At 71.6% G+C, this 55,912-nt stretch carries 57 protein-coding genes (2 of these 57 cut by a window edge); 46 read left to right on the top strand and 11 right to left on the bottom strand.

Annotated features, from left to right (window positions below; all coding sequences use genetic code 11):
• Together ISG29_RS12095 and ISG29_RS12090 are read left to right on the top strand one after the other, a co-directional pair.
• Positions 1 to 179, top strand: the final stretch of a protein-coding gene (locus ISG29_RS12095) for a GNAT family N-acetyltransferase (RefSeq protein ID WP_194503687.1). The gene continues 349 nt to the left of window position 1, outside the view; 179 of the gene's 528 nt are visible here — the last part of the coding sequence; the start codon falls outside the window, past its left edge; its stop codon occupies positions 177 to 179.
• Positions 180 to 213: 34 nt separating this feature from the next.
• Complete coding sequence (locus tag ISG29_RS12090; protein WP_194503686.1) at positions 214 to 654, top strand: nuclear transport factor 2 family protein; 441 nt, start codon at positions 214 to 216, stop codon at positions 652 to 654.
• Here ISG29_RS12090 and ISG29_RS12085 read toward each other — a convergent pair.
• Positions 636 to 1,223, bottom strand: coding sequence for a class I SAM-dependent methyltransferase (locus ISG29_RS12085; RefSeq protein WP_207793058.1), 588 nt, complete (start codon positions 1,221 to 1,223; stop codon positions 636 to 638). The genes ISG29_RS12090 and ISG29_RS12085 overlap by 19 nt on opposite strands.
• Positions 1,224 to 1,280: 57 nt before the next feature.
• On the opposite strand from ISG29_RS12085, the gene ISG29_RS12080 reads away from it, so the two are divergent.
• Positions 1,281 to 1,865, top strand: coding sequence for a hypothetical protein (locus tag ISG29_RS12080; RefSeq protein ID WP_194503685.1), 585 nt, complete (start codon positions 1,281 to 1,283; stop codon positions 1,863 to 1,865).
• A 61-nt stretch (positions 1,866 to 1,926) separates the two neighbouring features.
• Positions 1,927 to 3,417, top strand: coding sequence for a DUF2252 family protein (locus tag ISG29_RS12075; protein ID WP_207793057.1), 1,491 nt, complete (start codon positions 1,927 to 1,929; stop codon positions 3,415 to 3,417).
• On the opposite strand, the gene ISG29_RS12070 is transcribed toward ISG29_RS12075, so the two are convergent.
• A complete protein-coding gene (locus tag ISG29_RS12070; RefSeq protein ID WP_328828930.1) occupies positions 3,389 to 3,967 on the bottom strand; it encodes a GNAT family N-acetyltransferase in 579 nt (192 codons plus the stop codon). The genes ISG29_RS12075 and ISG29_RS12070 overlap by 29 nt on opposite strands.
• Positions 3,964 to 5,067, bottom strand: coding sequence for a citrate synthase 2 (locus ISG29_RS12065; RefSeq protein WP_194503684.1), 1,104 nt, complete (start codon positions 5,065 to 5,067; stop codon positions 3,964 to 3,966). The genes ISG29_RS12070 and ISG29_RS12065 overlap by 4 nt, the downstream gene beginning before the upstream one ends.
• A gap of 98 nt (positions 5,068 to 5,165) precedes the next feature.
• On the opposite strand from ISG29_RS12065, the gene pdxH reads away from it, so the two are divergent.
• The 26 genes from pdxH (at position 5,166) to ISG29_RS11935 (ending at position 31,626) form a co-directional block, all read left to right on the top strand.
• Positions 5,166 to 5,810 carry a pyridoxamine 5'-phosphate oxidase gene (pdxH, locus tag ISG29_RS12060; protein WP_194503683.1) on the top strand — a complete coding sequence of 215 codons (645 nt, stop codon included), beginning with the start codon at positions 5,166 to 5,168 and terminating at the stop codon, positions 5,808 to 5,810.
• 312 nt (positions 5,811 to 6,122) lie between these two features.
• Complete coding sequence (locus ISG29_RS12055; RefSeq protein ID WP_194503682.1) at positions 6,123 to 6,743, top strand: TetR/AcrR family transcriptional regulator; 621 nt, start codon at positions 6,123 to 6,125, stop codon at positions 6,741 to 6,743.
• Entirely contained in the window at positions 6,734 to 8,473 is a 1,740-nt protein-coding gene (locus tag ISG29_RS12050; RefSeq protein WP_194503681.1) for an ABC transporter ATP-binding protein, read from the top strand. Before ISG29_RS12055 ends, ISG29_RS12050 begins: the two co-directional genes overlap by 10 nt.
• Positions 8,470 to 10,407, top strand: a complete 1,938-nt coding sequence (locus tag ISG29_RS12045; protein ID WP_328828926.1) for an ABC transporter ATP-binding protein — start codon at positions 8,470 to 8,472, stop codon at positions 10,405 to 10,407. Before ISG29_RS12050 ends, ISG29_RS12045 begins: the two co-directional genes overlap by 4 nt.
• 340 nt (positions 10,408 to 10,747) lie before the next feature.
• Positions 10,748 to 11,101, top strand: coding sequence for a hypothetical protein (locus tag ISG29_RS12040; protein WP_194503680.1), 354 nt, complete (start codon positions 10,748 to 10,750; stop codon positions 11,099 to 11,101).
• 7 nt (positions 11,102 to 11,108) lie between these two features.
• Positions 11,109 to 11,843 carry an ABC transporter ATP-binding protein gene (locus tag ISG29_RS12035; RefSeq protein ID WP_194503679.1) on the top strand — a complete coding sequence of 245 codons (735 nt, stop codon included), beginning with the start codon at positions 11,109 to 11,111 and terminating at the stop codon, positions 11,841 to 11,843.
• Complete coding sequence (locus ISG29_RS12030) at positions 11,836 to 14,124, top strand: FtsX-like permease family protein (RefSeq protein ID WP_194503678.1); 2,289 nt, start codon at positions 11,836 to 11,838, stop codon at positions 14,122 to 14,124. Before ISG29_RS12035 ends, ISG29_RS12030 begins: the two co-directional genes overlap by 8 nt.
• Before the next feature lie 335 nt (positions 14,125 to 14,459).
• Positions 14,460 to 14,852, top strand: coding sequence for a cupin domain-containing protein (locus tag ISG29_RS12025; RefSeq protein ID WP_194503677.1), 393 nt, complete (start codon positions 14,460 to 14,462; stop codon positions 14,850 to 14,852).
• A gap of 13 nt (positions 14,853 to 14,865) precedes the next feature.
• Entirely contained in the window at positions 14,866 to 15,387 is a 522-nt protein-coding gene (locus tag ISG29_RS21660; protein WP_194503676.1) for a dimethylamine monooxygenase subunit DmmA family protein, read from the top strand.
• Entirely contained in the window at positions 15,384 to 16,385 is a 1,002-nt protein-coding gene (locus ISG29_RS12015; protein ID WP_194503675.1) for a PDR/VanB family oxidoreductase, read from the top strand. The genes ISG29_RS21660 and ISG29_RS12015 overlap by 4 nt, the downstream gene beginning before the upstream one ends.
• Positions 16,382 to 17,395, top strand: coding sequence for a heme-dependent oxidative N-demethylase family protein (locus tag ISG29_RS12010; RefSeq protein ID WP_194503674.1), 1,014 nt, complete (start codon positions 16,382 to 16,384; stop codon positions 17,393 to 17,395). Before ISG29_RS12015 ends, ISG29_RS12010 begins: the two co-directional genes overlap by 4 nt.
• Positions 17,392 to 17,922 (top strand): dimethylamine monooxygenase subunit DmmA family protein, encoded by a 531-nt coding sequence (locus ISG29_RS12005; protein ID WP_194503673.1) that lies wholly within the window; start codon positions 17,392 to 17,394, stop codon positions 17,920 to 17,922. The genes ISG29_RS12010 and ISG29_RS12005 overlap by 4 nt, the downstream gene beginning before the upstream one ends.
• Positions 17,919 to 18,899 carry a PDR/VanB family oxidoreductase gene (locus tag ISG29_RS12000; RefSeq protein ID WP_194503672.1) on the top strand — a complete coding sequence of 327 codons (981 nt, stop codon included), beginning with the start codon at positions 17,919 to 17,921 and terminating at the stop codon, positions 18,897 to 18,899. The genes ISG29_RS12005 and ISG29_RS12000 overlap by 4 nt, the downstream gene beginning before the upstream one ends.
• On the top strand, positions 18,896 to 19,945 hold the full coding sequence (locus ISG29_RS11995; protein WP_328828919.1) for a heme-dependent oxidative N-demethylase family protein: 1,050 nt from the start codon (positions 18,896 to 18,898) through the stop codon (positions 19,943 to 19,945). Before ISG29_RS12000 ends, ISG29_RS11995 begins: the two co-directional genes overlap by 4 nt.
• Before the next feature lie 129 nt (positions 19,946 to 20,074).
• Positions 20,075 to 21,433 carry an ammonium transporter gene (locus tag ISG29_RS11990; protein WP_207793056.1) on the top strand — a complete coding sequence of 453 codons (1,359 nt, stop codon included), beginning with the start codon at positions 20,075 to 20,077 and terminating at the stop codon, positions 21,431 to 21,433.
• Positions 21,430 to 21,645, top strand: coding sequence for a hypothetical protein (locus tag ISG29_RS11985; RefSeq protein ID WP_194503670.1), 216 nt, complete (start codon positions 21,430 to 21,432; stop codon positions 21,643 to 21,645). Before ISG29_RS11990 ends, ISG29_RS11985 begins: the two co-directional genes overlap by 4 nt.
• Before the next feature lie 122 nt (positions 21,646 to 21,767).
• The gene (locus tag ISG29_RS11980; RefSeq protein WP_194503669.1) at positions 21,768 to 22,562 is read left to right on the top strand and encodes a formate/nitrite transporter family protein; all 795 of its coding nucleotides are present in this window, start codon (positions 21,768 to 21,770) and stop codon (positions 22,560 to 22,562) included.
• Positions 22,563 to 22,711: 149 nt separating this feature from the next.
• Positions 22,712 to 24,037: a type III glutamate--ammonia ligase gene (gene glnT, locus ISG29_RS11975; protein WP_194503668.1), complete on the top strand. Its 1,326-nt coding sequence runs from the start codon at positions 22,712 to 22,714 to the stop codon at positions 24,035 to 24,037.
• Positions 24,038 to 24,063: 26 nt separating this feature from the next.
• Positions 24,064 to 25,005 carry a class II glutamine amidotransferase domain-containing protein gene (locus ISG29_RS11970; RefSeq protein WP_194503667.1) on the top strand — a complete coding sequence of 314 codons (942 nt, stop codon included), beginning with the start codon at positions 24,064 to 24,066 and terminating at the stop codon, positions 25,003 to 25,005.
• Positions 24,993 to 25,709, top strand: a complete 717-nt coding sequence (locus ISG29_RS11965; RefSeq protein ID WP_194503666.1) for a protein glxC — start codon at positions 24,993 to 24,995, stop codon at positions 25,707 to 25,709. The genes ISG29_RS11970 and ISG29_RS11965 overlap by 13 nt, the downstream gene beginning before the upstream one ends.
• 45 nt (positions 25,710 to 25,754) lie before the next feature.
• The gene (locus ISG29_RS11960) at positions 25,755 to 27,110 is read left to right on the top strand and encodes an FMN-binding glutamate synthase family protein (RefSeq protein WP_194503665.1); all 1,356 of its coding nucleotides are present in this window, start codon (positions 25,755 to 25,757) and stop codon (positions 27,108 to 27,110) included.
• Positions 27,111 to 27,114: 4 nt separating this feature from the next.
• Positions 27,115 to 28,326, top strand: a complete 1,212-nt coding sequence (locus tag ISG29_RS11955) for an NAD(P)/FAD-dependent oxidoreductase (protein WP_235959509.1) — start codon at positions 27,115 to 27,117, stop codon at positions 28,324 to 28,326.
• 44 nt (positions 28,327 to 28,370) lie between these two features.
• Positions 28,371 to 29,051 carry a helix-turn-helix domain-containing protein gene (locus ISG29_RS11950; RefSeq protein ID WP_194503664.1) on the top strand — a complete coding sequence of 227 codons (681 nt, stop codon included), beginning with the start codon at positions 28,371 to 28,373 and terminating at the stop codon, positions 29,049 to 29,051.
• Between the two features lie 4 nt (positions 29,052 to 29,055).
• Positions 29,056 to 30,465 carry an ethanolamine ammonia-lyase subunit EutB gene (locus tag ISG29_RS11945; protein ID WP_194503663.1) on the top strand — a complete coding sequence of 470 codons (1,410 nt, stop codon included), beginning with the start codon at positions 29,056 to 29,058 and terminating at the stop codon, positions 30,463 to 30,465.
• The gene (gene eutC / locus ISG29_RS11940) at positions 30,462 to 31,238 is read left to right on the top strand and encodes an ethanolamine ammonia-lyase subunit EutC (RefSeq protein WP_235959507.1); all 777 of its coding nucleotides are present in this window, start codon (positions 30,462 to 30,464) and stop codon (positions 31,236 to 31,238) included. Before ISG29_RS11945 ends, eutC begins: the two co-directional genes overlap by 4 nt.
• Positions 31,239 to 31,365: 127 nt before the next feature.
• The gene (locus ISG29_RS11935) at positions 31,366 to 31,626 is read left to right on the top strand and encodes a metal-sensitive transcriptional regulator (RefSeq protein ID WP_194503662.1); all 261 of its coding nucleotides are present in this window, start codon (positions 31,366 to 31,368) and stop codon (positions 31,624 to 31,626) included.
• 86 nt (positions 31,627 to 31,712) lie between these two features.
• Here the strand turns inward: ISG29_RS11935 and ISG29_RS11930 are convergent, their stop codons facing one another.
• Positions 31,713 to 33,221, bottom strand: a complete 1,509-nt coding sequence (locus tag ISG29_RS11930; RefSeq protein WP_194503661.1) for an AtzH-like domain-containing protein — start codon at positions 33,219 to 33,221, stop codon at positions 31,713 to 31,715.
• Positions 33,222 to 33,293: 72 nt separating this feature from the next.
• Between ISG29_RS11930 and ISG29_RS11925 the strand changes: the two genes are divergently transcribed.
• Complete coding sequence (locus ISG29_RS11925) at positions 33,294 to 34,118, top strand: Fpg/Nei family DNA glycosylase (protein WP_194503660.1); 825 nt, start codon at positions 33,294 to 33,296, stop codon at positions 34,116 to 34,118.
• 30 nt (positions 34,119 to 34,148) lie between these two features.
• Here ISG29_RS11925 and ISG29_RS11920 read toward each other — a convergent pair whose 3' ends face one another.
• Together ISG29_RS11920 and ISG29_RS11915 are read right to left on the bottom strand one after the other, a co-directional pair.
• A complete protein-coding gene (locus ISG29_RS11920) occupies positions 34,149 to 35,018 on the bottom strand; it encodes a hypothetical protein (RefSeq protein WP_194503659.1) in 870 nt (289 codons plus the stop codon).
• Positions 35,015 to 35,935: a DMT family transporter gene (locus tag ISG29_RS11915; protein WP_194503658.1), complete on the bottom strand. Its 921-nt coding sequence runs from the start codon at positions 35,933 to 35,935 to the stop codon at positions 35,015 to 35,017. Before ISG29_RS11915 ends, ISG29_RS11920 begins: the two co-directional genes overlap by 4 nt.
• Before the next feature lie 52 nt (positions 35,936 to 35,987).
• Between ISG29_RS11915 and ISG29_RS11910 the strand changes: the two genes are divergently transcribed.
• From ISG29_RS11910 to ISG29_RS11890, 5 genes are read left to right on the top strand one after another with little or no spacing between them, the layout of a single operon-like run.
• The gene (locus ISG29_RS11910) at positions 35,988 to 36,713 is read left to right on the top strand and encodes a (deoxy)nucleoside triphosphate pyrophosphohydrolase (RefSeq protein ID WP_194503657.1); all 726 of its coding nucleotides are present in this window, start codon (positions 35,988 to 35,990) and stop codon (positions 36,711 to 36,713) included.
• Entirely contained in the window at positions 36,710 to 37,642 is a 933-nt protein-coding gene (gene mshB, locus ISG29_RS11905; protein WP_194503656.1) for an N-acetyl-1-D-myo-inositol-2-amino-2-deoxy-alpha-D-glucopyranoside deacetylase, read from the top strand. The genes ISG29_RS11910 and mshB overlap by 4 nt, the downstream gene beginning before the upstream one ends.
• Before the next feature lie 13 nt (positions 37,643 to 37,655).
• Positions 37,656 to 37,991 carry a hypothetical protein gene (locus ISG29_RS11900; RefSeq protein WP_194503655.1) on the top strand — a complete coding sequence of 112 codons (336 nt, stop codon included), beginning with the start codon at positions 37,656 to 37,658 and terminating at the stop codon, positions 37,989 to 37,991.
• Positions 37,988 to 39,727, top strand: a complete 1,740-nt coding sequence (locus ISG29_RS21655) for a VanW family protein (protein WP_194503654.1) — start codon at positions 37,988 to 37,990, stop codon at positions 39,725 to 39,727. The genes ISG29_RS11900 and ISG29_RS21655 overlap by 4 nt, the downstream gene beginning before the upstream one ends.
• Before the next feature lie 4 nt (positions 39,728 to 39,731).
• Positions 39,732 to 40,697 (top strand): DUF389 domain-containing protein, encoded by a 966-nt coding sequence (locus ISG29_RS11890; protein ID WP_328828908.1) that lies wholly within the window; start codon positions 39,732 to 39,734, stop codon positions 40,695 to 40,697.
• A gap of 106 nt (positions 40,698 to 40,803) precedes the next feature.
• On the opposite strand, the gene ISG29_RS21650 is transcribed toward ISG29_RS11890, so the two are convergent.
• Positions 40,804 to 41,784 (bottom strand): GNAT family N-acetyltransferase, encoded by a 981-nt coding sequence (locus ISG29_RS21650; RefSeq protein WP_194503653.1) that lies wholly within the window; start codon positions 41,782 to 41,784, stop codon positions 40,804 to 40,806.
• 94 nt (positions 41,785 to 41,878) lie between these two features.
• On the opposite strand from ISG29_RS21650, the gene fdxA reads away from it, so the two are divergent.
• The 5 genes from fdxA to ISG29_RS11860 are packed head-to-tail and all read left to right on the top strand — an operon-like array spanning position 41,879 to position 46,038.
• Positions 41,879 to 42,205, top strand: coding sequence for a ferredoxin (fdxA, locus tag ISG29_RS11880; protein ID WP_194503652.1), 327 nt, complete (start codon positions 41,879 to 41,881; stop codon positions 42,203 to 42,205).
• A gap of 22 nt (positions 42,206 to 42,227) precedes the next feature.
• The gene (gene dapC, locus ISG29_RS11875) at positions 42,228 to 43,325 is read left to right on the top strand and encodes a succinyldiaminopimelate transaminase (protein WP_194503651.1); all 1,098 of its coding nucleotides are present in this window, start codon (positions 42,228 to 42,230) and stop codon (positions 43,323 to 43,325) included.
• Positions 43,326 to 43,335: 10 nt separating this feature from the next.
• Positions 43,336 to 44,169: a hypothetical protein gene (locus ISG29_RS11870; protein ID WP_194503650.1), complete on the top strand. Its 834-nt coding sequence runs from the start codon at positions 43,336 to 43,338 to the stop codon at positions 44,167 to 44,169.
• 13 nt (positions 44,170 to 44,182) lie between these two features.
• Positions 44,183 to 45,037, top strand: coding sequence for a prephenate dehydratase (locus ISG29_RS11865; protein WP_194503649.1), 855 nt, complete (start codon positions 44,183 to 44,185; stop codon positions 45,035 to 45,037).
• Positions 45,034 to 46,038, top strand: coding sequence for a prephenate dehydrogenase (locus tag ISG29_RS11860; protein ID WP_194503648.1), 1,005 nt, complete (start codon positions 45,034 to 45,036; stop codon positions 46,036 to 46,038). The genes ISG29_RS11865 and ISG29_RS11860 overlap by 4 nt, the downstream gene beginning before the upstream one ends.
• A gap of 83 nt (positions 46,039 to 46,121) precedes the next feature.
• Here ISG29_RS11860 and ISG29_RS11855 read toward each other — a convergent pair whose 3' ends face one another.
• Both ISG29_RS11855 and dapD read right to left on the bottom strand, forming a co-directional pair.
• The gene (locus ISG29_RS11855) at positions 46,122 to 47,039 is read right to left on the bottom strand and encodes a hypothetical protein (protein ID WP_328828988.1); all 918 of its coding nucleotides are present in this window, start codon (positions 47,037 to 47,039) and stop codon (positions 46,122 to 46,124) included.
• A gap of 72 nt (positions 47,040 to 47,111) precedes the next feature.
• Positions 47,112 to 48,086 (bottom strand): 2,3,4,5-tetrahydropyridine-2,6-dicarboxylate N-succinyltransferase, encoded by a 975-nt coding sequence (dapD, locus tag ISG29_RS11850; protein WP_194503647.1) that lies wholly within the window; start codon positions 48,084 to 48,086, stop codon positions 47,112 to 47,114.
• A 171-nt stretch (positions 48,087 to 48,257) separates the two neighbouring features.
• Between dapD and ISG29_RS11845 the strand changes: the two genes are divergently transcribed.
• Positions 48,258 to 49,244: a hypothetical protein gene (locus tag ISG29_RS11845; protein WP_194503646.1), complete on the top strand. Its 987-nt coding sequence runs from the start codon at positions 48,258 to 48,260 to the stop codon at positions 49,242 to 49,244.
• Positions 49,245 to 49,271: 27 nt separating this feature from the next.
• Here the strand turns inward: ISG29_RS11845 and ISG29_RS11840 are convergent, their stop codons facing one another.
• On the bottom strand, positions 49,272 to 49,808 hold the full coding sequence (locus ISG29_RS11840) for a DinB family protein (protein WP_194503645.1): 537 nt from the start codon (positions 49,806 to 49,808) through the stop codon (positions 49,272 to 49,274).
• A 413-nt stretch (positions 49,809 to 50,221) separates the two neighbouring features.
• On the opposite strand from ISG29_RS11840, the gene ileS reads away from it, so the two are divergent.
• The 3 genes from ileS (at position 50,222) to ISG29_RS11825 (ending at position 54,673) form a co-directional block, all read left to right on the top strand.
• A complete protein-coding gene (gene ileS, locus ISG29_RS11835; RefSeq protein ID WP_194503644.1) occupies positions 50,222 to 53,461 on the top strand; it encodes an isoleucine--tRNA ligase in 3,240 nt (1,079 codons plus the stop codon).
• Positions 53,461 to 54,138: a VOC family protein gene (locus tag ISG29_RS11830; protein ID WP_194503643.1), complete on the top strand. Its 678-nt coding sequence runs from the start codon at positions 53,461 to 53,463 to the stop codon at positions 54,136 to 54,138. Before ileS ends, ISG29_RS11830 begins: the two co-directional genes overlap by 1 nt.
• Positions 54,139 to 54,238: 100 nt before the next feature.
• A complete protein-coding gene (locus ISG29_RS11825; protein ID WP_194503642.1) occupies positions 54,239 to 54,673 on the top strand; it encodes a BLUF domain-containing protein in 435 nt (144 codons plus the stop codon).
• A 55-nt stretch (positions 54,674 to 54,728) separates the two neighbouring features.
• Here ISG29_RS11825 and ISG29_RS11820 read toward each other — a convergent pair whose 3' ends face one another.
• On the bottom strand, positions 54,729 to 55,574 hold the full coding sequence (locus ISG29_RS11820) for an LLM class F420-dependent oxidoreductase (protein WP_194503641.1): 846 nt from the start codon (positions 55,572 to 55,574) through the stop codon (positions 54,729 to 54,731).
• Between the two features lie 98 nt (positions 55,575 to 55,672).
• On the opposite strand from ISG29_RS11820, the gene dapE reads away from it, so the two are divergent.
• Positions 55,673 to 55,912: the start of a succinyl-diaminopimelate desuccinylase gene (gene dapE / locus ISG29_RS11815; RefSeq protein WP_194503640.1), read on the top strand. It continues 852 nt past the right edge of the window; the window shows 240 of its 1,092 coding nt (coding positions 1-240); its start codon is at positions 55,673 to 55,675; its stop codon lies off the right edge, out of view.

The raw sequence follows: 55,912 nt of genomic DNA, 5'->3' as shown, positions 1-55,912 counted from the left end.
GCACGGCGCGCCTGGCCGGCTACGACGGACTGGTGCTGGAGACCGGCACCCTCCAGCCCGAAGCGATCGCACTGTATGCGTCGGCGGGATACACGCGAGTGCGTCCCTTCGGTCACTATCGCGACGACCCGTTGTCGGTGTGCTTTGGACGACATCTCCTGGAAACAGCGCCAGGGTGAGTAGCGCCGCGCGGGCGGTGTCGTTGAACGAGGTATGAACGAGTCGACCGAGGAGTGCGTGGCGCTCCAGCTCCAACGGCTCTCGCTCGCCCTCCAGCTGGGCGCCGCGCGACCGGCGCTGGCGTGCTTCACGAGCGAGGCGTCCTTCTACGGCGACGACCTCGACGAGGAGGTGCATGGCGCCGCGGACCTCGGGTGCTACCTCGAGGAACTCGCGGAGGGCCCCGTGCCCACCTGGGAGCCCGTGCGGGTGCGAGCGCGCCGGCGACACGGTCTGATCTGGTTCGTGGCCGCGTGCGACGCCGTCGTGCGCTACCCCGACGGGCTGAGCGAGCGCACCCAGTTGCGGGTCTCGGGGGTGCTCGTCAAGCACAGCCGACGCTGGCTCTTCGACCTGCTCGAGGTGAGCCGTCCCTCCTCGGCCCGCGAGGAGCTGTGGATCTCGGTCGGTGCGGGTCAGCAGACCACGGCGTAGCGCTCGTCGCTGATCGGCCCGCCCCACAGCGCGGGGTCGTCGAGCCGGAACACGGTGGGCGTCAGCCCGACCTCACGTGCCGCGGCGGCCGTCTGCTCTGCGGTGAGCCCGGCCCCCGTCGTCCAGTTGCCCTCGACGAGCACCAGGCGGCCGTCGCCGCGCACCAGGCCGCGCCAGCGGCGGATCGCCTCGACCGGGTCGGGCAGCGCCCAGAGCACGTGGCGCGACATCACGACGTCGTAGTGCGCGGGAGCCAGCGGCGGGTCGTAGGCATCGCCCTCCTGGACGGTGACCAGTAGCTGCCCCGACGTCTTGGCCAACGCCAGCGCCACCATCTCGGGGGAGAAGTCGATGCCGTCGACCGCGTAGCCCTCCTCGCCGAGCAGGTGGGTGAGCGTTCCGGTGCCGCAGCCGAGGTCGGCGACCCGCGCCGGGGTGGGCGGCAGCAGCCGCGCGAGCAGATCGCGCCAGGCATGACGAACCCGAGGATCGTGCAGTCCGTGGTCGGCGGCGTCGTCGAACGTGGCCGCTTCGGCGTCCCAGAGGCGGATCATCTCGGTCAGACTCATCGAAGGTGACACTAGACAACCCCTCAGGTGTTGCGCCACCTGCCGATCCTGTGCCACATGATGCGTTGTCTCGGTCGTCTGGCCCTGCTGCCCCTGCTCGTGCTCGCGCTGGGCCTCGGCGCGGCGGCGCTCGCCTCGCCCGCGAGCGCGAGCAAGATCGAGCCCTTCGCCTCCTACCGGCCCGAGACGAAGTGCAGCCCGAAGGCCAAGCCGGGCGCCGTGTTCCTGCGTGGCTGGCTGGTCAAGCGGTACGGCGGCAGCCCGGGCCGCATCTCCGCGAAGTGCACCTCCTCGGTCTCCGAGCACCAGGAGGGTCGCGCGGTCGACTGGGGCATGGACGCTGCCAAGAAGAAGGACCGGCAGACGGTCAAGAAGTTCCTGGCCTGGGCCTTCGGGAAGGACAACCAAGGCAACCTCGCGGCCAAGGCGCGCCGGATGGGCATCATGTACATCATCTGGAACGACCGGATGTACCCCGCCTGGGACCAGTTCGAGTCCAAGCCCTACCTCTCCTCGTCGTGCACCAGCAAGAAGAAGTGCTCCAAGACGTTGCGGCACCGCGACCACGTGCACATCTCACTCACGCGCAAGGGCGGGTTCGGCAACACCAGCTGGTACGACGGCAAGCTCGACAAGGGCTGATCGTCTCGCCCCGCCGGGAGGGTGTGCCCGCACGCCGGGTCGCACCGATAGGGCTGTGGCCGTGGCCGAGGACGCGCTGGGACGACTGACCGTCGAGGAACTGCGCGAGCGCGCCCGTCGGCACGACATCCCAGGTCGCTCCACCATGACCAAGGCCGACCTGGTCGAGGCGCTGGAGCAGCAGAAGCCGGACGTCGGGTCGCGGGTCGCCGCCTTCGCCGACCTGGCCAGGCGTCGGGCCGCGGGGGAGATGGTGTTCCTGCCCCGGCAACTGGCGGGTCATCAGCGGCGTCTGCACGTGCGGCAGACCATCAGGGAGGACCACGACACCCGCATCAGCGACGACGGCAACGCCGATGCCCGGGCCAAGTTCGACAAGCTGCACGGCTCGGTCTTCTCGTTCCTGCGCGGCACATGCCTGCTCTTCTACCGCGACATGGCCGGCGAGGACGCGTGGATGCCGACGGTGCTCACCCTCGGCGACGTGCACCCGGAGAACTTCGGGGTGATGCCCAGCGCCGACGACGTGCCGATCTTCGGGGCCAACGACTTCGACGAGGCCTTCTACGCCCCGTTCACCTGGGATCTCAAGCGTGGCGCGACCGCCTTCGTCGTCGCCGCCGGCGCGGTCGGCGACAAGGGGCCGGGCAAGCAGCGGCGCATCGCCGAGTCCTTCGTGCGCGGCTATGCCCAGGCGATGGGGCACTTCGCCGGTGCGTCGGGCGAGTCGCAACGGCAGTGGCGCCAGGACAATGCACCGAAGCTCGTACGGCGCCTCATCGAGAAGGCGACGAAGGAGAGCCGCGACGCCTACCTGCTGCGCAAGTACCACAACGAGCAGCGCAGCGGCTTTCGCGCCGACGACGAGCACGTGCCCGTCACCAGCCGTCGCGCGGAGTTCCAAGAGGCGCTCGACCGGTTCGTGGAGACCAACGGCATCGACGTGCCGGCGCGGGCCGCAGGCATGAGGGTCAAGGACGTCTGCATGCGGCTGGGCCAGGGGACGGCGTCCCTCGGCCTGCCGCGCTACTACCTGATGGTCGCGGGGCCGGCCGGCGACGGCTCCGACGACCTGCTCATCGAGTTCAAGGGCGCACGACGCTCCGCGCTGGCCGGGCTGGCCCCGCCGTCGGAGTACGTCGTCGACGGCGCCGGCGAGCGCATCTCGCACGCGCAGGGCGTGCACCTGGTGCGCGGTGACCGCTTCTACGGCGCGGTCGAGATGGACGGGCAGAGCTTCATGGTGCGCGAGCGCTCGCACTACCGCGAGAGCATGGACCTCGGCGACCTCTCCGGCAAGCACTGGCGCCGCTACGCCCACCTCTGCGGCGAATCCCTCGCCCAGAGCCACGCGCTCTCCGACGAGGCCGGCCTGGTCGACCACGACATCGAGCCCGAGATCCTCCAGGCCATGGGGCCGATCGAGCTCTTCGTCACCGACATCGTCGCGTGGGCGATGGAGGCGGCCGAGCGGGTCCGGTCCGATCATCGACACTTCCGGGCCGATCACGAGCTGGGCGCGTTCACCGCCGTCGACCACGTGTTCCGGTGACCCACCCTTCGCGCGTGATCCGGTAGGTCACCTCGCCGAGCTCGGCGCCGGGGAGCGGATCCTCCCAGCGGTGCACCCTGGTCGCCTCGTGGGTCAGGCCGAGCTTCTCCATGACCGCGCGCGAGCGTGCGTTGACCGCCATCGTCTCGGCCCAGACCGAGGCCAGGCCGAGGGTGGCGAAGGCGTGCTCGAGCAGGGCGCGGGAGCCCTCGGTGGCGTAGCCGCGGCCCCACGCCGCCCGGTGCAGGCGGTAGCCGAGCTCGGCGGTCGTCGGGTCGTCGTCCAACGCCAGGCACCACCAGCCGAGGAACTCGCCGGCGAGGTCGCGACCGGCCCAGTAGCCCAGGCCGCGTGCGTCGGCGTCCGGCCGCGTGCGCACCGGCAGCCAGCGCTCGACGACCTCGTCGCGGGTGAGCGCCCGACCCCAGATGTGCCGGAGCACCTCGGGATCCGCGTCGAGTGCGACGAGGTCCTCGAGGTGCTCTCGGGTCAGCGGCTCCAGCCGGAGCCGCTGCGTGGCCAGGTGCGGCCTGCCCGCGGGTGGGGTCACTCGCCCCAGGCGGCGTCCCAGCCGTCGACGGAGTCGGCCGGGCGCGTCGACGGGCCGGCGTAGACCGCGGAGGGGCGGATCAGGCGACCGGTGGTCTTCTGCTCCAGGATGTGCGCCGACCAGCCGCCGGTGCGCGCACAGGTGAACATCGAGGTGAACATGTTCGCCGGCACCTCGGCGAAGTCGAGGACGATGGCGGCCCAGAACTCCACGTTGGTCTCGAGTACCCGGTCGGGGCGCCGCTCGCGCAGCTCCTTCAGGGCCGCCTGCTCCAGGGCCGCGGCGACCTCGTAGCGAGGGGCGTCGAGCTCCTTGGCGGTGCGGCGCAGCACGCGGGCGCGGGGATCCTCGGCGCGGTAGACGCGGTGACCGAAGCCCATGAGTCGCTCGCCGCGGTCGAGGATGCCCTGGACGTAGGCCTCGGCGTCGCCGGACTCCTCGACGTCGGCGATCATGCCGAGCACGCGCGAGGGGGCGCCGCCGTGCAGCGGGCCGCTCATCGCGCCGATGGCGCCGGAGAAGGCAGCGGCCACGTCGGCGCCGGTGGAGGTGATGACGCGCGCGGTGAAGGTGGAGGCGTTCATGCCGTGCTCGGCGGCGCTGGACCAGTAGGCGTCGATGGCGTGGGCGTGCTTGGGGTCGGCCTCGCCCTTCCAGCGGATGAGGAACTTCTCGGCCAGCGTGGTGCCCTCGTCGACCGTCTTCTGCGGGACGACGGGCTGGTTGAGGCCGCGCGCGGACTGGGCGGCGTAGGAGAGCACCATGACGGCCAGGCGCCCGATGTCCTCGCGGGCCTGCTCATCGGAGATGTCGTAGGTCTGCCCGAACCCGAAGGCCGGGGCGAGCATCGCGACCGCGGCCTGGACGTCGACGCGGACGTCGCCGGTGTGCACGGGCAGGTTGTAGGGCTCGGCGGGCTCGAGGCCCGGGGTGTACCGGCCGTCGATGAGCAGGCCCCAGACGTTCTCGAACGGCACCCGGCCGACGAGATCCTCGATGTCGACACCGCGGTAGCGCAGCGAGCCGCCGTCCTTGTCGGGCTCGGCGATCTGGGTCTCGAAGGCGATGACTCCCTCGAGTCCGTGGTGTACCTCGGGCATGCGGACTCCTTGATCACGTCGGCGACGGTGCGGTGGTCGCCGCGCCCGGTCGGGTGGGCAACCTGCGGCATTGTGCCACCGTCGCTACCGTGCGAGACATGGACTCCGACCAGCTGCGCTCCCTCCGTCATGAGTACGCCGCCCGCGGGTTGGCGGAGAGTGACCTCGCGGGCGACCCCGTCACCATGTTCGGCCGCTGGTTCGACGAGGCCGCCGAGGCCCTGGGCGAGCCCAACGCGATGGTGGTCTCGACGGTCGGCGCCGACGGCGCGCCGTCCTCGCGGATGGTGCTGCTCAAGGGCTACGACGAGCGCGGGTTCGTCTTCTACACCAACACCTCCTCGCGCAAGGGTCGCGATCTGGGGGGCGAGGGGCGGTGCGCGCTGCTGTTCCCGTGGCATGACCTCGAACGGCAGGTGCGCGTCGAGGGCGTCGCGCAGCCGCTGTCGCGCGAGGAGGTCGACGCCTACTTCGCCGTCCGGCCCCGGGAGTCGCGGCTGGGGGCGCACGCCTCGCACCAGTCGGCGGTGGTCGACGGCCGCGGCGAGCTCGAGGCGGCCTACGAGGCTGCCGAGGAGCGCTTCGAGGGTGTCGACGACGTTCCGGCGCCCGAGGAGTGGGGCGGCTACCGCGTCGAGCCCGAGGTTGTGGAGTTCTGGCAGGGCCGCCGCGGGCGCATGCACGACCGGCTCGTGTACCGCGGCACCGCCGAGGGGTGGGACGTCGTCCGGCTGGCGCCGTGAGGACAGCGCGGCCGGATCGTCCGGGCGACGTCGGGGCTCCGGGCGGGACGGCGACCGGCTGGCGCCGTGAGGACAGCGCGGCCGGATCGTCCGGGCGACGTCGCGGAGCCGGGGGTGGGACGGCGCGACCGGCTGGCGCCGTGAGGACAGCGCGGCCGGATCGTCCGGGCGACGTCGCGGAGCCGGGGGTGGGACGGCGATCCTTCCGCTGGGACGGTGAGATTCCGCCGTCCCAGGGGCGAATTCACCGGCCGGCCGGTGAATTCGCGGCCCACCTTGTGAGTGAGCGCTCACTCACTTAGCCTGGCTCGGATGCCTCCCCGCGCCCGACCCCTCTCGCCCGACGATCGCCTCGACCAGCTCGTCGACGTGACCCTGCTGCTGCTGCGCGAGCACGGCCGCGCCGTGACCACGAAGCAGATCGCCGAGGCGGCGGGGGTGGCGGAGGGGACGATCTTCCGGGTCGTCGACACCAAGGAGGAGCTGGTCGACCGAGCCATCTCGCGGGCCTTCACCCCGGGGGCGGTGGTCGAGCGGCTCGAGGAGATCGATCCCACGAAGCCGCTGCGCCAGCGGCTGGTGCTGATGACCAGCATCCTCCAGCAGCGCTACCGCGCGACCTTCGACCTGATGCGCAAGGTCGGGCTGGTCAAGCCGCCGGTGCACGACAGTCCGGAGGCCGAGCTGTGGCGGGCGCGGCTGGCCGAGCTGATGGTGCGGGTGGTCGGCCGCGACGCCGAACGACTGACGGTCCCACCGCAGGAGTTCTGCCACCGGCTGCGCCTGCTCGCGTTCGCGGGCGCGCACCCGCACATCTCCGACGGCCACTACCTCGAGGCCGAAGCCGTGGTCGACACCGTCCTGGGCGGCCTGCTCGCGCCGTTCGCCCGCTCCGAGACCGTTGCGATCACCCAGGACGCCGCATGCTCGTGACCCTGCTCCGCACCCGCCTGGTGCCCTACCGGTCGTGGCTGGCCCGCGTGCTGGTGCTCCAAGTGCTCGGCGTGCTCGCCATGCTCTACCTACCCAGCCTCAACGCACGGATCATCGACGAGGGCATCGTCGCCGGAGACACCGCAGCGGTGTGGCGGCTGGGTGGGCTGATGTTGCTCGTCTCCGTCGTGCAGGTCTGCGCCAGCTACGGCGGCGCCTGGTACGGCTCCCGCACGGCGATGGCGTTCGGTCGCGACCTGCGCCGTGACCTGGTGCACCGGGTCAGCTCGTTCTCGATGCGCGAGGTGCAGACCTTCGGCGCGCCCAGCCTCATCACGCGCACCACCAACGACGTGCAGCAGGTACAGATGATGGTCGTGATGGCGTGTGTCATCGCCATCATGAGCCCGATCATGATGGTCGGCGGTGTCGTGATGGCACTGCGCGAGAACCTCGGCCTGGGCTGGATCCTCGCCGTCGTGGTGCCGACGCTGATCGTCTGCGTCGGCTTCGTGATCTCGCGCATGGTGCCGAGCTTCCGGCTCATGCAGGTGCGCATCGACGAGGTCAACCGGGTGCTGCGCGAGCAGATCACGGGCATCCGCGTGGTGCGCGCCTTCGTGCGCGAGCGGCACGAGACGCAGCGGTTCGCGGTGGCCAATGCCGGACTCACCGACGTCGCCACCCGCGCAGGCCGCTGGATGGCGACGATGTTCCCGCTGGCGATGCTCATCGTGAACGTCGGCAGCGTCGGAGTCATCTGGTTCGGTGGCCACCGCGTCGATGCCGGTGAGATGCAGATCGGCGCGCTCACGGCGTTCCTCGCGTACCTGATGCAGATCCTGATGTCGATCATGATGGGCACCTTCATGCTCATGCAGGTGCCGCGGGCCGCCGTGTGCGCCGACCGCATCGGCGAGGTGCTCGGCACCACCACGAGCGTGCTGCCGCCGCCGCAACCGCAGCCGTTGGACGCCGAGCGCCGCGGCCACGTCGACCTCGAGACGGTCAGCTTCGCCTACCCCGGCGCCGACGAGCCGGTGCTGCGCGAGGTCTCGCTCTCGGCCCGCCCGGGCCAGACCGTCGCGATCATCGGGTCGACGGGCTCGGGCAAGACGACCCTGCTCAACCTGGTATCCCGCCTCTTCGACGCGACCTCCGGCTCGGTGCGGGTCGCCGGGGTCGACGTCCGCGACCTCGACCCCGAGGATCTCTGGTCGCAGCTCGGACTCGTGCCGCAGCAGGCCTACCTCTTCTCCGGCACCGTGCGCTCCAACCTGCTGCACGGACGGCCCGGCGCGACCGACGACGAGTTGTGGTCGGCCCTCGAGGTGGCGCAGGCTCGCGACTTCGTCGCGGCCATGCCCGACGGCCTGGACGCCCCGATCTCCCAGGGCGGCACGAACGTGTCCGGCGGCCAGCGGCAACGCCTGGCGATCGCGCGCGCCGTGGTGCGGCGTCCGGCCGTCTACCTCTTCGACGACGCGTTCTCGGCGCTCGACCTCGCCACCGATGCCCGGCTGCGCGCCGCCCTCGCCCCGGTCACCGTCGACGCCTCGGTGATCGTCGTCGCCCAGCGAGTCGCCTCGATCAAGGCCGCCGACCAGATCGTGGTGCTCGACGACGGCGTCGTCGTGGGGAGGGGCACGCACGCCGAGCTCGTCGCGTCGTGCGAGACCTACCAGGAGATCGTCTCCTCGCAGCTCACCTCCGAGGAGGCCGCGGTATGAGCGACACGTCCCGGGGTGTGTCGATGAAGAAGACCGAGCGCATCGAGGCGCCCCAAGGCGGCCCCGGGCGCGGTCCCATGGGTGGTGGCCAGGTCGGCCAGAAGGCACTGGACTTCGGTCCGTCGGCCAGGCGGCTGCTGGGCATGCTGCGCCCGGAACGGGCGTGGACTGCGCTGGTGCTGTTGTTGATCCTCGGCTCGGTCGGGCTGATGGTGCTGGGGCCGCGGATGCTCGGCCACGCGACCGACCTGGTCTTCCGCGGGCTCATCGGCTCTCGGATCCCGGCCGGCACGCCGCAGTCCGCGCTGCCGGACTCCGTGCGCGGGCAGGGCGTGGTGCCCGGCGAGGGGGTCGACTTCGGTGCCGTCGCGCGCACCCTGCTGCTGGTGCTGGCCATCTACGTGGCGGCCTCCGTGCTCTCGTGGCTCGGTGGCTTCGTCCTCAACGGCGTCGTGCAGCGCACCATCGGCCGGATGCGTGGCGAGGTCGAGGACAAGATCCACCGGCTGCCGCTCAGCTACGTCGACCGCTCGCCCCGCGGAGAGCTGCTGAGCCGCGTGACCAACGACATCGACAACGTCAGCCAGACTCTCCAGCAGACGATGAGCCAGTTGGTGCAGGCGATCTTGATGGTGCTGGGCGTGCTCGCCATGATGCTCCTGATCAGCCCGCTGCTGGCGCTCGTGGCGCTGGTCAGCGTGCCGGTCTCGCTGGTCGCCAGCCGGGCGATCATGCAGCGCTCGCAGAGCCAGTTCGTCGCGCAGTGGCGCACGACCGGCAAGCTCAACGCGCACATCGAGGAGGCGTTCTCGGGCCATGCGCTGGTCAAGACGCTGGGGCGCAGCGACGAGGTCGAGCGCACCTTCGCCGAGCAGAACGAGGCGCTGTTCGAGGCGTCGTTCAAGGCGCAGTTCGTCAGCGGCCTGGTCATGCCGACGATGATGTTCGTCTCCAACCTCACCTATGTGCTGGTCGCCGTCGTCGGCGCGCTGCGCGTCAGCAGCGGCGCCATCACGCTCGGCGAGGTGCAGGCGTTCGTGCAGTACACGCGGCAGTTCAACCAGCCGATCACCACGATCGCCTCGATGGCCAACCTGCTGCAGTCGGGCGTCGCGTCGGCCGAGCGGGTCTTCGAGCTGCTCGACGCCCCCGAGGAGTCGCTCGACCACACTGGCGAGCCCGAGCCCGGTCGGGCCAGCGGCGAGGTGTCGATGGAGCACGTGGCGTTCAGCTACGACCCGGCGACCCCGCTCATCACCGACCTGTCGCTGGTGGCCCGCCCCGGCCACACGGTCGCCATCGTCGGCCCGACCGGCGCCGGCAAGACCACGCTGGTCAACCTCGTCATGCGCTTCTACGACGTCGACGCCGGCACCATCTCCCTCGACGGCGTGGACACCCGCACCCGCACCCGCCAGGCGCTGCGTGCCCAGGTGGGCATGGTGCTCCAGGACACCTGGCTGTTCGCGGGCACCATCCGCGAGAACATCGCCTACGGCCGTCCCGACGCGACGGACGCCGAGGTGCTGGCCGCCGCCGAGGCCACGTTCGTCGACCGGTTCGTGCACTCGCTGCCCGACGGCTACGACACGCTGCTGGAGGAGAACGGCGCCAACCTCTCGGCGGGCGAGCGGCAGCTGGTGACCATCGCTCGCGCGTTCTTGATGGACCCAGCGCTGCTGATCCTCGACGAGGCCACCTCGAGCGTCGACACCCGCACCGAGCTGCTGGTGCAGCAGGCGATGGCCGCCCTGCGCAGCGACCGCACGTCGTTCGTCATCGCCCACCGGCTCTCCACCATCCGTGATGCCGACACGATCCTGGTGATGGAGGACGGCGCGATCGTCGAGCAGGGCACCCACGACGACCTGGTCGCCGCCGACGGCGCCTACGCCCGGCTGTACCGCTCGCAGTTCGCGGCCGCCGTGGCCTGAGGTTCTGGCCGCACGGCACGTGTCTGCTCGGCGATGGGCAGATGCCTGCTCGTCGAGAGACGTCGGGCGAGGGTCGAGCTCCCGCTTCTACTCACTCTTGTGTCGCCGGGGTGGCTCCATGCAGTTCATGCTCAGGCAGCGATGGATCCCGCCAAGACTGGCGAGGGCGTGGTGTTGACATTCGGCGTAGGGGGGACTCTGGAGAAAGTAAAGTCAGTGATGTCAGCTATTTCGCGATGCAGGCATCAATCATCTGTGTGACACGATCGGCGCATTCTCTCGGGTTCTATCGCATCGATATCCCGCGTCTGGGGCTGTCGTGTGGCAGAAGGGAATCTTCGTGAAGAAGACGCATGCGATCGTTGTGGCGGCAATTGCCGGACCGGTCATCTCACTTTCAGGCGCAGCGTTCGCGTCGCAGAACATCGCCTGGACCTGGAATTCGGGCGATCATGACGCGAAAGCGAACTTCGTGGCCTACGGCGAGGTGTACCACGGCGTCGGGTTTCAGCCGGACGTCTACGTGGACTGGAGCGGCCCGGGAGCATCCGGGCGTTGGAATCTGGGGCAGTCTGGCAAGACGCAATCCTTGAACTTCGACTGGCCAGAGGGCAAGACCGTCACACTCAAGGTCTGTCAGCAACATAACGCCTTCCCAGATGACTGCAGTGCCAAGAAGACGGGTGTCTCTTAGGAGCGACATGGTCGAACCGATGGTCCATCGTGACGTGGCTGACGATTCGTGCGTGCTCGATGTCCGCCACCTCTCGGTATCTCGCGGCGGCGTCGGCGTGCTCGACGACATCGAGCTCTCCGTCGCTACTGCCGAGTCCGTCGCCATCGGCGGGGCCAGCGGATCCGGAAAATCGACCTTGCTTGCAGCCATCGCCGGCCTGGTGAAGCCCGAGCGTGGCGAAGTCTGGATCGCTGGTGAACGACAAACGCACGCACGTCGTCGATGGACGCGCACTCGCCTGCATAGGATCGGAATCGTCTTCCAGGCTGACGAGTTCCTGCCGGAGCTCACACTGTTGGAGAACATCTGTCTTCCGTCCATGCTCAGGTCCGGTCGGCGCCGGATAGCCGAGCACGCCGATGCCGCCGAGATCCTGGCTGAGAGGCTGGGCATCGCGGAACTCCTGGACAGGCGAGTCTTCGAGGTCTCGATGGGCCAGTTGCAGCGCGCGGCCATCGTGCGGGCCGTGCTGGGCAGCCCTCCGCTCATCCTGGCCGACGAGCCGACCTCGGCCCTCGATGAGCATTCGGCACGAGAGGCGCTGCGCCTGCTGGTGGGGGTTGCCGGCGACGCGGGGTCGGCGCTGTGCATCGTGACCCACGACCCGGCGATCGCAATGCTGTGCGATCGCCGCGTCGACCTCAGCGCGGGAAGCGTGGCTGGGCACCCCTCTGCAGCAGCCGGGCACCGCCTTGGATGACGCGAGAAGCCTCGCCTGGCTGGCACGCCGGTTCGTCCAGCGAGGTGCAGGTGCCTGGCTCTCGCTGCTGCTGGCCGTCGGCATGGCGGTGATCGTGTTGGTGGGGCTGGGCTCGGCCTCGGCGATCCAAGCCATTGGCCGGCAGCATCAACGGTCCACTGATCTCTCGGCCGTACTGGTGCCTGACGGCGGTTCGGCAGAGTCGATCGGACTGCGGATGATCGACCCGGCGGCCCTGACCCAACGGCGATGGAACGGCCGGACGATCGATCGTGAGTTCTTCGCGGCGGGCGATGACGCGAGTGCGGATGAGGTCGCGATCCCCGGGGTGCCACGGGTACCCCAGGCCGGTGATTTCTACGCCTCGCCCGATCTTGTCCGCCTCGTCGAACGTGACCCGGTCGTCGCCGCCTTGTTCGGCGCTGAGCATCTGGTGGGCACCATCGACGATGTCGGTCTCCGACAGCCGCATGAGTTGCGCGCCGTGATCGGGGTGTCTGCCCGGCGCGGTCTCCTGGTTCCGGTGGAGGGCTTCGGCGGCGACAGCGGTCAGGCCGGCCCCGCCAGTGAGCCAGCCGAGGCGGTTGCCAGCCAACGAGTACTCGATTTGAGCGTCGCAGGCTACGTGGTCGTGCTCGTGTGGCTGCCGCTCGGCTTCTTCCTTGTCGTCGTGTCGCGGTTGGCCTCTGCGCGTCGTCGTCAGCGCGTTGCAGCGCTTCGCCTCATCGGGGTGGATGCTCGTCGCGTCTGGGCACTGCAGTTCCTGGAGGCCTCGGCGGTGTGCATTCCCGCCGGCATCGTCGCGGCAGGGCTGTACACCTGGACAACCTCATGGGCGACGCGACTTCCAGGTACCGACGTGGGGTTCTTCGCCTCCGACGTGCAACTCTCGTTCGCGACCCGCCTGGTCATCTGTCTGGGTCTCATCGGGACCACCTGCGGGTGCGTGGCGGCTGACGCACGGGAGCGAAGGCCCGCGCGACGAGCCGCCACTGCAGACGCCAGCATCTCCCGCACTGGTGTGGGTGCGCTGGTGCTGGGCCTGCTTCTGCTGGCCCTACCGTCGCTCACAGACCTGCGCAACGGACTGACGCCCTTGGCCCTCTGGGGTGGCCTCGTCGCCGCGGCAGCGGGATTAGCCGTAGCCGGTCCGCAGCTGGTGACTCGAGTGCTGGGACGGCGGCTCGGGTCCGCAGGCCCCACCCAGCTGGTCGGACGGCGGCTCGCGTCCGACCGCGTCGCGCTCACGCTGCGACTCGCCGGTGTGATGAGCGTGATCATCGTGTTGCTGATAGGGAGCGTCGCGTTCACGGCGCTGCTCGACGGCGGTACCGCCCAAGCCTGGGAGGCGAGAGCGCGAGCCCAGCAGCAGGTTCCGATCGTCGCGACGGATCTCTCGGGAGCTCTCACGCTCAGCCGGGTGCGGTCGGTGCCAGCACTCGACAAAGCGATCGAAGTCCGGTCGGTCACGACCGGCAGCGTGCCCCTGGGAGTTGTCTTCGCGACGTGCGATGAACTCGCCGGCCTCGTGGGTGCAGCGAGCCCGGGAAACTGTGAGTCCGACCCTGGTCCGCGTTGGCTGGGCCGCCTGCCAACTCAGGCCAGGCTGCGATCGCTCGGCTCGACGATCGATATTGCCGGCGCCGGCCGTGTCCGACTGCCTGGCAGGGTCGGTATCGCCTGGATCGAGGGGTTGCCGCGCCAACTGAGAGGCGCGCTGGTGTTGCCGCCCAGCCGTGCGCCTTCGACCCCGCAAGGCGATGGCGCCACGTTCTTGACACTCTCGCCCGCTTCGTCGGCACGCGTCACATTGGCCACGTTCTCGTCTTTGGAGCCCACCATCCAGTTCGACCTTGGAGCCTTGGATCGTCATAACCCCGACACTCAGCAGTATCCGACGCAGGTCGAGTGGCTGCGGCTGGCTGCGGCACTCAGTCTGCTCATCGGCTTGCTGGCGATGCTGGTGGTGGCCATGGCGGATGCTCAAGAGAGGGGTCCGCGTGTGCGGGTTCTGCGCGTGCTCGGCGCTTCGCGGCGCCAGCTGTTTGCCGTCCATCTGTGGGCTGTCTGGGCTCCGGCGACCCTGGCGGGCTTCATGGCCATCGCAACAGGCTGGCTGGTGGTGCTCGCCATGCACCACATCGACGATCGGGCTGGAGTGAGCGGCTCGCTCTACGGAGCCCTGGCCGCGGCGGTGGTCCTGAGCACCCTTGGTGTGGCGCTCTGGTCATGGCCAACGGTGCTGCGAAGCACCGAGCGCGCTGGTGCGGTGGACTCATGACAGATCGGAACTGATGACCCGCACCGAGCTGCTGGTTCGTCATCGCCCACCGGCTCTCCACCATCCGTGATGCCGACACGATCCTGGTGATGGAGGACGGCGCGATCGTCGAGCAGGGCACCCACGACGACCTGGTCGCCGCCGACGGCGCCTACGCCCGGCTGTACCGCTCGCAGTTCGCGGCCGCCGTGGCCTGAGCGCGCTCGGGGCCGGCTGCAGCGGTCGGGTCACACGATCGTTACGCGGCATCAAGACGGGTGAAACCCGAGAAGATGTTTCATGAGAGCAGACGAAGTTTCCTCTCGTGATCGACCTTCTGGACTGGAGCGCCCCTGATGTCTGCCGACGCCGCACCCGCCACCACCACCGCCCCCGCCGCGTTCCGGGTCACACCCGAGGCCTGGAAGAGGTTGCCGCGCATGGAGGAGTACCCGGCCTCCGACGGCTACATCGCCGATGTCTACGAGAACCCCGAGGGCTCGCGCATGTGCAGCGGGTTCTTCGAGCTCAAGCACACCGACGAGCCCCTGGTCTACGACTACGAGTACGACGAGATGAAGGTCGTGCTCGAGGGCGAGTTCCTGCTCACGAACATCGACACCGGTCAGGCGATGGTGGCCAAGGCCAAGGACGCCATCTTCTTCCCGAAGGGCTCGCGCATCGCGTTCTCGACGCCGTCGTACGCGTTGGCGTTCTACGCCGGCGACCGCGACGCCACCCTGCTCTGATCGGGGCCGAGTCGTGTCCGAGCCCATCGGAGGGTCGGTACTCGGGCTGCCGGTCTGGCCGGCCCAGCCCGAGTCCGTCGACCCCAGCGGCACCAGCCACCTCGTGATCGCCCTGGGGGACCATCCGCGCACGGCCTCGGTGGCCGGGGCGTGGGTCGCCGAGGCCGAGGCGCTCGCGCCGAGCCGTGTCGTCTCCCACCCGGACGACGTGGGCCCGGCGCTGGCAGCCTCCCGCACGGGCGTGCGGGTGCTCGTCGTGGGCGGCACCTACGACGTCCTCACCGTCCTCGCCACCGCGCGGGCCCACGGCCTGGGGCCGACCGAGTTGCGCAGCTTCGTCGTCGACGTGGACGAACCGCTGGTCGACCTGCCCGTCTACTGCGCGCACTGCCGGGCGACGCACCGGCTGCACACGGCTCCCGGCGAGGAGGTCGACTGCCCCGGCTGCGGGCGGCGACTCGAGGTGCACCCGCACCACTCCGCTGTGCGGGGCAGCTTCTTGGCCTCCGACGCCCGGGCGCGAGACGTCGCATGACGCACCGGCACCCCGGCTACCGGACCGGCACCCGGATCGTGCGGGTCGCCGACGTGCGCGACCTCACCGACTCCGTGCGGCACCTGCGGCTGGTCGCCGACGACGGTCTGCCGCTGGCCGGGCACGAGCCCGGTTCGCACCTCGTCCTCACCACCCGCGGGCACGACGGCGAGGTCAAGCACAACGCCTACTCGCTCACCGGCGACGGGGTGCTCCCCGGCAGCTACGCGATCTCGGTGCTCCACAAGCGTCCCGAGCAGGGCGGCACGGGCGGCTCGTCGTGGATGCACGCCCTGGGCCCGGGCGACCTGGTGGAGGTGAGCGGTCCACGCTCGGCCTTCGCGCCGCGGCACGACCAGCGGCACGCGCTGCTCGTCGCCGGCGGCATCGGCGTCACCCCGGTGCTCAGCCACCTGCGCGCCATCGTGCGCTGGGGTGGCACGGCCGAGGTGCTGTACTCCTACCGTCCCGGCCACGCCGCGCACCTCGACGACCTGCGTGAGCTGGCGACCACGCCCGGCATCACCCTGCACGAGGCGACCACGGTCGAGGGCACCACGAGGCTGCTGGCCGACCGCTTCGCCGACCAGCCGCTCGGATCCCATGCCTACGCGTGCGGTCCGCCAGCCATGCTCGACGCCTACCTCGAGGCCGGCCGTGCCGCGGGCTGGCCCGAGGAGCGGCTGCACCTCGAGCGCTTCGCGGCTCCCGAGCTCGACCCCGGCTCGCCGTTCACCGTGCGGCTCGCCGACGACCGCGCTCTCGACGTCCCGGCCGGCACCAGCCTGCTGGCTGCTCTGCTCGACGCCGGAGTCGACGTACCCAACCTGTGCCGCCAGGGGGTGTGCGGCGAGTGCGTCGTGCCGCTGCGCGGCGGCGAGGTCGAGCACCGCGACCTCGTGCTCAGCGACGACGAGCGGGCGGCCGGTGACCGACTGGCCTCCTGCGTCTCCCGAGGCGCTCACCCCGGCGCCGTGATCGAGGTGGACCTCCCATGACCCAGCTCCAGACCGGGCCGCCCCTGAGCGGCCACACCACGCGCCTGCCCTGGCCGTTCCCCGACGACCTCGACGCCTTCCGCTACTCGGTCAACGTCGAGCCCGCGAGGGTGCCACGCCGCACGGCGGCGGGGGAGTGGGGCGCCCACATCGTCGACCTCGGCGGTGAGGAGTACGGCGCGATCATGGCCGACCGGCGTCGCATCCTCGACGCCGACCCGCACCGCACCCGGATCATGCCGGGCATGATCCCGGCCTGCTGGGATCTGCTGCTCTACTACCTGCGCGACCTCGCCCTGAGCTACCCCCACGTGATGGAGCTCGACGAACAAGGCGACGCCTTCCACTGGCGCAACCACGCCCTGGGCACCGACCAGCGCTTCGTGCTCGGCGACGCCTCGTCCCTGCCGTCCGACCCGATGACGTTCCTGGGCCGCGAGATCCCCGACGACCTGCTGCTGGTCAAAGACCGCGACGGCGACCTCTGCTTCGACGCCGGCCTGGTCACCTTCGCCGCCGCCTGGTCGGTGTCCTTCGACGTCGGCATGACCATGCGCGAGATCCACAATCCCGTGCCCCGCCTGACCCGGGAGGGCATCACGTCCCGTGCGGAGCAGTTCCTGCGGCGGCTGCCCGCCGACCAGGTCTACCGACGCGTCAACTGGACGCTCTCGGCGTCCGGCTCGCGCAAGCTCGACGTGTCGCTGGAGGAACTACCGCAGTGGGGCACCGACATCCCGCTGCTGGTGCGCGAGGCCGACTGGGGGCGGCTCCAGCTGCGCATCGAGGTCGAGCACTTCATCCGCCTGCCCATGACCGGCGCCCTCACCTTCAACATCCGTACCCACATGACCTCGCTCGAGGAGATCAAGCAGATCCCTGCCTGGCGCGACCAGCTGGCCCGGATCGTGCTCGAGCTGCCAGACGACCTCGCGACCTACAAGGGGTTCGCCGACTACCGGGAGGAAGCCATGGCCTGGCTGACCGACGCGACGGGGGAGCCGGTGTGAGCGCGCCCGCCCCGCCGCACTACACCAGCGTTCCTGCCTGGGCGCGCGAACCCGTGGTGGAGCCGGTCGACCATGCCGGCACCAGCCACAGCGTCCTCTCGGTCGGTCCGGACGGCGCCGCCGCGGCCGCGCACTGGCTCGACGCTCTCGGCTGTGCCGGAGCGAGGGTGCGGCACCACGACTGCGCCGACGCCGCGCAGGCGGTGGACGCACTCGAGACCGACCTCGCCGACGCGCTCGTGGGTCACCGGGTGCTGGTCGCCGGCTCCGCGCAGGCATGTCTCGCCGTGCGGGCGGCAGCCGTGCGCGCCGGGCTGTCGGACGCCGAACTGCGGGTGGCCGTCACCACGGTCGACGAACGATCGGTGTGGTGCGTGCACTGCCACGCCACGAACAGCGCCGCAGCCGAACTGGAGGACGTGCTGGCCTGCGCGGGCTGTGGACGGACGTTGCTGGTCTACCCGCACGTCTCGCGCCGCACGGGTGCCCACCTGGGCTTCATGGTCGACGCCGAGGGGCCGGCATGAGCGCCTCGCTGTCCCTCGTGGTGCTCGACGCCGTGGATGCCGCTCCCGGCGTCCGCTCGCTGAGCCTGGCCGATCCGAGCGGTGCGACCCTGCCGTCCTACACCCCCGGATCCCACGTCGTGGTCGAGATCCCCGCGGGAGAGGGTCGTGAGCGTCCGCTGGCCAACGCCTACTCGCTCACCGGTGAGAGCCTGCACCCCGACCGGTACTCGATCTCCGTGCTGCACGTACCCCACAGCGACGGCGGTCATGGCGGTTCGGCCTGGATGCACACGCTCGGCGTGGGCTCGCAGGTGCAGGTGCTGCCGCCTCGCAGTGCCTTCGCGCCGGTGCGACCGGCGAGCCGGCACCTGCTGCTGGGGGCCGGCATCGGCGTGACCCCCCTGGTCTCGCACCTGCGCTCGCATGCGCGGTGGGGTGCACCGGTCGAGGTGCTGCACCTCGCGCGGCCCGGCCAGGGCGCACACCTCGACGACCTGGTCGAACTCGGCGGCGATGCCGTCACGCTCGTGCACGACCGAGCCACCTGGCTCACGATCCTGCGCGGTCGGCTGCGTGCCCAACCGATGGGCACCCACCTCTACACCTGTGGGCCGGCCGGCTTCATGGACACCGTCGTGGCCGAGGCGACCGTGGCGGGCTGGCCCGCCGGCCGTGTGCACCTGGAGCACTTCGGCATCGATGCCCTCGCCCCCGGCGAGCCGTTCACGGTCGGCGTCGACGGCGACGTGCTCGACGTGCCGAGCGGGGTGAGCCTGCTCGAGGCACTCGAGGAGGCGGGTCGCGAGATCCCGAGCCTGTGTCGCCAAGGCGTGTGCGGTGAGTGCCGGCTCAAGGTCGGCTCCGCCACCGGGCTGCTGCACCGCGACCTGTACCTGACCGATGACGACAAGGCGGCCGGCGACTGTGTCATGGCCTGTGTCTCGCGGGCCCAGCCCGGCGCCGACGGCCGCTCCCACCTGGAGGTTCTGCTGTGAGCACCGTCCATGAAGCGCGAGGGGTCACCCACGATCGCTCGAGGGGTCACGCGCGCACGTCCCCCGACCTGATCGCGACCTTCCCGTTCCCGTTCCCGCAGACCACCTACCGCTACAGCACCAACGTCGAACCGGGCCGAGCCGCGGTGTCGACGCCGGCGGGCCAGTGGGGCGAAGCGGTGGTCGACATCGACTCGGAGTACCACCACGAGCTCGCCGAGCGCGCCCGCATCCTGGCCGTCGACCCGAGCCGGTACGCGGTGCTGCCGCACATGCACGTGGCCGCCTGGGACGCCGCCCTCGACCTGATGCGCGAGCTCGCCCTCACCCACCCCGACCAGTGCGATCTGACGCTGCTCGAGCGGGGTGCGCGGCCGACGTATCGCTGGCGCAACGACCTGCTCGGCATCGACCACACCTTCGTCCTGGGCGACACCGACACGTTGCCGCCCGAGCATCCCGAGCCGCTGGGCTGGATCGCCGCACAGGTGCAGGAGGACATCGTGCTGCTCGACCAGCGCGACGGCGTGCTGTACGGCGATGCCGGCGTGGTGACCTTCGCGGCCGACTGGTCGTTCGGGTTCGACGTCGGCATGACGTTCCTGGAGATCCACGGCCCGGTGCCACGGCTGCACGCCGAGGGTGTGATCACGCGCGCGCACGAGTTCCTCAAGCGGCTCGAGCCCGGCGAGGTCTACCGGCGTACCAACTGGACGCTGACCGTCGGCCGCCGCCTCGACGTCTCGACCGAGCTCTATCCCGAATGGGGGCCGGACCGGGAGTGGGTGCAGACGTTGGACGACGAGGACTTCGGCCGGCTCGTGCACCTGCGGGTCGAGGTGCAGCACCTGATCCGGCTGCCGGAGTCCGGCGCGGTCATGTTCCTCATCCGCACCTACCTGCTGCCTCTGGCCGACCTCGCGGGCGTCGAGCACTGGCGGCTGCGCACCGCCGAGGTACTCCGCGAGCTGCCCGACGACATGGCCGAGTACAAGGGCATCGCCAAGTACCGCCACCGCACGGCCGACTGGCTGCTCGCCCACTGACCGCCCGCCGACCGCCCGGACGGGGGTGGCGCAACCAGGGATTTACACCGTCGGTCCCTGAGCGCAACCCACGAAGCGTTTCACCGCAGCAGACTGTGTTTACTTCCATGACCCATGAAGGAGACGCCCGTGTCCCCCGATGAAACCCTCGCCTCCATGGAAGGGGTCATCACCGACCTCTTCTACTGGGTGTCGATCGCGCTGATGATCAGCATCCACGCCGGCTTCCTCGCCTACGAGATGGGCGCCAGCCGGTCGAAGAACGTGCTCGCCGCCGCCATGAAGAACCTGCTCACCTTCGCCGTGGTGACCGCCACCTTCTTCTTCTTCGGCTGGTGGTTCTACAACGCGTTCTTCCAGTTCCCCGTCGGCGCCATCGACGCCGCCACGGCCGCCTTGCCGTGGAGCGACGACATGGGCCCGAACCTCACGTCGGTGACCGGCATCTTCTGGGGCGCCTTCGCGCTCTTCGCAGCCACGACCGGCTCGATCCTCTCGGGCGCCGTGCTCGAGCGCATCCGCACCAGCGCCTTCCTCGTCCTCACCACCGTCTTGGGGTCGGTGGTGTGGATCATCGCCGCCGCCTGGGCCTGGCACCCCAACGGCTGGCTGCTCACCGAGTGGGGCTGGCACGACTTCGGCGCCGCCGCGTGCGTGCACCTGGTCGCCGGCGCCTTCACGCTCGGTGTGCTGATGAACCTCGGCCCCCGCATCGGTCGGTTCGTCGGGGGTCAGGCGATCACCATCCGCCCGCACAACCTGCCGCTGACGATGCTCGGCCTGATGCTGATCTTCATCGGGTTCTTCGGCTTCCTCATGGGCTGTGTGGTCTACACGAACACGGGCTACCTCTCGATCTTCGGCAACCCGACGACCCTCTCGGCCATCGCGTTCAGCACGCTCATGGGCCTGGCGGGCGGCATCATCGGCGCCTACGTCAGCTCCAAGGGCGAGCCGTTCTGGACCATCTCCGGCGGTCTGGCCGGCGTCATCTCCGTGGCTCCGGGCATGGACCTCTACCACCCGGCGCTCGCGTTCATCATCGCCGCGGTCGGCGGCATGCTCATCCCGCACTTCGGCCGGATGCTGGAGAAGTTCGAGATCGACGACGTCGTGGGCGCCGTCGCCGTGCACGGCGGGTGCGCCTTCTACGGCCTGGTCGTCTCCGGCTTCGTGCTGTGGGGCTACCCCAACGTGCCGATCGACGGGTTCGGCACCCCGCCGGAAGTCAACCCGCTGGGGCAGATCGGTGGCGCGATCGTCATCGCCGTCCTCGGCTTCGTGCCGGGCTACCTGCTCTCGCTGGGTCTGAAGAAGATGAACATGCTGCGCATCCCGGCCGAGGTGGAGCTCGCCGGTCTGGACCTCAGCGAGGTGCCGGCCACGCCGTACCCCGAGGGCATCCCGATCACGACCCTCAAGGAGCAGGACGCCGTCCTCGCCTCCGACGACTCCTTCGACCCGACTGACCAGGAGGTCACCGTATGAGTCCCATCGACAGCTGGGACGGCGCCACGGCCGTCTTCACCGGAGCCGGCGACGTGCCTCTCGACGTGCTGTTCGTGGTCGTCGCCTTCGCGATGTTCATCGGCTTTCTGGTCACGATGGTCCGTCACGAGAACCACGCCTACGAGCAGATGATCGCTCACACGGCCGTCGAGAAGGGCCCGGCCGTCGAGGGCGAGCCCTCCGCCTACTGAGCCCACGCCTCGGTCACGACGCCGCTCCCGGAGCCCGGGGAGCGGCGTCGTGCCGCGTGTCACGCCCCTACTCATCCGCCCGGGCGGCACGGATCGATCGCGCGCGCCGCTAGTTTCTCTGGGTGCCCACCGATCAGACCCGCCCCGAGCCCGAGGTCGAGGAGGCCTTCGACCGGCTCATCGACGAAGGCCGCCAACGCCTGGAGCGCCCGACTCTCGCGCTGACCGCGACCGGACTGCTCGGCGGCGTCGACGTCAGCGTCGGCATCCTGGCCTACCTCGTGGTGCGCGAGCACACCGGCGACACCCTGCTCGCGGCCCTCGCCTTCTCCGTCGGCTTCGTGGCCTTGCTCTTGGCACGCAGTGAGCTGTTCACCGAGAACTTCCTGGTGCCCGTCGTCGGCGTGGTCGGTCGTGCGGGCAGTCCGCGCGGGCTGCTGCGGCTCTGGGGGGTCACCTTCGTGATGAACCTCGTGGCCGGGGTGGCCATGATGGCGATGCTCGCCGGCGCCCGGCCGGATCTGGGACCGGTGATGCGCGAGGCGGGCCTGCACTACTACGAACTCGGGTTCGGGCACGAGAGCTTCCTGCTGGCCGTCCTCGCCGGACTCACCATCACGCTGATGACTCGCATGCAGCACGCCACCGAGAACCTCGGGGTGCAACTCGTGCCCGCTGTGCTCTTCGGAGCCGTGCTCGTGGGCGCCGAGATGTTCCACTGCGTGCTCGACGCATTGCTGATGGCGGCGGCCATGATCTCCGGGGCCGACATGGACCTCTGGCGGGTCGTCGGGCTGGTGCTCTGGGCGGCCTTCGGCAACATGGTCGGCGGTGTCGGCCTCGTGACCGGGCTGCGGCTGCTGCGCGTCTCGCGCCGGGTGCAGGAGGCACGCGCCGAGAACCGCCCCGGTCGCTGAGCCTTCGGTGCCGTAGCGCCACGGCGGGTCCGATCCGCCACTCGTCGTCTGAGATTGACGTCGCGGAAACATCGCCGACACCTGCGCCTAGTTCACTCGTCGTAGACAACGACTACTATCAGTGAACTAACGATGCGAGTGGGGCTCCCATGACCGATCTGGCCACCCTGGCCGAGAAGAGCGAGACGACGTTCATCCTCGCGTTGTTCGTCGACCTCAACGGCAAGCCCTGCGCGAAGCTGGTGCCGGTGGAGGCGGTGCACGCCCTGCAGACCGAGGGCGTGGGCTTCGCGGGCTACGCGGTGGGTTCGATCGGTCAGGAGCCGAAGGATCCCGACCTGATGGCGATCCCCGACCCCACCTCGTTCACGCCCGTGCCCTTCATCAAGGAGGGGCTGGCGATCGTGCACTGCGACCCGCACGTCGAGGGCAAGCCGTGGCCGTTCGCACCGCGGGTGATCCTGCGCTCGGTGCTGCAGCGCCTGCACGACTCCCAGGGGCTGAGCGCGAGCGTGGGCGCCGAGGTCGAGTACTTCTTGCTGCGCCGCGCCGCCGACGGCACGCTCGTGACCGCCGACCCGGGTGACAACGCCGCGCAGCCCTGCTACGACGCCCGCGGCGTCACGCGCATGTACGACCACCTCGCTGCGGTCTCGCGCGCCATGAACGAGCTCGGCTGGGGCAACTACGCCAACGACCACGAAGACGGCAACGGTCAGTTCGAGCAGAACTTCGAGCACGCCGACCCGCTCACCACCGCCGATCGCGTCATCACCCTGCGCTACCTCGTGAGCATGCTCGCCGAGGAGCGCGACATGATCGCGACCTTCATGCCCAAGCCGTTCGGCGACCGCACCGGCTCCGGGCTTCACCTGCACCTCTCGCTGTGGCGCGGCGAGGCGCCCGTCTTCCCGAGCGAGGACGACGCGCGCGGCCTGGGTCTCTCGGGCACCGCGTACGCCTTCGCGGCCGGAGTGCTCGAGCACGCCTCGGCACTCCAGGCGGTGCTCGGCCCGAGCGTGAACTCCTACAAGCGCACCGGTGCGGTGAGCACCACCTCGGGTGCCAGCTGGGCGCCACGCTTCCCGACGTACGGCGGCAACGACCGCACCCACTTCATCCGGGTGCCCGACGCGCATCGGATCGAGCTGCGCGGCGGCGACGGCTCCGCCAACCCCTACCTCGCCATCGCGGCCGCGCTCGGTGCCGGACTCGACGGTATCGAGCGTGACCTCGACCCCGGCACCGTCGGCGGCGACAACGGCGTCACCCGCGCATCGCTGCCGCGAACCCTGCTGCACGCCGTCGATGCGCTCACCGCCGACCCGGTCGTGTGCGGTGCGCTGGACGCCGCCGTGGGGGACTCGGGGCTCGAGGTGGCCAGCTACTTCGCCGGACTCAAGAGCGAGGAGTTCCTCGCCTACCACTCCCAGGTCAGCGCCTGGGAGGTCGAGCGCTACCTCACCGCCTACTGACCCGTCGATCACCAGAGGAGGAACCCATGTGCGGAATCGTCGGACTGCACCTGCGTGACCCCGGCCTGTACCCGCGGCTGGGTGAGCTGCTCACCGGCATGCTCTGCGAGATGTCCGAGCGGGGTGCCGACTCCGCCGGCGTCGCCGTCTACGGCGACCCGACGTGGACGCCGCCCGGCCGGGTCGCGGTCTCGTTCCTCACCCACCCCGACCACCAGGATCCGGCCACCGGTGGGCTCGCGTCGGTGGTGGCAGCACCGGACGCGGCGACGATCCTCGGCACGGAGCTGGGGGAGCCGGTCGCGGTGAACGCGGCGGGCCCGACCCTGGTGGCGCACGTGCCGGCCGCGACGGGCACCCAGGCGCTGCGAGACGCCGTCCGCACCTGCTGGCCGGGGGCGCTGATCGCCGGGTTCGGCGAGCACGTGGCCGTGCTCAAGGGCGTCGGCCACCCGCAGCAGCTGGCGCAGGCCTACGGGCTGCCGGGTGCGCAAGGGTGGCAGGGCGTGGGGCACACGCGCATGGCGACCGAGTCGGCCGTGACGCCGGGCGGCTGTCACCCCTACGCCGTCGGCCCCGACCAGTGCCTGGTGCACAACGGCTCCTTCAGCAACCACGCGACCATCCGTCGCGACCTGCGCGCGACGGGACACGCCTTCGACTCCGCCAACGACACCGAGGTGGGCGCCCGCTTCGTCGCCGACCGGCTGGCCGCCGGCTACGACGTCGAGACCGCGCTCAAGGAGCTCACCACCACCTTCGACGGCTTCTACACGCTGCTGGTCAGCAACGCCGACTCCTTCGCGGTGGTACGCGACGCCATCGCCTGCAAGCCCGCCGTCATCGCCGAGCACCCGCGCTGGGTCGCGATGGCCTCGGAGTACCGCGCCCTGGTCGGACTGCCCGGCATCGAGGAGGCCCGGCTCTACGAGCCCGAGCCGGAGAGGATCTACGCATGGACCCGGTGACCATCGGACTCCGTACCTTCGACCTCGCCGCGGTGCCGCTGCGCAGCGTCAACGCCCTGCTGCACGGCAGACCCGTCGACGGGCACGCGCCACTCGCGATCGACGAGGCCGTCGAGCTGGTCAACCCCCGCGGCGCCCACGCGGTCGCCGTCGGGCTCGACGCGCCCCGCTCGGTGCGCGTCGCCGGGCACGTCGGCTACTACGCCGCAGGCATGAACCAGCGCGCCGACGTGGTGATCGAGGGCAACGCGGGCGTGGGTGTCGCCGAGAACATGATGAGCGGATCGGTCACCGTGCGCGGGAACGCCTCCCAGTCGGCCGGCGCCACCGCCCACGGCGGGCTGCTCGTCGTCGAAGGGGACGCCGCCGCGCGGTGCGGCATCTCGATGAAGGGCGTCGACATCGTGGTGGGCGGCTCGATCGGTCACATGAGCGCGTTCATGGCCCAGGCCGGTCGGCTGGTGGTACGCGGCGACGCGGGCGAGGCGCTGGGCGACTCGCTCTACGAGGCGCGGCTCTACGTGCGCGGCAGCGTCGCCTCGCTGGGCGCCGACTGCGTCGCCAAGCCGATGCGAGACGAGCACCTCGAGGAACTGGCCGGCCTGCTCAAGGCGGCCGGCTACGAGGACGACGACCCGGCCGAGTACACGCGGTACGGCTCGGCTCGCACGCTCTACCACTTCCACGCCGACAACACGTACTGAGGAGGTCCGGTGTCAGATCCGATGAACGGTCCGATGAGTGGTCCGATGAGCGACCCGGCCACCGAGCGCGCGCGCCGTGGTCTGCGGCCGTCGTCGACCTTCGACGCGGCGACGATCCACGACATCCAGCGGGCCGCGCAGACCGGGCTCTACGACATCCGGGGGTTCGGGGCGAAGCGTGCGCTGCCGCACTTCGACGACCTGCTGTTCCTGGGTGCCTCGATGAGCCGCTATCCGCTCGAGGGCTACCGCGAGGCCTGCGGCACCGACGTCGTGCTCGGGGCCCGGCACGGCGCCTACCCGTTGCGCCTCGACACCCCGGTGACCATCGCGGGCATGAGCTTCGGCGCGCTCTCGGGGCGAGCCAAGGAGGCCATCGGCCGGGCGGCGTCGGAGGTCGGGACGTCGACGACCACCGGCGACGGAGGCATGACGCCCGAGGAGCGCGGCCAGTCCAAGCAGCTCGTCTACCAGTACCTGCCCAGCCGCTACGGCATGAACCCCGACCACCTGCGCCAGGCCGACGCCATCGAGATCGTGCTCGGCCAGGGCGCCAAGCCGGGCGGCGGCGGCATGCTGCTGGGCCAGAAGATCAGCGAGCGGGTCGCGAGTATGCGCACCCTGCCGCAGGGCATCGACCAGCGCAGCGCCTGCCGCCACCCCGACTGGACCGGCCCGGACGACCTCACCATCAAGATCACCGAGCTGCGCGAGATCACCGACGGCGAGAAGCCGATCTACGTCAAGGTCGGCGCCTCGCGCACCTACTACGACGTGAAGCTGGCGGTGCACGCCGGCGCCGACGTGGTGGTCGTCGACGGCATGCAGGGCGGCACCGCGGCCACGCAGGACGTGTTCATCGAGAACGTCGGCATCCCGACGCTGGCGGCCATCCCGCAGGCGGTGCGGGCGTTGCGCGAGTTGGGCGTGCACCGCCAGCCGGACGGCGTGCAGCTGATCGTCTCCGGCGGCGTGCGCACCGGGGCCGACGTCGCCAAGGCGCTGGCGCTGGGAGCCGACGCGGTCTCGATCGGCACCGCGGCGCTCATCGCCCTCGGCGACAACGACCCGCGGTGGGAGTCCGACTACGAGGCCATCGGCTCCGCGGCCGGCTGCTACGACGACTACCAGGACGGTCGTGACCCCGCCGGCATCTGCACCCAGGACGACGCCCTCGCGGCCCGGCTCGACCCCGTCGAGGGTGGTCGCCGGCTGGCGAACTACCTGCGGGTGCTCACCATGGAGGCCCAGACCATCGCCCGGGCCTGCGGCAAGGCGCACGTCACCCATCTCGAGCCCGAGGATCTGGTGGCGCTCACCGTCGAGTCCGCCGCGATGGCCGGGGTGCCGCTGGCCGGCACCTCGTGGATCCCCGGCGTCGGTGCGGTCGAGGGCTGGTGACCCGATGAGTGCGCGCGCCCTGCCCTCCGCCGCCGAGGTGGTGGTCGTGGGGGGTGGGCTCGAAGGCTGCGCGGCCGCGTGGCAGCTCACCACCCGGGGGGTGACCGATGTGCTGGTGCTGGAGCGCAGCACCGTCGGCTCGGGCATGACCGGCAAGTCCTCGGGCATCGTGCGCTGTCACTACGGCGTGCCGACCCTGGCGGCCATGGCGGTGTACGGCACCGAGGTGTTCGAGCACGCGAGCGACCTCTTCTCGGACGGACTCGACATCGGGTTCCGGTCGTGCGGCTACGTCGTGGGCGTGGGGCCGGAGAACGTCGAGGCGCTGCACGCCAACCTCGCTGCCCAGCGCGCCGCGGGCGTGCAGACCGAGACCATCGACCACGCCACCGTCGCCGAGCTGTGGCCGACCGCGCGGCTCGACGACTTCGCGGCCTTCGCCCACGAGCCTCGCGGCGGGTACGGCGACGCCTACCTCACCGCACAGGCCTTCGCCGCGGCGGCGCGGCGCGGCGGTGCGCGGGTCGCGCAGGGCGCGGGTGTCGCGGCGATCGAGACGGACGCCGAAGGTGTGTGCGGCGTCCGGCTGGGCGACGGCTCGCGGGTCGCGAGCCGGCAGGTGGTGCTCGCCGCCGGGCCGTGGTCGGTGGCGCTGGCGGCTCCGCTCGGCGTCGACCTGCCGATCCGGGTGCACCGCGAGGAGATCATCCTGCTCAAGCCGGGCGTGCCCACCGAGGGTCTCCCCGTGTTCTCCGACCTGGTCTCGCTCCAGTACGTACGACCCGACGTGGGTGGGGAGATCCTCTTCGGCAACTCCGACCTCGCCACCCTCAAGCCGGCCGACCCCGACCACTACCTCGACCGTGCCGACGACGCCTTCGTCGACATGGCGGCCGCCAAGATCGGGCATCGCTTCCCCGGGCTGGACGACGCGGTGCTGGCCAGCAGCTACGCCGGTTGCTACGACGTCACGCCCGACTACAACCCGGTGATCTCGACGGTGCCCGCGATGCCGGGTCTCGTCGTGGCCGCGGGATTCAGCGGGCACGGGTTCAAGATCTCGCCGGCGGTGGGGAGGCTGGTGGCCGATCTCGTGGTCGACGGCACCAGCTCGGATCCCCGCGTGCCCGAGCACGACCTGCGCTTGGCGCGCTTCGCCGAGGGCGACCTGCTGCGCAGCCCGCACCCCTACGTCGGGGCGGGCGAGATGCGGTGACGGCCACGACGACCGGCTCCCCGGGTGTCTCCTACGATTCACTCATGGCCACTGGTGAGAACCGCACCGTGCGTGAGGGTGCCGACCCGGCCCTCCTCCGCAACCGCGCCGGCACCGCCCGTGAGCGTGACCCGGCCGCACCGGTCGAGGAGCTCGAGCTCGAAGAGGCCATCGCCCGCAACGTGCGGCTGCTGCGCCACCAGCAGGCGGTGAGCGTGGGCGACATGGCCGAGCGCGTGGGCATCTCCAAGGCGATGCTCTCGAAGATCGAGAACGCCCAGACCTCGTGCAGCCTCTCGACGCTCTCGCGGCTCGCGGTGGGGCTCGACGTGCCCGTGACGACCCTGCTGCGCGGGGCGGAGTCGGAGCGGCCGGCGTCCTACGTCGCCGCCGGCACCGGTGCCCGCATCGCTCGTGCGGGCACCAAGGAGGGCCACGAGTACGAGCTGCTCGGATCGCTGCGCGGTGAGCACAAGCGGCTGGAGTGCCTCATGGTCACGCTGTCGGAGAAGTCCGAGACCTACCCGCTGTTCCAGCACCCCGGTACCGAGTTCCTCTACATGCTCGAGGGGACGATGGAGTACAGCCACGGGCGCACGGTCTACACGCTCAGCCCCGGCGACTCCCTCCAGCTCGACGGCGAGGGCCTGCACGGGCCCACCGCACTGCTCGACCTGCCGATCCGCTTTCTCTCGATCATCGCCTTCCCCGAGGCGAGCCTCTGAGCCCATGAGCCGCTACCGCCAGCAGATCGCCGGACGCACCTACGCCTTCGACCACCTCGTCGACGTCCTCGCCAAGGCCAGCCCGCGGCGCAGTGGCGACGAGCTGGCCGGCTGCGCCGCCGAGACCGACGCCGAACGCGCCGCCGCGCAGTGGGTGCTGGCCGACGTGCCGCTCGTCGACCTGCTCGAGAACCCGGTGGTGGCCTACGAGAGCGACGAGGTCACGCGGCTCATCGTCGACTCCCACGACGCGGCCGCCTTCGCTCCGGTCGCCCACCTCACCGTCGGAGGGCTGCGCGACCACCTGCTCGAGACCGCCGCGACCTCCGGCTCCTCCGCCGCGCTCGCGGCGCTCTCACCCGGTCTGACGCCCGAGATGGTCGCTGCGGTGAGCAAGGTGATGCGCAACGCCGACCTCATCTCGGTGGCCAGGGCGCGCACCGTGCGCAGCGCGTTCCGCAGCACCATCGGCGAGCCGGGGCGGCTGGCCACCCGGCTCCAGCCCAACCACCCCACGGACGACCCCCGCGGCGTCGCGGCCGCCACCCTCGACGGACTGCTGCTCGGCTGCGGCGACGCGGTGATCGGCATCAACCCCGCCACCGACTCCGCCCGCGCTGCCGGCGACCTGCTGCACCTGCTCGACGAGGTGCGCACGCGCTACGACATCCCGACCCAGTCGTGCGTCCTCGCCCACGTGACCACCACCATCGAGCTGATGGAGGCAGGTGCCCCGGTCGACCTGGTCTTCCAGTCCATCGCCGGCACCGAGGCCGCCAACCGCGGCTTCGGCGTCGACCTGGCCGTGCTCGCCGAGGCGCACGCCGCCGTTGGCGAGCTCGACCGCGGCACGGTGGGCACCAACGCGATGTACTTCGAGACCGGCCAGGGCTCCTGCCTCTCCGCCGACGCCCACCTCGGCGTCGACGGTCGCCCCGTCGACCAGCAGACCCTGGAGTGCCGCGCCTACGCGGTGGCCCGCGCCTTCGACCCGCTGCTGGTCAACACCGTGGTCGGCTTCATCGGCCCCGAGTACCTCTACGACGGCAAGCAGATCATCCGCGCCGGGCTGGAGGACCACGCCTGCGGCACCCTGCTCGGCCTGCCGATGGGAGTCGATGTCTGCTACACCAACCACGCCGAGGCCGACGCCGACGACATGGACACCCTGCTCACTCTGCTCGCCGCCGGTGGGGTCGGCTTCGTCATCACGGTGCCCGGCGCCGACGACGTGATGCTGGGCTACCAGAGCCTCTCCTTCCACGACGTGCTCGCGGTGCGGCACACGCTCGGGCTGCGCCCCGCACCCGAGTTCGAGGCGTGGCTGGAGCGGGTCGGTCTGCTCGCCGGCGACGGCCGCATCGCCTCGGTCGACGCCGGCAGCAGCGCCCTGCGGCAGCTGGCGGCCCGATGAGCCCGGCACCGATGCGACCCGAGGGCGAGGCACCCGACTTCTGGACGCCGCTGCGCACCGCCACCCGCTCCCGCATCGGCCTGGGGCGCGCCGGCGACGCCCTGCCCACCGCGCAGGTGCTGGCACTGCGTTCAGCGCACGCCGTGGCGCGCGACGCGGTGCACCTGCCCTGGGGTGCCGACGCGATCGAGCGCGGTCTCCGCGACCTCGGGCTCGAGGTGCTGCGGGTCGCGAGCCAGGCACCCGACCGCGCCACCTACCTGCGTCGTCCCGACCTCGGCCGCCGTCCCGCCGACCTCTCGGCCGTGCCGGAGGCCGGTGGTGCCGGCCCGGACGTCGGCATCGTGCTCGCCGACGGACTCTCCGCCAAGGCGCACGACGACCACGCGGTGCCGATGGTGGCCGCGCTGCTCGACCGCTTCCGTCGAGCCGAGCTCCGGGTCGCGCCCGTCGTGCTGGCCGAGCAGGCGCGGGTCGGCATCGGCGACCACATCGGCGAACGGCTCGGCGTGCGCACCCTGATCGTGCTGGTGGGGGAGCGCCCCGGTCTCTCGGTCGCCGACTCCCTCGGCGCCTACCTCACCCACGAGCCGCGAGCCGGACGACGTGACTCCGAGCGCAACTGCGTCTCGAACATCCACCCGCCCGACGGTCTGGGCTACGACCGGGCCGCCGACGTGCTGCTCGGGCTGGTGCGCGGTGCTCGCGAACTCGGAGCCTCCGGCGTCGCCTTGAAGGATCGGTCCCCGGCCGGAGGCGAGATCGGACCCTGAACCCCAAGGGGGGACCGCATCCCGGGCGCCGGCCGTACTGTGACCAAGATCCCCGCCCTCGACCGGTTCTGGGCGCACGCGGAGCTGGCTCGAGCCCCGCGCGAGAAGGCCGGCGTTGGAGTTCACGATGGAACTACAGTCCGAGGACATCTCCGCGGTCATCTTGAGGATGAAAAGGGCCCACGGCCACCTCGCCAGCGTCATCTCGATGCTGGAGACCGGAGTCGACGACGAGTCGGCGCTCACGCAGCTGGCAGCCGTCAACAAGGCCATCTCGCGCAGCGGCTACGCGCTGGTGTTCCACGCCCTGCACGTCAGATCGGGCGATCCCGTCGTCGACACCGACGAGCTGAAGAGGATCGAGAAGCTGTTCCTCTCCCTCGCCTAGCGCCGACCCGTCGCCAGTTTTCACGTGACCCGTCGCCAGTTTTCACCTGACCCGTCGCCAGTTTTCACCTGACCCGTCGCGAGTTTTCAAGAGAGGGCGGTGGCGAGGTCCAGTAGGGCCCGGTCTCGCCCCGGCGCGGCCATCAGGCTGACCCCGCACGGTAGTCCCGCCCGGGTGCGCAGCGGCAGGCTCACGACGGGCGCGCCCGCGATGCTGGCCACCGCGGTGAGCTGCAGGGTCGGACCCCTGGCCGCCTCGGCCCGCGGGCCGGCCAGCGGGGCGACGGCGGCGGTCGTGGGGAGCACGGCCACGCGGTCGCCCAGCGCTTCGAGAACGATGCCTGCCGCGTCGTCGACGACCGCGCGGGCGTCGTCCGCCCGGGCCTGCGTGAGGCCGGCGGCGAACTCGAAGCGCTCGCGCACGGGCCAGCCGATCGTGTCGAGCCGGTCGGCGAGCCAGGCGCCGTGGGACTGCCACGCCTGCCACGACTGCCAGGTGACGAAGGCGGCGAGCCACTGCTCGCGTGTGCCGAGCGGCCACCCCTCGCGGACCACGAGCCCCTGCTCGCCGACCCAGGACTCGACGGCGCTGCGCACGTCGGGCGTCGCGAGGCCCAGCAGTTCGGGAACGACCACGAGGTCGGCGGAGCCGGACGTCGAGTCGGGTGGCAGCAGCACGTCGCCCACGCGCTGCAGGGTGGCGGCGTCCCGCGTGAGCCAACCGACCGTGTCGAAGGACGGTGCCAGCGGCAGCATGCCGCGCGTGCTGACAGACCCATGGCTGGTGCGGACGCCGAAGAGGCCGCAGAACGCGGCGGGGGCACGGCAGGATCCCGCCGTGTCGGTGCCCAGCCCGATCGAGGCCTGACCCAGCGCGACCGCGCTCGCCGGACCGGACGACGAGCCGCCCGGCACGCGGCCGGGTGCGCGAGGGTTGGGTGGCGTGCCGTGGTGGGCGTTCATGCCCAGGATCGACCAGGCGAACTCGTCGGTGCGCGCGATGCCCCGCAGGTCGGCTCCGGCCTCGATGAGCGACTCCACGACCCGGGCATCGGAGCGTTCTACCGGTGAGGCGGCCTCCCAGGCCGGGTTGCCGGCGCTGATGGCGTGCCCGGCCACGGCGTACACGTCCTTGACCGCGACGCTCTCGCCGAGCAGCGGTCCGCTCGCGTTGCCGTGCACGAGGGGATCGCCCACGACCCGCCACACGCGCGTGTCGAGCGCCGGCGCCGGAGGCGTCGTGTGCGCGGCGGTGACCTGCCAGCGATCGTCGACCAGCGCCCAGAGCTGGGTCTGCTGGGTCCGGCCACCCCGGGCGTGCTCGGCGACCGCCACCACGAGCGCGTGCTCGGCGTCGGTGACCTGCACGTGCGTCTGCACCAGGCGCCGGGCCTGTGGCCGGGTGGTCGCGCGCCGGGCCTCCACCACGTGCTCGCGCCCGACGAGCAGGCCGTCCGCTCCGGCCGCCAGCGCCGACGCACCGCCGGCGGTCAGGGCGTCGAGGGTGTCGAGGTCGGCGTCCACGAGCGCCCGCTCGTAGCGGCGGAAGGCCTCGACGAGCTCGGGCGGCACCGGCAGCGGGGGGCGCTCGGTCATGGCCTCGACCCTACGGGCGGCCGCGCCCGAACGGGTGCCCGCCCGGGCGCGTCGAGCGGGTAGACAAGAAGCGTGCCGGAGTTGCCCGAGGTCGAGAACGCCCGCCAGGTCGTCGAGAGGGCGCTGGGGCGCGTCATCGCGGAGGTCGACGACCGCGACGCGTTCGTCTGCCGCCCGCACGCGCCGGGCGAGATCGCCTCGGCCCTGACGGGCGGACGGCTCGTCGCCGCTCACCGGCGTGGCAAGGCGATGTGGTGCGAGGTCGAGGGCGCGGACGGCGAGCCGGGACCGCCGCTGGGCCTGCACCTCGGGATGAGCGGGCGCATCATCGTGACCGGCCCCGAGGGCGAGTCCGCCTCCACCTACGGCGGCCCGGCCCGGCTCGGCCGGCGCGAGGGCGACAAGCCCGAGTGGACCCGCTTCACCCTCTGCTTCGACGACGGCGGCGAGCTGCGGCTCTTCGACAAGCGGCGGCTGGGGCGTGTGCGGCTCGACCCCGACATCGACGCCCTCGGCCCCGACGCCGGCGAGATCACCCGCGCGCAGTTTCGCGCCTGCCTCGCCGCGAGCTCGGCGCCGCTCAAGGCGCGGCTGCTCGACCAGCACGCGATCGCCGGCGTCGGCAACCTGCTAGCCGACGAGACTCTGTGGCAGGCCTCGCTCTCGCCGTTGCGCCCGGCCGACTCGCTCGACGAGGACGCCGCCGACGAGCTGCGGCGGGTGCTGCGCCGCTGCATCCGCTCGGCGATCCGACGCGGCGGCGTGCACACCGGCGAGGTCATCGAGCACCGGCAGGCGGGCGACGCCTGCCCTCGCTGCGGCGCGCCGATGCAGCGCGGCACCGTCGGGAGTCGCACCACCTGGTGGTGCTCCCAGGAGCAGGCCGCGGATCGCTGACCGGGGGCAGCGCCGGGCTCCGCCGGGCTCTCAGGACTCGGGTGCCACGAGGCACACGATCCACCGCAGGTGCGGGAACTCGGTGACGGTCCAGAGCCGGCCGTCGGGTCCGTGGGTGAGATCCTCCGGTCCCGGGGGCAGAGCGAGCCGGCGGCCGCGGAAGTCGCCCCGTGAGAGCGGCGGCGTCGACCCGCGTCGGGTGTGCCAGAGCGTGCCGGGCAGGACCGGCCCGAACGACGTCGTCGCCCACCACCGGCCATCCGCGTCGCGGGTCGTGCCCTGCATGCCCGACGGGCCTTCGCCGAGCATCTGCACACGTCCGGTGGGCAGGCCCTCGACGAGCTGCACGGTGGCCAGCCGCTTCGAGCGCTCCCGCCATCCGTACTCGCCCACCACGAGGTCGTCGTCGCAGGCGTCGATGAAGGAGTAGCGCAGTCTCCCGGACGCCGCTCCGCCCGGCCCGTCCGGCAGGTCCGGGCGGTGCCGGGCGGTCGCAGTCCAGGTCCAGCCGTCCTCGCCCTGCGCGAGGTCGTCGAAGTGCAGGCTCCACGCGCCCTTCGAGGTGTTGGCCACGTGCACCCACGGGCCGTGGACCCCCAGGCCGCCGGCGTGCGCATGCAGCGGCGACACCCTGCCGTCCTTCGCCCTCTGCATCAGCCGCACGTGCTCGTAGGTCGCGGCCGCGAGGTCGAGCACGCTGATGCGCGCCCCGCCCGACTTGGCGTACCAGCTCACGAGCAGCCGGTCGCCCGCCCACGCGATGCCCTGCGGCCACCACTCCCGGTCGCGGGTGTCGGGGGCGTCGAAGCGCCACGCCCGTTGCACGGCGGTGCCTGCCGGACGGCCACGGCGGAGCCGGCGGGTGCCGACGACGGCGTGCAGTGCGCTCTGGTCGCTCATGCCACGGCCTCGCCTTCGGTGAGCGGACCCGGCCGCGCCCGGGTGGCGACCGCCACGCCGGCCACCGACACGGCCAGCCCCACCAGCTCCCGCACGCCCAGGGTGTCGCCGAGGCACACGAAGGCCATGACAGCGGTGACGGGCGGCATCAAGAAGAAGACGCTCGCGCTCGCGCCGGCCCCGCCGCGGCGCACGAGCGTGCCGATCAACAGCAGTCCGAGCACCGAGTTCACGCCGGCCAGCCACAGCACGGCGATGGTGCCCTGCACCGGGTGGTGCACGCCGTGCACCCCCTCGATGGTCAGGGCCAGCACCGCCAGCGGCGGCACGGACACCGCGCACTGGAGGGTCGCCGACCAGATGGGGTCGGTGTGCGGGCTGATCCAGCGCTGCCCGAGCGTGCCCAGCGAGAGACAGAGCAGCGACGCGACGCCGAGCAGCATCGCCAGCACCCCGCCGGCCTCCGACACGTCCGGCCCGAGCACGAGCACGACCCCGCCCACGCCGGCAGCGAAGCCGATCACCTGCCACCGAGCCAGCCGCTCGTGCAGGAACACCCCGGCCAGCACGGCGGTGAGCACCGGTGAGAGTGAGTGCAGCAGCGAGCCGAGCGTGGCGGTCAGGCCACGCTCGAAGGCCAGGTACATCAGTCCGAAGAGCAGCGCGTTGAAGAGCAGCCCCGACACCGTGACGCGCACCAGATCCTCACGCGTGATGCGCAGCGGGCCACGCAGCACCCGCGCCACGGGCCAGAGCATCAGTGCCGCCACCACGAACCGCAGCGTCAGCACGGTGAACGGGTCGATCGCGTCGACGCCGGCCGGCCCGGCGATGTAGCCCGACGACCACACCACCACGAAGGCCGCAGCCGGCAGCAGCGGAACCCGCAGCTCCGTTTCCCGAGACGTCGCTGTCACAACCGCGACCCTACGGTGTCACCCCGCACGCTCGGCGCGCGAAGATGGGGCCATGGGGACGACGGTGGTGGGCGCGGCGATCGTGCGCGGCGGCCGGGTGCTCGCCGCGCGGCGCACCGACCCGCCGAACACGGCCGGACGCTGGGAGCTCCCGGGTGGCAAGGTCGAGCCCGGTGAGACGGCGTCCGGGGCGATCGTGCGCGAGCTCGCCGAGGAGCTGGGCGTGGAGGTCGAGGTGACCGGCTGGCTGGCCACCCGCGGCAGCATCGAGCGCGCCGACGACGGCGCGTGGGTGCTGCGCATCGCCACGGTCCGCCTGGTCGGCGACGCCGAGCCGCAGCCGGCCGAGCACGACGCCCTCGTGTGGCTGGGGTCCGACGAGCTGGACTCGGTCGACTGGCTCGACTCCGACCGCGTGTTCCTGCCCGAGCTCGACCACCTGCTGCGCGGCCTCGGGGGCGCCTTCCGGCGGCTCGTGCTCTTCGAGGCCGACGACGCCCGCGAGGTGGTGCGCCGGCTGCGAGTCGACGGGTACGACGCCGCGATCGCCCGCGAGCGGCTGGCCGGGGAGGACGACGACGAGGACCATCCGTGGGCGGTGCTCACCGATGCGCCGTCGTTCCTGGCCGAGATGCTCGCCGACGAATTCGACGGGTGGCTCGACGAGCGGCTCGACGACGGCCGGTCCGAGCGCGGCGCGCCCGGCACGCCCGCTGCCCCGCAACCCCTGCCCAGTGCACCGAAGCGCATCAAGCGACCCGACGGAGACCCCTCATGAACCAGCCCGAGCACAGGCCGAGTCGGCGCCTGCTGCTGGTGCACGCGCACCCCGACGACGAGACGATCGGCCAGGGCGCCACCATGGCCCGGTACGTCGCCGACGGGCGCGGCGTCACGATGGTCACCTGCACGGCCGGTGAGCTGGGCGAGATCCTGGTGCCCGAGCTCGAGCACCTCGCCGCCGACCGCGACGACCGGCTCGGAGAGCACCGCCGCACCGAGATCGCCGCCGCGATGGCCGCGCTCGGCGTCACCGACCACCGCTGGTTGGGCGGCTTCGGTCGCTACCGCGACTCCGGCATGCAGTGGCACCCCGACGGCCACGCGATCGCCGCCGACCAGACCGCCGAGAACGCGTTCGCGCTGGCCGACCTCACCGAGGCGGCCGACCATCTCGTCGCGATCATCCGCGAGGTGCGGCCGCAGGTGCTGGTCACCTACGACCAGTTCGGCGGCTACGGCCACCCCGACCACATCCAGGCCCACCGGGTCGCGATGTACGCCGCGCAGCTCGCCGCGGTCACCTCCTACCGGCACGATCTCGGCGAGGCGTGGGCGATCGCCAAGATCTACTGGGGCGCCATCGCGGAGTCCGCGATGCGGGCGGGCCTGCGCGCGATGCGCGAGGCCGGTGCGGGTGACGGCGAAGGTTTCTCAGGCCTCGACCCCGACGGCCCGATGCCGCACTTCGTCACCCCCGACGCCGATCTCGCGTGCGCCGTCGACGCGAGCGCCTTCGTCGACGCCAAGCTCGACGCCCTGCGCGCCTACCCGACCCAGGTGAGCGTCGATGGACCCTTCTTCGCCCTCTCCAACAACGTCGGCGCCTCGGCGTTCGGGGTCGAGCACTACCGCCTCGCGGCCGGCACGCTCGGTCCGGTGGGCGACGACGGCCTCGAGACCGACCTGTTCGCGGGTCTGGGGTAGCACGGTGCGCGGCGTGGTCCGGCGCGTGACCGCGGGTCTGGGGCTGCTTGCGCTCGGTGCCGCGCACGGCGTGGCCGCGGTGGTGCTCGCGCAGTCGTGGGGCTGGTTGGCCGTCGCGCTGGTCGCCGGCGGCTGCTGGACCTTCGGTCTCGGCCCGGGCTACCGCCTGGCCTGGACGGCGGGAGTCGGCGCCGCCGTCGCCGTCTCGGTGCTGCCGCGCCACGAGGGCGGCACCCTGCTCGGCGGCGCCCAGGGGTGGCTGCTCGCCCTGACAACCGCGATCTGGCTCGGCGTGGCGATCGCGACCCTCCCGGCGCCCGGGGGGCTGGTTTCTAGGATGAGCCGGTGAGCACGGGGCGGAGTCGCAGCGAGGGGCCGGGTTGGAAGGCGTTCTGGCTGGTGGTGCTGGTGCTGGCGCTCCTCCTCGGTGGCGGGTACGCCGCCGCGGGTGGACTGGCCGGCGAGCGCGTGCCGCGTGGCACGACCGTGGCGGGCGTCGACATCGGCGGACGTATGCCGTCCGCCGCCGAGCAGGTGCTGCGCGAGCAGCTCGGCCCGCGGGCCGACGCCTCCTTCGAGGTCGAGGTGGGCGGTCGCACCGAGCAGGTCACCCCGGGCCAGGCGGGTCTCGCCGTCGACTACGCCGCCACCGTGGCCGAGACCGGCGCCGGTACCGGCTGGTCGCCGCAGCGGCTCTGGAACTACTGGACCGGCGGCGACGAGGTGCAACCGGTCGTCACGATCGACGATGACCAGATGGGCCTGCTGGTGCAGCGGCTCGATGCGCTCGTGGGCCGCGACCCGGTCGACGGTGCCGTGCAGTTCCGCCCCGGCGGCGTGCACACCGTGAAAGCCCGGGACGGCCTCGCGCTGAGCGTCGGCGACGTACGGTCCGCCCTGCTCGCGGCCTACCTCACCGGCTCCGGCGCCCAGGGCCCGAGCGTCGACCTCGAACTGACCCCGGTGGCTCCCGCGATCACCGACGACGACGTCGACGAGGCGATGGACGACTTCGCCAACCCGGCGATGTCGGGCCCCGTGGTGCTGGAGTTCGGCCGGGCGCGAGTGACGCTGCGCCCCCATGACTACGCCACGGCGCTGTCGCTGACCCCTGACGGCGACACCCTGAGGCCCGATGTCGACACCGACGTCGTGCTCGGACTCGTCGGTGACGCCACGACGTCCGGCGACCCGGTCGACGCCTCCATCGAGATCCGCGACGGCAAGCCCCGCATCGTCCGGGGCAAGCCGGGCGTCGACTACGACCCCGACGAGGTCGCGAAGACGTTCCTGAGGCTGCTCACCAAGCCCGAGGAACGGCGCTCGGGCCAGGTCACCGCCGACGTCGTGAAGCCCGACGTCACCGCGAAGGATCTCAAGAAGCTGAAGATCAAGCAGAAGGTCTCCAGCTTCACCACGTACTACCCCGACGCCGAGTACCGCAACGTCAACATCGGTCGGGCGGCCGAGCTCGTCGACGGCACGATCCTGAAACCCGGCCAGGTGTTCTCCATGAACGACATCGTCGGCGAGCGCACTCGAGCCAACGGCTTCACCGAGGGTTACGTCATCTCCAACGGCATCTTGAAGAAGGATCTCGGCGGCGGCGTCTCGCAGTTGGCGACCACACTGTTCAACGCCGCCTTCTTCGCCGGGCTCAAGGACGTCGAACACAAGCCGCACTCGTTCTACATCGACCGCTACCCGGTCGGTCGCGAGGCCACGGTGGTGTGGGGTTCGCTCGATCTGAAGTTCGCCGACGACACGCCCTACGGCGTCTACGTGAGCGCGAAGGTCACGCCCAGCACGGCGTCGTCCCAGGGCGTCGTGACCGTCACGCTGTACTCCACCAAGCGCTGGGACATCACGACCGACACCAGCGATCGCTACGACTACACCCAGCCCACCACGCGCACCCTGCGCACTCCCGACTGCTACGCCTACTCCGGCAGCCCCGGCTTCAGCATCGACGTCTACCGCTACTTCCGGCGTCCGGGCGAGCAGAAGGTGGTCAAGAAGCAGACGTTCCACACCGTCTACACGCCCTCGGACGGCGTGCGGTGCCAAGCGCCGAAGAAGCGGTGAGGCCGTGCTCGTCCACCTGCGCATGACCCTGCCGAGCGACCTGACCGACCCGGTCGTCTCACTGCTCTGCGAGCACGAGTGGACAGCCGACGTCACCGTGCAACGCGACGTCGTGCTGCACCCCCGTGGCGACCTGGTGGAGTGCGATGTCGCCCGCGAGAAGGCCGGACCGCTCATCGGCGACCTGCGCGAGCTCGGGGTCCACGAGGCCGGCTCGATCCTGGTGACCGAGCCGCGGTCCTCGCCCTTCGCGCGGGCCGAGCGCATGGAGCGCGCTGCGCCCGGGCACCCCGACGACGCCATCGTGTGGGAGTCGGTGGAGAGCGCGGCCGCAGCCGACTCCGTGCCGACCGTGAGCTACCACGTCTTCTTGGTCATCGCGGTGATCCTGGCGGCGATCGCGGTGGTGACCGACTCCTCCGTGCTCGTGGTCGGGGCCATGGTGGTGGGTCCGGACTTCGCCCCCGTGGCTGCCGCGGGTGCCGGTGTGGTGCTGCGGCGCCCGCGGCTGGTCGTCCGAGCCCTCCAGTTGCTGGTGCTGTCGTTCGTGTTCGCCATCGCGGTGGTGGCCGTGCTGGGGCTCGTGGCCCGGGGCACGGGCCTCATCGCGGCCGAAGATCTGAGCAGATCGCGACCCAACACCGGGTTCATCTGGCACCCCGACGCGTGGTCGTTCATCGTGGCGCTGGCCGCCGGCGGGGCGGGCGCGTTGGCCCTGGCCATCGAGAAGACCTCGACGATGGTCGGCGTCTTCATCAGCGTCACGACCGTGCCCGCCGCCGGCAACCTCGCCCTCGCCCTGGCCTTCCTCGACACCCACGAGATGGCTGGATCCGCCATGCAACTCGGGCTCAATCTGGTCGGACTCCTCCTCGCCGGCACGGCCGTGCTCGCCTTCCAGCGACGGTGGTGGAAGCCGCTGTGCGTGGCCGCCGAACGCGTCTTCCAGCGAACCACCCTCACCCGCTGACCTGCCGCGAGTTTTCGTGTGACCTGCCGCGAGTTTTGGCAGCCGTGAAAAGTCGCGGCAGGTCGATGGAAAACTGGCGACGGCTCAGCGGAAAACTCGTGGCAGCTCACCCGGGGCGGAGGTAGCGGGCCCGGTGGTGGGTCAGCAGCCCGAGGGAGTCGTAGAGGGCGCGAGCGGGGGCGTTGTCGGTCTCGACGTGCAGCCAGCAGGTGAGGGCGCCACGCTCGGCGCCCCACTCCAGCAACGCATCGACCACCTGCCCGGCCAGGCCCCGGCGGCGATGCTCGAGGTGGGTGTGGAGTGCGTGCAGGCCGAGCCAGTCCTCGTGTACGGCGGCACGCCCCTCGGCCCGTGGCGAGGGCTGTCCGGGCAGGACGGCGTGAGCGCGGTCGCCGGTCACCTCCACTCGCACGTCTGCGGCATCTCCACCACCGAGAGCACGCCGCGCTCGGCGCACCATCGAGAGCGAACCGAGCCGGAACTCCACCTCGCCGTGGTCGAGCGGCACCCAGCCGGAGGCCGTGAAGGCGGCCTCGAGGTCGCCGTCCGCCTCAACCTGCACGAGGACGTCGCGCCCCCGGCCCGTGTAGAAGTCGCGCACCGCTCGCTCGGCGTCGGAGAACGAGCACCCCGGGTCGCCGAGCGCCAGGCAGGAGTTGGCGCGCTTGAAGAGCCGTCCGACGGGTGCGGGGTCGCAGCGCAGCACCCAGTCACCCAGATCGACCCGGTCGACATCGGGGAACATGACGAACGAGTGCGCCTCGGCCTCGCGCACCGAGGTCCGCTGCCGCACCGAGGGGCGTGGCGGCACCGGCTTGCCCGACACGATGTCGTCGAGTGGGATCCGGACCGGGCCGTCGGCGCCCTCGGCGTCCGGTGCGTCGGGCTGCACCACGCAGATGCCGTCGGCCCAGGCCAGGCAGGTGCCGAGCAGGTCGGTCATCGCGGGTCCGCCGGACGGTCCGGTGAGCACCGAGCCGTCGTCCGAACGCAGCACCCTGCGCACCACGATCCGGCTACCGACGACGTGCGGGCCGAGGCTGCGGGCCTGCGCCCCGGGGCGCGGTGCCCCCGAACGATCAGACACCTGTCCAGAACGTAGGGGGGATCCCGCATCGCCAGGCACCCCGGGATACTAGGCTGAGGACCGCAACGCGCCCACTCGCTCGAAGGAGACCCCGGTGACCTACGTCATCTCCCAGCCCTGCGTGGACCTCAAGGACCGCGCCTGTGTCGACGAGTGCCCCGTCGACTGCATCTACGAGGGCAAGCGGATGCTCTACATCCACCCCGACGAGTGCGTCGACTGCGGAGCCTGCGAGCCCGTGTGCCCGGTCGAGGCCATCTACTACGAGGACGACGTGCCCGAGGAGTGGAAGGGCTACTACGACGCCAACGTGAAGTTCTTCGACGACCTCGGCTCGCCCGGCGGTGCCGCCAAGATGGGCGAGATCGACAAGGACCACGAGATGGTCGCGGCGCTGCCGCCGCAGGAGCACGACGAGTGACCCCCGCCGGGCGGGTGCGCCGGTGAGAGCCCAGCGCCCCTTCGCCCGCCTCCCGGGCCACTACTGGGCCCCGCTCGCGCCGCTGCGTGAGCGGGCCTCGGCCCACCCCGGCGGCCTGGTCGATCTCACCATCGGCTCGCCGGTCGATCCGGTGTCGCCGAGCGTGGCCGACGCCCTGGCCAGTGCCGACCAGCTCACCGGTTACCCCGCGACCGCCGGCACGCCGGAGCTCCGTGCGGCCTACCGGGCATGGGCGCGGCGGCGCGGACTCATCGACCTGGACGACGACCAGGTGTTGCCGACGATCGGCTCCAAGGAGGCCGTCGGGCTGCTGGGCAGCCTGCTCGGCCTCGGCCCGGGCGACGTCGTGGTGCAGCCCGAGCTGCACTATCCGACCTACGAGGTGAGCGCCCGCTACGTCGGCGCCGACCTCGTCACCACCGACCACCCCGAGCAGCTGCCCTCCCCGCCGCGGCTGGTGTGGGTCAACTCGCCGTCCAACCCCACCGGCCGCGTGCTCGAGCCACAGCGGCTGCGGGAGCTGGTCGGATGGGCGCGGGCGCACGATGTGCTGCTCGTCTCCGACGAGTGCTACCTCGAGCTGGGCTGGACGACGCCCCCGACGTCCGTGCTCGACCCCGTCGTGTGCGATGGGAGCGCCGACGGCCTGTTGGTGCTGCACTCGCTCTCCAAGCGCTCCAACCTCGCCGGGTACCGGGCCGGTTTCCTCGCCGGTGACGCCACGCTCGTGCGCGAGCTGCTCTCGGTGCGCCGCGACGTCGGGCTCATCGTGCCCGCACCGGTGCAGGCCGCGGCCCGCGCCGCCCTCGACGACGACGAGCACGTCGCCCTCCAGCGCGAGGTCTACGCGGCTCGCCGCACTCGGCTGCTGACCGCGTTCGAGGCAGCCGGGTTCACGGTCGAGCACTCCGAGGCGGGGCTCTACCTCTGGCTCACCCGTGGAGAGGGCTGCTGGGACTCCGCCGGCTGGCTCGCCGAGCGCGGGGTGCTGGTCGCTCCGGGCGAGATCTACGGCGAGGCCGGCCGCCGCCACGTGCGCGCCGCCCTGACCGTCCCGGACGCGCGGGTGGCCGAGGTCGCGACCCGCCTGCACCCGTAACCTTGCCCGCATGACCACCGTCACCGCCCCGGCGCCGGCCCTGGCCCGCACGCTGGCCTACGACGCGCAGGATCCTCACCCGCTGGTGGCCCGCGTCGCGCGTGAGCTGGGGTACGCCGACCGGGTCGGCACCGTCGTGGGTCTCTCCTCGGCCCGTGAGGTGCTACTCACCGCGGGCACCGCGCACGACGTCGACGGGCTGGTCCGTGTCGGCGACGTGCATCAGCCGCGCCGCCGACTGCTCCGGGCCCTCATGGACGCGCCCTCCGCGCTGAGCGTGGTGGCGGCGGTCACCGTGCCGTGGCCGTGGGTCTGGTGCACGCCGGAGGGCTTCGACGCCGGCCCGGTGCGGGTGCGCAAGACCGCCTACGGCGACCTCGCCGGCTACTTCACCGCCGAGGGCATCGACTGCGAGCTGGTCTCCGACTACCTCACCGCCACCGAGATGCTGGCCGGCCTGGGGGAGCGCTCGGTGGTCCTGGACGCCGACGAGGTGCCCGCCGGCCTCACCCGCACCCGCGGCGTCGGCGACCAGGCACACCCGTTGTCCTACGGACTCATCAGCCGGCTGCCGGCCGCCGAGCCGGACTACTGCTGGCTCGGCCTCCAGCCGGACGCCGACCGGCCGGGCTCGCTCAACGCCTCGCTGGCCCGGTTGGCCGCACGCGAGGTCGACCTCGACTTCCTCTTCTCCGACTCCGTGGCCGACCGCGCGCACCGGTTCTTCCTGGGGTTCCGCGCCGACGCCGACACCGCCGCGGCGGTCGTCGCCGACCTGCGCGCCGAGGGCTCCGAGGTGCGTGTGCTGGGATCCTTCACCCTGCCCGACGACGAGCCGGTCTGAGGGGAGCGGCCCCATGTCCTGCGTCGGCTACCTCGGCCCGGCCGGCACCTTCACGCACGCCGCCGCGCTGGAGCTGGCGGCTGCCGCCGAGCTGGTCCCGATGCCGCAGCAGTCCGCCGCGCTGGCCGCGCTGGCCGCCGGCGAGGTCGACGGCGTCGTGCTGCCGATCGACAACTCGGTCAACGGCGTCGTGCTGCCGACACTCGACGCCCTCCTGGCCACGCCCGGAGCCACCATCGTCGGTGACGTCACGGTGGCCGTGACCTTCGTGGCGCTGCGTCGACCGGGCGGTGTGCCGGCCGAGGTCGTGGTGAGCCATCCGCATGCGCTGGCCCAGTGCGCCGACTACGTGCGCGACCTGGGTCTGCCGGTGCGCACGTCGTCGTCCACCGCCGAGGCCTGCCGCGATCTCGCCCCGCACGAGATCGCTCTGGCGGCACCGATCTGCGCCGACCTCTACGACCTCGAGGTGCTCGCCACCGCCGTCGAGGACCACAGCGGCGCGGGCACCCAGTTCGTGCACGTCACCTCGGAGGACTCCGCAGCCGGGGCCGGTGAGGTGACGCTGCTGGCCGTGCTGCCCGAGCGCAACGAGCCCGGCGGGCTGATCCGCGTGCTCGAGCCGCTGCACGACCTGGGGGTCAACCTGGTCAACCTCGTGACCCGGCCGGTGCCGGCCAGCGGCGGGCGCTACCTGTTCCTGCTCTGGGCCGACGGTCTGGCGCCCGAACAGTTCGTCGACTACCGGGCGCGGCTCGCAGAGAGCGGGGTGCGCTGCTCGCACCTCGGGGGCATCTCCGGCCATGTCCGGCACGGAGGGGACGCCGGCAGCGGCGTCGTCCCGCGGCGCCTCGGGGCCGGCTCGTGAGCGAGTCGGCCCCGCGCGTGGCCGTCGTCGGGCTGGGCCTCATCGGTGGCTCGCTGGCGCTGGGTCTGCGTGCGGGCGGGGCCCAGGTGCATGGCTGGGATCCCGACGCCGACACCCGCGTCGCCGCCCGCGAGGTGCTGCCGGTGCCCGACGACCTGGTCGGCTGCCTCACCGGCGCCATGGCCGGGGTGGACCCACCCGACATCGTCGCGCTGGCCGCCCCGGTCGACGCGCTGCCCGCGGTGCTCGCCGAGGTCGCTCGCCGGGTTCCGCCGCACACGCCGGTCTTCGACGTCGCCAGCGTGAAGGCCGCACCGGTGGCAGCGGCCACGGCGGCCGGTCTCGCCGGCTTCGTGGGCGCGCACCCGATGGCGGGCACCGAGGAGTCCGGATTCACCGCGGCGTCGGCCGATCTGCTGCGCGGTGTCACGTGGGCGCTGACCCCCACCGAGGACACCGACCCCCTCGCGCTGCGTGGCGTGCTCGACCTCCTGGTCGAGCGCCTCGACGCCCGCGTGGCCGTGGTCGACCCCGCGTTGCACGACGAGGCCGTGGCCCAGGTCAGCCACCTGCCGCACGTCTTGGCCAACGCCCTGCTGGCCGGACTCGGCGGCACCCGGGCCCCGTACCTGGCGCGCAGCCTCGCGGCGGGATCCTTCCGCGACGGCACCCGCGTGGGGGGCCGCGACCAGGCCCGCTCGGGCAACATGCTGGCCCACAACGTCGAGGCTCTCCGCGCCCGCGTCCGCGACCTCCAGGCGCAGCTCGAGGTGCTGGTCACCGTGCTCGACGACCGGGCGGCGCTCGGCGACTGGCTCGCCGAGGCGGTCACGGGGCGCGACCTCCTCGACTCCTCGCCACCGGGCACCCGCACGCTGCCCCTCGACGCCCCGCTGCACACCCTCACCGCCCTCGGCGCCCAGGGATGGCTGGTCACCGGACGCACCGAGGTCGAGTGGACCCTCACCTCCGGCGAACCCAACCGCGCCTACACCCGCTGACCGCGAGGGGTCGGAAATCGTCCCTCGAGGGGTCGTAAATCGTTCCCCGAGGGGTCGGAAATCGTCCCCCCGGCGGGGGTCGCTCAGGCGAAGACGTCGATGTGCACGTGGTCGCGATGCTCGAGCACGGCCCGGTCACCCGAGGAACCGGCCGGCACCGTGTAGTCGCGCCACCCCTCGGCCGAGCGGGTCGCCGTCCAGATCTTGCCGTCGAAGATCACGGTGGCGATGCGCAGCCGGTCGGCCTGTGCCACGAAGTACGACGCGATGGCCCATCCGCGGGTCTTGTTGGCCGGGCTGATCGGCCGCACGAACGCGTCGACCGCCCGGCCCTCGTAGTGCGCCGAGCCGGGCATGTGGCCGCTCGTCACGCCACCGGGAGCGAAACCGCCGAGCGGGACGTCGCCGAAGACGGCGAGGAGTTCGGTGCGCACCTTCTCGGCCCGCTTCGTCAGACCGTTCTGGTCCAGCGCGGCGTTGGTCTGTTCGACCCGGGCGTCGACCTCGCAGCTGAAGGCCGCGGGGGAGTTGCCGGTGAGGGCGGAGGCCAGGACGCGCGCGTCGTCCTCGTGATCGGCGTAGGCGTCCGGGAAGCCCGATCGCTGTACCTCCTGGGCCGCCTCGGTGATCGGCAGGTCACGGTAGTCGGCGATCTTCACCAGGGCGTCGTAGAAGGCGTTGGTGGCGTAGACGGGATCCTGCACCTGCGCCCGGGTACCCCACCCCTGCGACGGCCGCTGCTGGAAGAGGCCGACGGAGTCGCGGTCGCCGGAGGTGAGGTTGCGCAGCTTCGACTCCTGGTACGCGGTGGCCAGTGCGATGGACGCCGCCCGCGCCGGCAGGCCGCGACGCACGGAGACCGCCGTGATCAGTGCGGCGTTCTCGGCCTGCTCGAGGTCGAGGTCGACCTCGCGCCCGTCGACGGTGGCCGTGCAGCCTTCGGAGGCGAGACCGAGCACCGGCCCCAACCGGTGCACCACCTGCCAGCCGACCACACTCACGAGCCCCACCGCCACGAGGGCGAGGGAGAGCGTGATGGCGACCTTGCGCACGGGCGGAGACCGGGAGCGGTGTCAGTTCTTGTGCAACGCCTCGTTGAGAGCGATGCCGCCGCTCTTCCACGGCACCGCCTCGATGGCGCCGCTGACGCTGTTGCGTCGGAAGAGCACGTTCGAGGCGCCGGAGAGCTCGGCCGCCTTGACCACGGAGCCGTCGTCCGCGCCGGTCATGCCCGTGACCGTGACCTTGGTGCCGGCGGTGACGTAGCACCCCGCCTCGACAACGCACTCGTCACCGAGCGAGATGCCGACGCCGGCGTTGGCCCCGAGCAGGCACCGCTCGCCGATCGAGATGACCTGGGTGCCGCCGCCCGAGAGGGTGCCCATGATGGAGGCGCCCCCGCCCACGTCGGAGCCGTCGCCGACCACGACGCCGGCGGAGATCCGCCCCTCGACCATCGAGGCGCCCAGCGTGCCGGCGTTGAAGTTCACGAACCCCTCGTGCATGACGGTCGTGCCCTCGGCGAGATGGGCACCGAGCCGCACCCGGTCGGCGTCGGCGATGCGTACGCCGGACGGCACGACGTAGTCGACCATGCGGGGGAACTTGTCGATCCCGTACACCGACACGTGCTGGCCGTGCGCCCTCATGCGGGCCCGGGCGAGCTCGAAACCGGTGACCGCGCAGGGGCCGTGGCTGGTCCACACGACATTGGTGAGCAGGCCGAACTGGCCCTCCAGGCTGAGCCCGTGCGGGGCGACGAGCCGGTGTGAGAGCAGGTGCAGCCGCAGCCAGACGTCGGCGGTGCTCGCCGGCGGGGCGGAGAGGTCGTCGATCTCGACCAGCACCACGTCGCGGCGCACCCCGCGCGCGTGGTCGCTGCCGACCAGGTCGGCCAGCACCGCGGGCACGCCACCGCCGTCAGGACGCCGGCCGAGGCGCGGCTCGGGGAACCAGACGTCGAGGGTGGTCGGCTCGTGGCCGGTGGTCACGGTCGCCAGGCCCCAAGCCCAGGCCGCACCGCTGTCGAGAGGGGCGCTGTCGGTCACGTAGAGGGAGTGTAGGCGGGGGTTCCGCCCGCCGGCGGAGCGGTCGGTGCGGGGTCAGTCCCGTCTCCGAGGGGATGGAGCGGTTTCAGGGTCGCCTTACCATGGGTAGAAGGGTCCGGGGGGCTGGGCCGGCGTGCTCGGTTCCACGAGACCGAGAGCTCGGGGGGAAACATGAGCGCATCGTCCGACGTCCACCAGCCGCGTCCAGAACATCGGCGGGGCCACCTCACGGGGGCGACCCCTCTGCGGGGGCGGAACCGGGTGCTCGCGCGCGTCGAGGTCGCCGTCCGGCAGAACAGCTCGGCGCTCGTGTGGGGGGCCGCCGGCAGCGGCGTGAGCGCTTTGCTGACGGAAGCGGCTCGCCGCGCGGAGGCGGTCGGCGTCACCGTGATCCGCGCCGACGTGCAGCCCTGGGGTGCCGACCAGGTGCTCTGCGCCGGCGGTTTCCCCGAGGCAGCTGATCTGGCGGCGCGCACGCTCGTGGTCATCGATGACGCCGACACGGTGCCGCTGGCTCAGGTCGAAGCGGTGCTCGACCGTGCCCGGGCGGTGCGCATCCCGGTGCTGATCGGGTCACACTCACGGCTCCCGGACGTCGAGTCGCGGCGCGGCTGCACGGCCGTGGCACTGGAGCAGCTGACGGTGGCCGACGTGGCCGACGTGCTCTTCGACCTCGGGGAACCTGCCGACCCCGGCCTGGCGCTGTCGTTCCACGTCGCCAGCAGCGGCAACCCGTCGGCGCTGCGCATGCTCCTGGAGCACCCCACGCTGCGCGAGCTGGTCACCGAGGCCCCGTCCGACGATGCCGAGGCCGTGGCGCAACTCGAGCTGGCGCTGCCCATCTGGGTGGCGACCAGCCTGCTGCGTCTCGACGAGCCAGCCCGGATGGCGGTGGCCATCGCCGCGGTGGCCGGCCCTCTCGTGCCCGCCGACCTGTTGTTGCTCGCTGCTGGAGCCGAGGGCCTGGCCTCCGCCGAGGCGCACGGGCTGCTCCAGAGCTCGCCCGCGGGGGAGTACCGGTTCCGCCACGCCGCGGTGCGCCATCGGCTCGTGACGGAGTCGTCCGCGGAGCGCCTGGCCGAGGCGCGGTGGCGCCTGGGGGTCGCGGCCCAGCGATGCGACGTGCACAGCGCGCCGCTGCAGGTGCTCCCCGCCTGACTGCTGGAGCCTGAGCGAAGGCACGTGCTACTGCCCGATCGCGCCGTCCACGCACTCTCGCAGCAGGTCGATGTGTCCGGCGTGCCGCGCGTACTCCTCGATGAGGTGCACCACGATGTCACGCACCTCGGTCGGCTCGCCGTGCACGTGGACGACGTGGTCGAGGGAGACGGTGGCGAGGTGCTCGCGGGCGGCGGCCACCTCGCGACGCCACGACGCCCAGGCCTCGACCACGACGGCGTCGTCGTCGACGGCGCCGTCGAAGTCGGCGTCGCGCACCTCGTCGCAGCCGTAGAGCTTCGGCTCAGGCCGACCCTGGATCATCACGACGTTCCACACGTGCTCGACCTTGGCCAGGTGCCGCAGCAGGCCCAGCAGCGACAGCGTCGAGGGCGGCACGGAGCGCCGGGCGAGCTGCTCGGCGTCCAGCCCGGCGAGCTTGAGCTCGACCGTGCTGCGGTAGTGCTCCAGGTAGGAGTCCAGGCAGGCCCGCTCGCCGCGGGTCGGTGCGGTGGGCTGCAGGCGCGGGTCGCTGGCGGGATCCCCGAAGGTCTCGGCAGGCATGGCCCCACCCAAGCACGCGGAGGAGCCGGGCGTCGCGCGCGAATTCACCGGCCGTCCGGTGAAATAGCCCCTGGGACGGCGGAATTTCACCGTCCCAGGGGAAAGGTCACCGGCCGTCCGGTGAATTTGCCACCCGCCCCCAGCAACTGATTCGCCCGCGCCGCGGCCGCGCCGTAGGCTGGCGGCACAGGCGCTCGAGCCGTCATCAGCGGTGAGCCTCCGGAAGAACGCCCGGGCCGCACCCAGCGGCACGGGTCAGTAGAACCGGACGGGTAGGCCCGTCACAGCCGTGAACGAAGGGGCGGCACCCTCGCGGTGTCGCAAGCGAGGTGGTACCGCGGCGTCCGTCGTCCTCGTGGCAGCAAGCAGCACCGCAGCCCACGAGTCCGATGCACGAGCCAGGAGAGCCCCCGATGACCTATCCCCAGGTCTCCACCGCCGGTCACGACCAGGTGCCCGCCGCGCCGCGCTTCCCCGAGATCGAGGAGCGGGTGCTGGCCTACTGGGCCGCCGACGGCACCTTCCAGGCCAGCATCGAGGCGCGCGACCCGGGTGAGCGCGGAGAGAACGAGTTCGTGTTCTACGACGGCCCGCCGTTCGCCAACGGCCTGCCGCACTACGGCCACCTGCTCACCGGCTACGTCAAGGATCTCGTGCCGCGCTACCAGACCATGCGCGGCAAGCGCGTCGAGCGCCGCTTCGGCTGGGACACCCACGGCCTGCCCGCCGAGCTCGAGGCGATGCGCCTGAACGGCATCAAGACCACCGACGAGATCCTCGAGCTGGGCATCGAGAACTTCAACGCCGCCTGCCGTGAGTCGGTGCTGAAGTACACCGGCGAGTGGCGCGACTACGTGACCCGCCAGGCCCGCTGGGTCGACTTCGACCACGACTACCGCACCCTCAACCCCGAGTACATGGAGTCGGTCATCTGGGCGTTCAAGCGCCTCTACGACCAGGGCTGGATCTACGAGGGCTTCCGCGTGCTGCCCTACTGCTGGCGCGACGAGACTCCGCTGTCGAACCACGAGCTGCGCATGGACGATGACGTCTACCAGAACCGGCAGGATCCCGCCGTCACGGTGGGTCTGCGTCTGACCAGCGGCCCGGCCGAGGGTGCCCTCGCCCTGGTGTGGACGACGACCCCGTGGACCCTGCCCTCCAATCTCGCCATCATGGTCGGCTCCGACATCGACTACGTGCTCGTCGAGGCGCCCGTCCCCGGCACCGAGCGGACGGCGCGCTACCTCATCGCCGAAGCGCGCCTGGCCGCCTACGCCCGCGAGCTGGGTGAGTCGCCCGAGGTGCTCGCCCGGTTCCAGGGCGCCGAGCTGGTCGACTCCGCCTACACCCCGCCGTTCTCCTACTACGAGGGGCGCCCGCGCGCCTTCCGCGTGGTCGCGGCCGACGACGCCGTCACCACCACCGACGGTGTCGGTCTCGTGCACACCGCCGGCGCCTTCGGTGAGGTCGACAAGGAGGTCACCGACCGCGAGGGCATCGAGCCGGTCATGCCGGTCGGCAAGGACGGCCGGTTCACCGCCCCCGTAGACGACTACGCCGGCATGCAGGTGTTCGACGCCAACCTCCACGTCATCGACCACCTCAAGAACCAGACCCGTGGCGAGGGCGAGACCGGCGCGGTCACGCCCGGCACGGTGCTGCTGCGCCGCGAGACCTACGACCACTCCTACCCGCACTGCTGGCGCTGCCGCGAGCCGCTGATCTACAAGGGCGTCTCGTCGTGGTTCGTCGAGGTCACGGCGTTCAAGGACCGGATGCTCAAGCTCAACCAGCAGATCAACTGGGTGCCCGAGCACATCAAGGACGGCCAGTTCGGCAAGTGGCTCGCGAATGCCCGCGACTGGTCGATCACCCGCAACCGGTTCTGGGGCTCTCCGGTGCCGGTGTGGGTCTCCGACGACCCCGCCTACCCGCGCACCGACGTCTACGGCTCCTTCGCCGAGCTCGAGCGCGACTTCGGCGACCTGCCGCGCGACCGGGAGGGCAACCCCGACCTGCACCGCCCGTTCGTCGACGAGCTCACCCGGCCCAACCCCGACGACCCCCGCCCCGACGGCGAGCGCTCGACCATGCGCCGGGTGCCCGACGTCCTCGACGTGTGGTTCGACTCGGGCTCGATGAGCTACGCGCAGGTGCACTACCCGTTCGAGAACGCCGACTGGTTCGACGGCACCACCGACAGCGAGCCGCACTTCCCGGCCGACTTCATCGTCGAGTACATCGGCCAGACCCGCGGCTGGTTCTACACGCTGCACATCCTGGCCAGCGGGCTCTTCGACAAGCCGGCGTTCGAGAACTGCATCAGCCACGGCATCGTGCTGGGCAGCGACGGCAACAAGATGAGCAAGTCGCTGCGCAACTACCCCGACGTCAACGAGGTCTTCGACCGCGACGGCGCCGACGCGATGCGTTGGTTCCTCATGGCGAGCCCGATCCTGCGCGGCGGCAACCTGGTGGTCACCGAGCAGGGCATCCGCGACTCCGTGCGCCAGGTGATGATCCCGCTCTGGAACAGCTGGTACTTCCTCTCCCTCTACGCCAACGCCGCCGACGGGGGCGCCGGCCACGAGGGGCGCGTGCGCACCGACAGCACGCACCCGCTCGACCGCTACGTGCTCGCCAAGACCCACGAGTACGTCGAGGCCAGCACCCGGGTGCTCGACGCCTACGCCGTGGCCGACGCGTGCGAGCTGACCCGCGGGTTCCTCGACGTGCTCACCAACTGGTACATCCGCCGCAGCCGCGACCGCTTCTTCGCCGAGGACGCCGACGCCTTCGACACCCTGCACACCGTGCTCGAGACGGTCTGCCGCGTCACCGCCCCGCTGCTGCCGCTGGTCAGCGAGGAGGTCTGGCGCGGCCTGACCGGTGGCCGCTCGGTGCACCTGGCCGACTGGCCTGCCCCCGACGACCTGCCGGCCGACGCCGACCTGGTCGCCGCCATGGACGTCGTCCGCGAGGTCTGCTCGGCCGCCTCGGCGCTGCGCAAGGCGCGGTCGCTGCGCAACCGGCTGCCGCTGGCCACCCTCACCGTCGTGGTGGAGGATCCGGCCGCGTTGGCCGACTTCAGCGGCATCGTCGCCGACGAGGTCAACGTCAAGGCGGTCCGGCTGCTCGCGGCCGACGCGCCGGAGGCCGCGGAGTACGGGGTGGAGCAGCGGCTCACCGTCCACGCCCGCGCCGCCGGGCCGCGCCTGGGCAAGCAGGTGCAGCAGGTCATCCGCGGCTCGAAGGCCGGCGACTGGTCGGTGGCCGACGACGGCACGGTCACCGCCGGGGGCGTTGCGCTCGTCGAGGGCGAGTTCACCCTCGAGACGGTCGCCGGCGCGGCCGACGAGAGCACCGCGGTCGGCGTCCTGCCCGGCGGTGGGTTCGTCGTCCTCGACACCGCGCTCACCCCCGAGCTCGAGGCCGAGGGCCTGGCCCGCGACCTGGTGCGCACCGTGCAGCAGGCCCGCAAGGACGCCGGCCTCGACGTCTCCGACCGGATCCACCTCACCGTGGCCGGCCCGGCCGACGTGCTCGCCGCGCTCGCCGCGCACGAGGATCTCGTGGCTGCGGAGACCCTGGCGGTCTCGGTGCGGGTGCAGGAGGCGACCGAGCTGGCCGTGCGGGTGGAGAGGGTCTGATGGGCACCGCCCGCGTGGTCTGGAAGGATCTCTGCCTCGACGTGGTCGACCGCGAGGCGGGCGCGGCGTTCTGGGCTCCGACGCTGGGACTGACCCCCGAGGTCTCCGAGCGGAACGTCTCGCTCGACGGCGAGACGCCCAGGCACCGGGTGTGGCTCAACGTCGTCGACCGCCCGCACACGGTGAAGAACCGGCTGCACCTCGACCTCGACGGCTCGGTCGACGACCTGCTCGCCCGGGGCGCGAGCGTGCTCTCGCCGGCGTCGGAGAACGGCGGTCGCTGGACCGTCATGGCCGACCCCGAGGGCAACGAGTTCTGCGCCTTCGCGCGCGACGAGCCGCGGCGACCGGGCAGCGACTACCGCCTGCACGGGGTCGTCGTCGACTGCGCCGACACCTCCCTGGTAGCCCACTGGTGGGGGATGCGGTTCGGCGTCGAGCCCGTTTACTACGAGGAGTACGAGGGCTGGACGCTCGAGGGCGTCGCCGTCGACGAGGAGTTCACCCTCGACTTCGGACCCGTCCCCGAGCCTCGCACCGTGCCCAACCGGGTGCACTGGGACGTCTACGGCGACGTCGAGGAACTGCTCGGTGTCGGTGCGACGTATCTCTGGGAAGGGGAGGCCTGGCACACGCTGGCCGACCCGGAAGGCAACGAGTTCTGCGTGTTCGGTTGAGGTCCACCGGTTCGAGCGGTCGTTCCCGGCGGTTCCCGGGCATGAGTCACACTGGCACGAGGCCGGCACGGGTACCGGCACCTGACTCGGGAGAACTCCGTTGTACTCGCTGCTCTACTCCAGCACCGCCACCGGCCAGCTCGGCCGCGACGACCTGCGAGCGCTCCTCGACCTCGCCCGCGAGCGCAACGGCGCGGCCGGCATCACGGGGATGCTGCTCTTCCACGAGGGCCAGTTCATGCAGGTACTGGAGGGACCTCGTGAGCAGGTCGACGACACCTACTCCCGCATCTCCCGGGATCGACGGCACCGCAGCCTCTGGGTCGAGATGCAAGGCGAGGTCGAGCGTCGCGGCTTCCCGGACTGGACGATGGGCTACAGCGACCTCTCCGAGGAGACCCAGGAGCAGCGCGAGGGGTTCACCAGGTTCTTCGCCGACGTGCACGCCGGCAAGCCGGTCGACGTCCCGACTCCGGCCCACGTGCTGCTGCGCGCGTTCAGCCGGCCACCGACGTTCCGCCGTCCATTCCGCTGACGTCTCCAGCGACGACTTCTGACCCCTCGAGCCACGATAGGCGACCCCTCGCGGATCAGATCAGGCCGAGGCGAGAGGCCATCCGGTCGAGGGAGGCGAGGGTCTCGTCGGGGGACTTGTCGGGGACGCCCCAGATGAACTCGGTGGCGCCGGCCTCGGCCCAGGCCATGAGGTCGTTCGGGTCGGGCTTGAAGGCGATGAGGATGCGGATGTCGGGCGCGCCTTCGCGGCCGGCCTCCGCCCAGGCCTTGGTGAGGTTCTCGATCTGGTCGCCGATGTCGCGCTGGGTCGGCGTGGTCATCCAGCCGTCGGCGTGGGCAGCGATCCACTCGAAGGTCTTCGGGCCGCCGCCTGCTCCGATCACGAGCGGGATGTGCGCGGCCGGCTTGGGGTAGGCCCACGACGGGCCGAACGACACGAACTCGCCGTCGTAGGAGGCCTCCTCCTGGGTCCACAGCGCGCGCATCGCCTCGACGTACTCGCGCAGCACGGTGCGGCGCTTGTTGGCGGGCACGTGGTGGTCGGCGAGCTCGTCGGTGTTCCAGCCGAAGCCGGCACCGATCTCGACGCGGCCGCCGGAGATGTGGTCGAGCGTGGCGATCTGCTTGGCCAGCGTGATCGGATCGGACTCCACCGGCAAGGACACCGCCGTCGACAGCTTGATCCGCTCGGTCACCGCCGCCACCGAGCCGAGGGTCACCCAGGGGTCGAGGGTGCGCAAGTAGCGATCGTCGGGCAGCGACTCGTCGCCGGTGCCGGGGTGGGCGGCCTCGCGCTTGATCGGGATGTGGGTGTGCTCGGGCACGTAGAAGCAGTCGAAGTTCCGCTCCTCCGCAGCCTTCGCCAGGGTGGCCGGCGCGATGCCGCGGTCGGAGGTGAAGAGCACGAGTCCGTTACGCATGGACGCCAATCTAGAACGTGTTCCACTTCGGAGGGAAGAGCCTCCTGGACACGTGTCCAGTTTCCGGGCGCCGCCACGCCGGCTGGTTGACTGGCCCCATGGCTCTGCGCGACACCGGTATCGGGACCAGCCTCGACCTCACTGCCGACGTCGTCGGTCTCGCCCGCGCCCTGGTCGACGTCCACTCGGTCAGTCACGGTGAGGAGGCGCTGGCGGATGCCGTCGAGCAGGCCCTGCGCGGCTGCGGACATCTCGAGGTCATCCGCCGCGGCAACACCGTCGTGGCCCGCACCGACCTCGGCCGCAGCGAGCGGGTGGTGCTCGCGGGGCATCTCGAC

This window comes from Nocardioides acrostichi (assembly GCF_015319165.1).
Classification (GTDB): Bacteria; Actinomycetota; Actinomycetes; order Propionibacteriales; family Nocardioidaceae; genus Nocardioides; species Nocardioides acrostichi.
This window is presented reverse-complemented; position numbering and strand designations above follow the sequence as displayed.

Bases quoted from the DNA above. Each gene is read 5' to 3' on its own strand.
- ISG29_RS12090 (WP_194503686.1), top strand. From the start codon at position 214: ATGAACGAGTCGACCGAGGAGTGCGTGGCGCTCCAGCTCCAACGGCTC.
- ISG29_RS12085 (WP_207793058.1), bottom strand. From the start codon at position 1,223: ATGAGTCTGACCGAGATGATCCGCCTCTGGGACGCCGAAGCGGCCACG.
- ISG29_RS12080 (WP_194503685.1), top strand. From the start codon at position 1,281: ATGATGCGTTGTCTCGGTCGTCTGGCCCTGCTGCCCCTGCTCGTGCTC.
- ISG29_RS12065 (WP_194503684.1), bottom strand. From the start codon at position 5,067: ATGCCCGAGGTACACCACGGACTCGAGGGAGTCATCGCCTTCGAGACC.
- pdxH (WP_194503683.1), top strand. From the start codon at position 5,166: ATGGACTCCGACCAGCTGCGCTCCCTCCGTCATGAGTACGCCGCCCGC.
- ISG29_RS12055 (WP_194503682.1), top strand. From the start codon at position 6,123: ATGCCTCCCCGCGCCCGACCCCTCTCGCCCGACGATCGCCTCGACCAG.
- ISG29_RS12050 (WP_194503681.1), top strand. From the start codon at position 6,734: ATGCTCGTGACCCTGCTCCGCACCCGCCTGGTGCCCTACCGGTCGTGG.
- ISG29_RS12045 (WP_328828926.1), top strand. From the start codon at position 8,470: ATGAGCGACACGTCCCGGGGTGTGTCGATGAAGAAGACCGAGCGCATC.
- ISG29_RS12035 (WP_194503679.1), top strand. From the start codon at position 11,109: ATGGTCGAACCGATGGTCCATCGTGACGTGGCTGACGATTCGTGCGTG.
- ISG29_RS12025 (WP_194503677.1), top strand. From the start codon at position 14,460: ATGTCTGCCGACGCCGCACCCGCCACCACCACCGCCCCCGCCGCGTTC.
- ISG29_RS12015 (WP_194503675.1), top strand. From the start codon at position 15,384: ATGACGCACCGGCACCCCGGCTACCGGACCGGCACCCGGATCGTGCGG.
- ISG29_RS12010 (WP_194503674.1), top strand. From the start codon at position 16,382: ATGACCCAGCTCCAGACCGGGCCGCCCCTGAGCGGCCACACCACGCGC.
- ISG29_RS12000 (WP_194503672.1), top strand. From the start codon at position 17,919: ATGAGCGCCTCGCTGTCCCTCGTGGTGCTCGACGCCGTGGATGCCGCT.
- ISG29_RS11985 (WP_194503670.1), top strand. From the start codon at position 21,430: ATGAGTCCCATCGACAGCTGGGACGGCGCCACGGCCGTCTTCACCGGA.
- glnT (WP_194503668.1), top strand. From the start codon at position 22,712: ATGACCGATCTGGCCACCCTGGCCGAGAAGAGCGAGACGACGTTCATC.
- ISG29_RS11970 (WP_194503667.1), top strand. From the start codon at position 24,064: ATGTGCGGAATCGTCGGACTGCACCTGCGTGACCCCGGCCTGTACCCG.
- ISG29_RS11965 (WP_194503666.1), top strand. From the start codon at position 24,993: ATGGACCCGGTGACCATCGGACTCCGTACCTTCGACCTCGCCGCGGTG.
- ISG29_RS11960 (WP_194503665.1), top strand. From the start codon at position 25,755: ATGAGCGACCCGGCCACCGAGCGCGCGCGCCGTGGTCTGCGGCCGTCG.
- ISG29_RS11955 (WP_235959509.1), top strand. From the start codon at position 27,115: ATGAGTGCGCGCGCCCTGCCCTCCGCCGCCGAGGTGGTGGTCGTGGGG.
- ISG29_RS11950 (WP_194503664.1), top strand. From the start codon at position 28,371: ATGGCCACTGGTGAGAACCGCACCGTGCGTGAGGGTGCCGACCCGGCC.
- ISG29_RS11945 (WP_194503663.1), top strand. From the start codon at position 29,056: ATGAGCCGCTACCGCCAGCAGATCGCCGGACGCACCTACGCCTTCGAC.
- eutC (WP_235959507.1), top strand. From the start codon at position 30,462: ATGAGCCCGGCACCGATGCGACCCGAGGGCGAGGCACCCGACTTCTGG.
- ISG29_RS11935 (WP_194503662.1), top strand. From the start codon at position 31,366: ATGGAACTACAGTCCGAGGACATCTCCGCGGTCATCTTGAGGATGAAA.
- ISG29_RS11930 (WP_194503661.1), bottom strand. From the start codon at position 33,221: ATGACCGAGCGCCCCCCGCTGCCGGTGCCGCCCGAGCTCGTCGAGGCC.
- ISG29_RS11920 (WP_194503659.1), bottom strand. From the start codon at position 35,018: ATGAGCGACCAGAGCGCACTGCACGCCGTCGTCGGCACCCGCCGGCTC.
- ISG29_RS11910 (WP_194503657.1), top strand. From the start codon at position 35,988: ATGGGGACGACGGTGGTGGGCGCGGCGATCGTGCGCGGCGGCCGGGTG.
- mshB (WP_194503656.1), top strand. From the start codon at position 36,710: ATGAACCAGCCCGAGCACAGGCCGAGTCGGCGCCTGCTGCTGGTGCAC.
- ISG29_RS11870 (WP_194503650.1), top strand. From the start codon at position 43,336: ATGACCACCGTCACCGCCCCGGCGCCGGCCCTGGCCCGCACGCTGGCC.
- ISG29_RS11865 (WP_194503649.1), top strand. From the start codon at position 44,183: ATGTCCTGCGTCGGCTACCTCGGCCCGGCCGGCACCTTCACGCACGCC.
- ISG29_RS11845 (WP_194503646.1), top strand. From the start codon at position 48,258: ATGAGCGCATCGTCCGACGTCCACCAGCCGCGTCCAGAACATCGGCGG.
- ISG29_RS11840 (WP_194503645.1), bottom strand. From the start codon at position 49,808: ATGCCTGCCGAGACCTTCGGGGATCCCGCCAGCGACCCGCGCCTGCAG.
- ileS (WP_194503644.1), top strand. From the start codon at position 50,222: ATGACCTATCCCCAGGTCTCCACCGCCGGTCACGACCAGGTGCCCGCC.
- ISG29_RS11830 (WP_194503643.1), top strand. From the start codon at position 53,461: ATGGGCACCGCCCGCGTGGTCTGGAAGGATCTCTGCCTCGACGTGGTC.
- ISG29_RS11820 (WP_194503641.1), bottom strand. From the start codon at position 55,574: ATGCGTAACGGACTCGTGCTCTTCACCTCCGACCGCGGCATCGCGCCG.